A 57,671-nucleotide genomic window follows, 5' to 3' on the forward strand; every position below is an offset into this window, starting at 1 on the left:
AAAAGTAGAAAAATATTTCGCACTCACAAGCCTTTTCATACTTTATTTTTAATCTTTTTTTAACCTTTATCTTAACTCATTGATAACAAGAAGTTAATGTATGAAAGTTTTTTTGAAGTTTTTTTTAGCTTAACGAGTAAAGGCGGGATTATGATGCGTTACCAGCAGTAGTATATGCGTTACCATAACGTCCCTCCTATTTAAATTTGTTGTTCAGATTTAAAAATAATGTGCTTTTTATTGAATTTAGCGCTTTTTTGATGGTTCTATCCCTTAAACAGACGCAAAGATTTTTATTTATTTTATAGAATTACGGTTTTATATGGTGGAATTTTTCTTTCAAAGAGGTTTGTAGGGTGATTTGCCACTTATATCATCTGGTGAATTCTACTATTTTTATAAAAGAAGGTTTTTTTATTTTTCACATCTATTGGAAATTGACGTTGAATGTGAAAATTGGGGTTATTATTATCTTTATATAGATCTTGTATTGACGTTGATTTTTGAATTATTGAAAAATCGATGGAATTGGGATTTAATTGATGGAGTTTAAAAATTGGAATGTTTATACCTTATATATAGGTGTAACAATTCTGATGCTGAAATGAATTCAGCATGACAAGAATCGTTATACAGTTTATGAGGAGGGATTTTGGAATCTGCTCCTTATATATAGGTGTGCAAATTATTGAGATGCTAAAACGAGTTTAGCATTACAAATCTTATTCTTACGAATCTTGGAATATTTGATTCTTATATATAAGTATGAAATTATTGAGATGCTGAAACGAGTTCAGCATGACAAAGAATGAGAGAAAGACTATCTGTCAAGATTTAAAGGAGTTTGCTCCTTATATATAGGTCTAATAATTTAGATGCTGAAACGAGTTCAGCATGACAAGGATCATGAGAAAATTTGTGAGAAGGGATTATGGAATCTACTCCTTACATATAGGTGTAGAAAATTGAGATGCTGAAATGAATTCAGCATGACAAGATTGTTATTAAGAATTTAGGAATTTCGCTCCTTATGTATAGGTCTGAAATTGTTTAGATGCTGAAAAGAGTTCAACATGACAAAGAATCGTGAGAAAGATTGAGGAGAAGCCTGAGGAAGTTCTCTCCTTATATATAGGTATAAAAAATTGAGATACTGAAACGAGTTCAGCATGACAAAAATCGTGATGAAGTTTGTGAGAAGCGATTTTGGAATCTGCTCCTTATATATAGGTGTAGAATATTGAGATACTGAAAAGAGTTCAGCGTGACAAGATGGAGAGAAAGTTTGCTCCTTATATATATATATGTAAATTTATTTAGATGCTGAAACGAGTTCAGCATGACAAGATTATGAGAAAGATTGAGAGAAAGATTGAGATAAAGATTTAAAGAAGCTTGCTCCTTATATATAGGTGTGCAAATTATTGAGATGCTGAAACGAGTTCAGCATGACAAAGATTAAGCAACAATCTGATGAAGTTCTCTCCTTATCTTATATATAGGTGTAGAAAATTGAGATGCTGAAATGAGTTCAGCATGACAAATCTTATTCTTAAGAATCGAGGAACTTTGCTTCCTATGTATAAGCATAAATAATTAGATGCTGAAACGAGTTCAGCATGACAAGACTTAGACAAAAACTGAGAGAATTATCCACACAAAGATTGGAGGGATAGCAAATTGGAAAGCAATTCGTTTTTTATAGCCCCGATGGGAGTGGCATCCTTTTTAGAAACGCAACAGGTTTCTTAAAACCTGGTGGGTTTCTAAAAAGATAGAACGGACAGCGGGACGAATAGTCTTATGAAATGATAAACGTGTGCTTCTAATAAAATAAATTTTAACATTATACCGTATATATATTGTATTGATTTTATTAAAGCTTTATATTTGCACCTTATAAATTACAAAAATGATAAAAGTTACTTTACCTGACGGGTCGGTTAAGGAGATGGCTCAAGGAGTTTCTCCAATGGATGTTGCGAAAAGCATTAGTGAAGGATTTGCAAGAAACGTTATATCGGCTTCTTACAATGGCACCACTATTGAAACCACGACGGAATTGACGACGGACGGTACACTTATATTATATACCTTTAATGATGTGGCGGGTAAGAAAGCGTTTTGGCATTCTACTTCGCACGTTATGGCTCAGGTTTTAGAGGAAATGTTTCCAGGGATTAAATTGACTTTAGGCCCTGCAATTGACAACGGATTTTATTATGACGTTGACTTTGGCGATTTAAAAATCACAGATGCTGACTTTAAACAGATTGAAGATCGTATCTTAGCGGTTTCGAGAGAAAAGCATGAATTTAAAATGCGTTCGGTTTCAAAAGCGGAAGCATTAGAAGTATATAAAGACAATGAGTACAAAATAGAATTGATTTCGAATTTAGAAGACGGAACCATTACTTTTTGTGATCATGCTAATTTCTTTGATTTATGTCGTGGTGGACATATTCCAAACACGGGTATTATCAAAGCAATGAAAATTTTATCAGTTGCCGGTGCATACTGGAGAGGTGATGAGAAAAACAAACAGTTAACGCGTGTTTATGGAATTTCGTTTCCGAAGCAAAAAGACTTAACTGAATATTTAGAATTATTAGAAGAAGCAAAACGCAGAGACCACAGAAAGTTAGGTAAGGAATTGGATTTATTCCATTTCTCTCCAAAAGTAGGTCAAGGTTTACCATTATGGTTGCCAAAAGGTGCCGCTTTGCGCGATAGATTAGAGCAGTTTTTGAAAAAAGCACAAAAGAAAGCGGGTTATGAACAAGTGATCACACCACATATTGGTATGAAAGATTTGTATGTAACTTCTGGACATTATGCAAAATATGGTGCTGATAGTTTTCAGCCAATACATACGCCAAATGAAGGTGAAGAGTTTTTGTTAAAACCAATGAACTGTCCACATCACTGCGAGATTTATAATGCAAGACCGTGGTCGTACAAAGATTTACCAAAGCGTTATGCTGAATTTGGAACAGTTTATCGTTATGAGCAATCGGGTGAATTACACGGTTTAACTCGTGTGAGAGGATTTACTCAAGATGATGCACATATTTTTTGTACTGCTGATCAGCTGGATTCGGAATTTAAAAACGTTATTGATTTAGTATTATATGTTTTTGGTTCGTTAGGATTTGAAAACTTCACGGCACAGGTTTCTGTTCGTGATTTAGACAATCCAGATAAATATATTGGTGATGTTGCAAACTGGGAAAAAGCTGAAAATGCAATTATCAGTGCTGCAAAAGATAAAGGATTAAATTATGTGATTGAAACTGGCGAAGCTGCTTTCTATGGTCCGAAATTGGACTTTATGGTGAAAGATGCTTTAGGAAGAAGTTGGCAATTAGGAACGATTCAGGTAGATTACAATTTGCCAGAACGTTTTGAACTGACTTATAAAGGTGCTGATGACAAATTACATCGCCCGATTATGATTCACCGTGCTCCTTTTGGTTCGATGGAACGTTTTATTGCGATTTTATTAGAGCATACAGCAGGAAATTTCCCACTTTGGTTGATGCCAGAACAGGCTATAATCCTGTCTTTAAGTGAGAAATATGAAAATTATGCAAAAAAAGTTTTAGAATTGCTAGAAAATCACGAAATTCGCGCCGTAGTAGATAACAGAAATGAAACTATAGGTAGGAAAATTAGAGAAGCAGAAATGCAGAAATACCCGTATATGCTGATTGTAGGCGAGGAAGAAGAGAAAAACGGAACGATTTCTGTTAGAACACACGGACAAGAAGGAAAAGGGAATATGACGCTAACTATTGAAGATTTTGCTTCAATGATTAATGAAGAGATTAAAAAAACATTAAAAGACTTTTAAGTTTAACTAAAATTATAAGGCCATAGCAATTAGAAACAACAGAGGTTTTCAACCTCGTGAAGAGAAAAAAGCAGCTCACCGTATCAATAATTTGATTCGTGTTGCTGAAGTACGTTTAGTAGGCGAAAATATTGAGCCAGGAGTTTACAAAATAGCCGAAGCGCTTCGTTTTGCAGAAGAGCAAGAAGTTGATTTGGTTGAAATTTCTCCAAATGCTGAACCGCCCGTTTGTAAATTGATGGATTATGGTAAATTTTTGTATCAACAAAAGAAGAGAGATAAAGAATTAAAAGCTAAATCTACTCAAATTGTGGTGAAGGAAATTCGTTTTGGACCACAAACAGATGAGCATGATTATGAATTTAAGAAAAAGAATGCTTTAAAATTTTTACAAGAAGGTGCTAAATTAAAGGCGTTTGTATTCTTTAAAGGACGTTCTATTATCTATAAGGAACAAGGTCAAATCCTATTGTTACGTTTAGCTCAAGAATTGGAAGAGTTTGGAAAAGTTGAAGCTATGCCAGTTTTAGAAGGAAAACGTATGATTATGTACATTGCTCCTAAGAAAAAAGCAAAATAATTTAGTGTGTTTTTTAAACACATATAAATAAGATAAGAGTTGCAGTAAGTGCAACAGAAAATAAGTAAGTAAGATAGATTATAAATACAGGAAGAAAATGCCTAAAATGAAAACGAAATCTAGTGCTAAGAAACGATTCAAAGTTACTGGTTCTGGAAAGATCAAAAGAAAACACGCTTTTAAAAGTCATATTTTGACTAAAAAATCTAAAAAGCGTAAATTAGCTTTAACTCACTCTGCTTTAGTACATAAAACAGATGAGAGAAGCATTAAACAACAATTGAACTTAATTTAATCTGAAACTATCCCTCCCTAAAAGGATCGGATGAAAAAGAAAAAATATTTCAATGATTGTTTGGTTAAAACAATTTAGTAACCCTGGAGTGGGCTCAACTAAGTACGATTTACGAAGTGAAAAGCACGAAGTTTAAAAGTGTTGAAAAACCGCCTTACTACAAAAAACATTTAAAATTATGCCAAGAGCAACAAATTCAGTAGCTACAAAAGCTAGAAAAAAAAGAATATTAAAACAAGCCAAAGGTTTCTTTGGTAGACGTAAAAACGTTTGGACTGTAGCTAAAAACGCGGTAGAAAAAGCAATGTGCTATGCTTACCGTGATAGAAAACAAAATAAGAGAAACTTCCGTGCTTTATGGATTACGCGTATCAACGCTGGTGCAAGATTACATGGAATGAGTTACTCTCAATTTATGGGGAAAGTAAAAGCTAACAACATCGAATTGAACCGTAAAGTTCTTGCAGATTTAGCGATGAACCACCCTGCTGCTTTCACAGCTGTAGTAAACACAATTAAATAATTTACGTCTAACACAGTTTATCTTACTTATATATTAAACCCCGATTTATCGGGGTTTTTTATTGACTAAAAATATTTAACTTTGCACCATAAACACATCCTATTTTGAATACTACAAAAAGCACTAAAGGTTATCATCCTAAAAGCAAACACAACGGCAAATATGACTTTAAAGCCTTAATCAAAAGCAATCCCGATTTAAAACCTTTTGTGGGTCTTAATGAATTTGGCAGTGAAAGCATTGACTTTTCAGATCCAGAAGCTGTAAAGATGCTTAACAAAGCTCTTTTGTTACATTTCTACGGTTTAAAGAATTGGGACATTCCACAAGGATTCTTATGTCCTCCTATACCAGGAAGAGCTGAATATATCCATCAGGTAGCTGATGTTATAGAAGAAATGTATGGTACAATACAAACCAAACATAAAATTAATATTTTAGATATTGGTGTTGGTGCGAATTGTATCTATCCAATTATAGGAGTTTCTGAATATGATTGGAGATTTGTGGGTAGCGAAGCTGATAAAGAAGCTTTCGGAGCAGCAAAGACGAATGTCAACTGGAATCAGAAATTACGTGAAAATGTAGAGATACGTTTCCAAAGTTCTAAAAGAGCTATTTTCAAAAATATCATTAGAGCTGGTGAACGCTATGATGTAACAATTTGTAATCCACCTTTTCATAGTTCAAAGGAAGAGGCTGTACAAAGTTCTCTTCGTAAAATCAAAAACTTAGGTGCGGATGCTACTGAAAAACCAGTATTAAACTTTGGTGGTGTGAATACAGAATTATGGTGTGATGGCGGTGAATTATCTTTTATTAGCAATATGATTTATGAAAGTGTTCATTTTAAATTTCAGGTGAAATGGTTTTCTACTTTAGTTTCTAAAAAAGACAACTTAAAACCTTTGTTTGTGCACCTTAAAAAAGTAAAAGCAACCTATAAAATTGTTGAGATGCAACATGGCAATAAAGCAAGTAGAATATTATTCTGGAATTTTAAGGAAGAAAAATTAGAGTAAAAACATAATAAAAACAAGAAACCCGAAAGCAATACTTTCGGTTTTTTTGTTTTATGTAAATATTTCTAATTAAATACTTCTTCATTTTTACCATCAAAACTGGCAAAAACCATACTTGGATGCGAATCTTGATGAAAGATGTTTCCGTTCTTGTCTATTCCGATTGCACCAGCAAAACCATCATAAGGTTTTAATTCATTGAACGTTTTCTCAAAAGCTTTTTCAATGGAGAATCCGTCGGTAACTCGAGTTACAATTTTTGCAGCGGTTGCATTACTTACAATGTCTTCCCCTACTCCGGTTAAACTAACACCGCAAAACTCGTTAGCATAATTTCCTGCTACCGTTGCTGAATCAGAAATCCTCCCTGGAATTTCAAATCCCTTTCCGCCAGTTGAAGTTGCTACTGCGATCTTTCCGTCTTTATCTAAAGCTACACAACCAACAGTTCCAGTTCCAAATGAAGCTATTTTTTCTTCATATTCGCTTCTTCTTTGTGGAATTTCGGTCGAAAAAGGCTCAAATCCGTGATTTCTTGCGAAATTTGTTGCGCCACTTCCTCCTAAAATTCTGTCATCTTCGCTCATTAGAATTTGTGCGACTTGAATTGGATTTTTAACATCCTCAATATTGATAACGCCACTCATTTTTTGAGAAACGCCATCCATTAAAGAAGCACTCATTCTGATTTTTCCGTCAGATTGAATTTGGGAACCAACACCAGCATTAAATAATTCATTATCTTCTAATTGAGAAACCGCATAAACTACCGTTTCAAGAGCAGAATGATTTTGTAAATAGACATAAGAATCTTTGACAATTCTCAAAAGAGCATTCTGTTTTGCTATCTTAGTTTCTAAGCTCGTCGAAGATTCAGAAAAAAATCCACCGTGTATTATAATTTTAGGCATAATAAACTAATTTTCTACGTTTTGGGTATCCCTTATGCTCATTTTGCGAGTTTCTAAATCGTATTTATCGTATTTACTCATTACATGCGTCACTAGATGGTTAATAGAAATAGGTTTCCCTATCTCAATCTGGGTTAGATTAGTGTCTTTAATTTCTCTTCCATCTACTAAAATTACTAATCCAGAACCAATAGCCTCCATTTGACAGCCATTTGTTATTAATAATCCAGTATCCTCTCCAAGACCAATTCCCAAAACCTTAGGATTTCCTACAACTGCTTGAAACAAACGACCGATTCTTCCTCTTTTGACAAAATGCGTATCGATAATAACCCCGTCAATTAATCCTAAACCAGAGGTGATTTTAACTTCACCCTTTAATAAAGCTTCTGAACTACTTCCTTGATAAATCATATTATTGGAAGCTGCCGCAGCTCCTGCTGATGTTCCTGCATACATAAAATCGGAATTTCTATACTTATCTAGCATAATAGAATCAAACAAAGTACCACCTAAGATTGATGTTAAGCGCAATTGATCTCCTCCTGTAACCATTATTACATCAGCGGCTTTTAATCGCTCTAAAACTTCAGGATCACTTGCCTGTTCTCTTTTTTGTATATAAAGCACATCGGCATTATTTGCGCCTAAATGATTGAAAGCTTTTATGTATTCAGGTCCAATTACCTTTGGAATAATCGACGCCGTTGTTATAACCTCAATACGAGATAATTCTTTATGTTTAGATTCGTTGATAATTCTTTTTAAAATCCCAGCTTCAAAGAAGTTAAGATTCTTTGATGTATCTGTAGGAACGTTGGTTTCTGTAAAACTTCCTCTATCTACAGCTCCACCAATGATTATTAATTTTCCTTGTATTTTCATATCGTAAAAATAGCTATTTCTACATACTACACAAACCAAATCACAGGAAAGAAATATTATTTTGATCTTTTTTATCAAAAACAAAAGTGTTCTAAGTAATTTCTTATAAAATTAAAAACAAATAAATTATATTTTAGATTATTTAGCACAATATTGGTAGAATGTGCGTTATTTTTTTCTATTTTTAACAAAGCGATTATCCTTTTAAAAACTAATCCCATTTTGTATGAAAATATTAAAAATTCAAGCCTTAAGAGGTCCAAACATCTGGAGTATTCGACGAAAAAAATTAATTCAAATGCGTTTGGATTTAGAGGAAACAGAACAATTTCCTACTAATAAAATCGAAGGATTTAAGGAAAGAATAGAGGCTATGTTTCCATCAATGATTGAACATCGTTGTTCGGAAGGTTGTCGTGGTGGTTTTTTTATGCGTGTGGAACGTGGCACGTGGATGGGACACGTAATAGAACACATTGCCTTAGAAATACAGACACTAGCCGGAATGGAAACTGGTTTTGGGAGAACTAGAGAAACTAAAACTCCTGGAATATACAATGTTGTCTTTAGTTATACAGAGGAAAATGTAGGTTTGTTTGCTGCAGAAAGCGCTGTCGCAATAGCTGCGTCATTAATCGCTGGCACTGAATACGATGTTGAAGCAGATATTCAAAAAATGCGAGAAATTCGTGAACAAGTTCGTCTTGGTCCTTCTACCGGAAGTATTGTAGAAGAAGCAGTTTCAAGAGATATTCCATGGATTCGCCTAGGAAAAAACTCACTTGTTCAATTAGGTTATGGTGTCAATCAAATGCGCTTTCAAGCCACGATTACTTGTAAAACCAGCAACATTGCCGTAGATATTGCATGTAATAAAGAAGAAACGAAAAGACTTCTGCAATTGGCCTCAATACCAGTGGCAACTGGAGGAATTTGCGTTGAAGAAGAAGATTTACAAGCGATAATTGATAAAATAGGATATCCAATTGTTATTAAACCTTTAGATGGAAATCATGGTAAAGGCGCTTCAATCAATGTAAATGATTATGAAACTGCGAAAGCAGGATTAGCTTACGCGAAGACCTATAGTAAAAGAGTCATTGTAGAAAAATTCATAACTGGATACGATTTTCGTGTTTTAATTATTGATAATAAATTAGTAGCAGCTGCTAAAAGAGAACCTGCTCACGTAACTGGTGATGGAAAACAAAGCATTCAGCAGCTAATTGATGAAACCAATCTAGATCCAAAACGCGGTTACGGTCATGAAAACGTATTGACACAAATCGATGTAGATCGCGACACCGAAGATTTACTTGAAAAATATGGTTATTCATTAGACACAATTCCAAAGAGTGATGAGATAGTTTACTTGAAATCTACCGCTAATTTAAGTACGGGCGGAACTTCTGTAGATGTTACTGACATGATTCATCCCGAAAACATTTTCCTTTGCGAACGTATTGCACGCGTAATTGGATTAGATGTTTGCGGTGTGGATATTATGGCCAATAACTTAACCCAACCTTTAAAAGAAAATGGTGGTTGCGTTTTAGAAGTAAATGCAGCTCCAGGTTTTAGAATGCACTTAGCGCCTTCCGAAGGTTTGCCAAGAAATGTTGCCGCTCCTGTAATTGACATGCTATATCCGCTAGGAAAACCAAGTCGTATTCCGATTATTGCGGTTACAGGTACAAATGGAAAAACGACCACTACCCGATTAATTGCACATATTGTAAAAAATAATGGCTATAAAGTTGGGTTTACAACATCAGACGGAATTTACGTTCAAAACCATATGATGGAAAAAGGTGATACAACCGGACCTATTTCTGCCGAATACATTTTAAAAGATCCTACTGTTGAATTTGCAGTTTTAGAAACGGCTCGTGGTGGGATTTTACGCTCTGGATTAGGATTTAGTCAATGTGATATTGGAATTGTAACAAATATTCAAGAAGATCATTTAGGACTAAACGATATTGATACTTTAGATGATTTATCGCGTGTTAAAGCTACAGTTGTAAGAAGTATTAAGAAAGACGGTTGGGCAATTTTAAATGCTGAAGATGAATATTGCATGAAACTTGGTAAGGATTTAACTTGCAATGTTGCTTATTTTAGTCTGGATGAAGATGCACCAATTGTAAAACAGTTGGCAAAAGAAGGAAAAACTGTAGCTGTTTATGAAAATGGCTTTATCACGATTAAAAAGGGAGAATGGAAAATTCGCGTAGAGCGCGCCACAAATGTTCCTTTAACATTAGGTGGAAAAGCAAAATTTATGATAGCGAATGTTCTTGCTGGAACTTTAGCAGGATATTTATATGGTTTCAAAATTGAAGATATTAGTATTTCACTACAAACATTTATACCAAGTGCCGCTCAAACACCAGGTCGAATGAATATTTTTGAGTTTAAGAAATTCAAAGTTCTAATTGACTTTGCACATAATCCTTCCGGATACCGTGGTGTTGAAGATTATTTAAATTCTGTAGAAGCGACGAAGAAAATTGGAATTATTGCAGGTGTTGGTGACCGAAGAGATGAAGACATCAGAGAATGTGCACTAATTGCTGCTCGAATGTTTGATCACATTATAATTCGTCAAGAGAAGCACTTGCGTGGAAGAACTGAAGAAGAAATTAATTCACTTATCTTAGAAGGAATTAATGCAAGTGGTAAAAACGTAACACATGAAGTAATCACAAAAGAAGTTGAAGCTTTAAAACATGCCATGAATAGTGCCGAAGATGGGAGTTTTATCACCGCTTTAAGTGACGTGATAACGAATGCAATTGAAATTGTTCAAGAATATTTAGACAAAGAAAACGAAGAAGCTTAATCGCCACCTTTAAAATATAAATCCCAATTTCTGTAAAGGTTTTGGGATTTTTTATATTTTTATGAAATCAAAAAATAGAAATGGAAAAATTAAATCATTTAATTGCCGAATTAGAATCAAAAATAGCAAACTATGACACTGTAAATCTAGAAGCTTCAACTGGAAGTGTGGGTTGGCATATTGAACATAGCTTAAAAACTATTGATCAAATTGTTACTGCCTGTAAAACTTCGAATCCTTCAGAATACAAGTGGAAATTCAATTTTAAACGCTTTTTGATTGTAGATCTTTTAAATAAAATTCCAAGAGGAAAAGTAAAAGCACCTAAATTAGTTCGACCAGAAGGTGAAATTTCGAAAGAATCATTAGAACTAAGTCTGAAGAACCTCAAACACAATTTAGCTAATTGGAATCAATTAGACAAAAACGCCTATTTTCAACATCCATTTTTTGATGATTTAAACAAAAAAGCAACAGAGAATTTTTTACTGCTTCATACGAACCATCATTTTAAAATTATAAATGATATTCTGAAAAGCTAATTAGGTTTTCAATTTTTTCTTTCTCGCCGCTGGGAATAAAACATTGTTCAAAATTAAACGATAACCTGGAGAATTTGGGTGTAAATCTAAAACAGTAGGCGCATCTCCTACTCTATGTTGGTAATCTTCGGGATCATGACCTCCATAAAAAGTGAACATTCCTTTTCCTTTTGTACCGTGAATGTAACGCGCTTCGCCGTTAATTTTACATTCACCCATGACTAAAACGTTTGATTTTATTTTATCTGGAGCAAAAGCAGTAGTTTGTCCCATAAAACCTTTTACTAATTGCGTATGATTTTGGCAAAGCATTGTAGGAATTGGATCCCATTTTGCAGAATATTCCATTAAAGAGAAATAGTCTTTATCCATAGTAAAGCTTCCTTTGCCATGTTCTTCCGTTGTATCTATATTTGAGAACTCATAAACTACAGGAGAGCGTTCTAATTTGTAATCTTTAAAAGCAAAAGTATTCGCATAATCAATTCGCGCTTGATAATTAGCATCGGAATCATCACCATCAAACATCGGTTCACAAATATCGACACCATCGGCAGAAAGCGCAATATCAAAACTGTCTGTTGCAGAACACATTGCAAACATAAAGCCACCACCAATTACAAAATCTCTAATTTTTTTTGCAACTGCAAGCTTTTCTTCTGATACTTTTTTAAATCCTAATTTCTTCGCAAGTGCTTCTGAATCCGCTTTTTGTTGAATATACCAAGGTGTATTTCTATAATTACCAAAGAATTTACCATACTGTCCAGTAAAATCTTCATGATGTAAATGCAACCAATCGTACATTATTAATTGATCGGATAAAACTTCTTCATCATATATAGCGGTGTACGGAATTTCTGCATAAGTCAACACTAATGTTACAGCATCATCCCATGGTTGTTTTCCTTTAGGGGTATAAACTGCAATTTTGGGTGCTTTTTCCAAGACAACAGTTTCCATATTTTGCGATGGCGCACTAATTTCTTCTAAAATAGAGTTAGTCGAAGCATCAGAAAGCACCTCAAAAGTTACCCCTCTAATTTGACATTCTTTTCTAATTTCTGCTGCATCTGGTAATAAAAAAGAACCTCCACGATAATTTAGTAACCAGCTTGCTTTATAATTATTCTCTAAAGCCCAAAAAGTAATCCCGTATGCTTTCAAATGATTTTGCTGGGTTTCGGACTCCATCGGAATTAATATAAAAGCCGCTTTAGTTGTAAAAGAAACTAGTAAAATAAAGATAAACACGAAGTAGTTACATTTTGCTTTCATTCTTTAAAATAAATATTTGGTCTAATTTATAACATTTTTACTACTTATGATTAGTAGAATTGTTAAAATGGTACCCCCGTAAAAATACCTGGTTGACTACGCAGAAATACTTGAATTAAAAATCAGGTGTTTATACCCTTACACAAGATTAATTTTTGAAATACATTTACAGTAATCAATAAGATAAAAAATGAGTACATCTAAAAACAATTCTTCGATATTAAATTCAAAAGAAATGAAAGCATTAAAAAAAGTTGGATATGTGGTTCTTATTATGACAATCCTGGTATATTTTGTTTTAGTATTCCAATTTTGCAAAAGTCATTAAAAACTGATCTTAAATAATTGTAGCCTCATCAAGCTTTACAATTTTGTTTTGTATAGCAAATATGACTAAACCTGCTACATTCTTAGACTGCGTTTTTGATAATAAGTTATTTCTATGTCCATCTACAGTTCTGGCACTTAAACACAGTTTGTCTGCGATTTCAGTAGAACTGTATTGTTTGCAAATTAATTCCAAAACTTCTTTTTCTCTAAGAGTTAGAAAATCGTCATCTAAGACCGTTTTAGAATTACCACTAGATAAAATATCCTGATGGATCACTTCCATTACGCTATCGCTATAATAAAATCCCTTGCTCGCAACCTCATTAATGGTTTTTATCATGTCTTGCGGCGATGCACTTTTTACTAAATATGAAGCCGCTCCCACATTAATCATATTTGCAATAAACGATTTAGTGTTGTAACTTGTTAAGGCAATAATTCGAATTTGAGGAAAATCCTTATGAATTATTTTTGTTGCTTCAACTCCATTAACTGCAGGCATTTTTAAATCCATCAAAATAATGTCAGGCAAATTTTCTTTGCTAGTGACATTTAATTGATCAATTAATTCCTTTCCGTCTGAAGCTTCAAACAGAATTTCGATATTTTTTTCTCTATTCAATAAAAAATAAATTCCTTTCCGGAATAACTCTTCATCATCAGCTAAAAATATTTTTATTATTGCACTCATTTATTTAAAATTAAAAATAACTTTCACACCTTCATTAGGAGTTGAATCAATAGAATAAGCTCCTCCTATAAAGCTAATTCTACTTTCAATATTTCGCATACCTAATCCTTTATGATTAGAAGTTTTATCTACATCAAACCCTTTTCCATTATCTTTATAGATACAAACCTTTTCGTCATCTAAATTAGTAAATTGAATTGAAACTTCTGTGGCTTTACCGTGTTTAATTGAATTGTTTAGTAATTCTTGTAGAATTCTAAAAATATGCAAATGCTTTTGAAACTTTGCTTTATCAAAAACTAGCTCGTTTTTCAAAACTACTTTTACTTTTTTGGTACTATTATATTCTTCAACAAGTTCTTCAATTCCAGCATTAAAGCCAAATTTTTCTAAAACAGGTGGTAACAAATTATGTGCAATTCGTCTAGAATTCTCTAAAGCATTTTGGGTGTAATTTATAATATTGCTTGTTATTTCATTAGTTTCTTCGACCGTTAAATTTGGCGTCCGAAGCAGGTGCGTGTTTATTGAAACTACATTAAGTTTAGAACTGATATCGTCATGTAAATCTTGCGCTATACGTTGTCTTTCCTCTTCTTGTGTAACAATCACTGATTCTAATAGTTCTTTTTGATGCTCTATTTCAAGCATTTTTTTATCCACTTCAATTTGAACTATTTTTTTTCTAGAAAAGTAAAAAAATAGCACTAAGATTAAAAACATGGAAGCAAATGCTAGTAGTATAAAAAATACTGCATTAATTATCTGTGTATTTTCTAATTCAATTATACTAGTCATTTTTATTAAAATAAATTAATTTCCATTGGTAAAAGAACAATCCAAACTTAGCATACTGAAGTAAAATATTAACCTGAATTAATCGTGACAAAAAACTGTCATATTTCAGAACAGTAGCTAATTCATAGAGCAAAAAAATGGCAGTACTTGTAAATAGGTAAAATAACAAGCCTAAATTGGCATAATAAAATTCCTTTCGCTGTCCTAAATTATTATATAAATGCATTGTTGCATAAATAATAATAGGAATTGTTGCAAAATACATTTCCAATAAGCTATGTTTAAGAAACAGTTCTGGATTGAAAATGTACCGTGACAACAGAAAAATCGGAATTACAATTAAAAGTATGTAAACCGTTAATAATTGTTTTTTGGTTTGTAAAAGTGTCGCGTAAAAGTAGCTTAACATTACAAACTGAAACAGATCATAAAAATGGTGCATGAAAATATTATAAATGCGAAACCATCTCCAAAGATTTGAAGCCAAAAAGTCCATTAACAAAACGCCCGTTATGTAAAAAGTAAAAATTCTATACGTTTTTCCTTGTTTTAGAAAACCTATAAAATACAACAAACACAGTAACGCTGATGTTATATGTAAGTACTTAGCTTCGAACAAAATTAAAGCTTAAAAAAAGGACTTGAAGGATCGCACTTTGTTGGACAAGGTTCGGTAGCATCGTAGATTAAATGCGTTTCGTCTACTAAATCTTTTCCATCTGAATTTACACCAACAAAAAATAATTTCTGCGTTTTATTTTCATCAATTCCCATATAAGCTCTAACGCTTACAACATCAGCTGTCTGTATTAAAGTCTTTAACGATTCGACTGGAATCAAATGACCTTTTGCCAATTCTTTTGGCGGATTGTTTCTCCATGTAATTGCCCATTTTTTGGCTTGATCAAGTGTAATTGTAAATTTAGACATTGTGTGTTTTTATATTTAATTACTTAAAAGTATTAAAAAAATTCATTTAACAAAAAAAAACAGACCAAAAGGTCTGTTTTATCGATGAAGACATTAAAAAGGAACATCTGAATCGTCATCAAACGAGTTCATCGTACTTCCAAATGCTTCGTTTGCTGTTGGTAAATTCGGTGTAATAAAGGGATTTACGTTATCGTCTAAATTCATTTTGGATGGTAATTCATCAAAAGGTGAACTAAAATCATCTAAATTTTCGAACTTTCCTAAGTTTCCTACGAATTTCAATCGGACATTATCTAATCCACCATTACGGTGTTTTGCAACGATGAATTCGGCTTGACCTTGTGTTGGCGAATGTTCTTCGTCATCCCATTCGTCAATTTTATAATATTCTGGACGGTAAATAAACGATACAATATCGGCATCCTGCTCAATTGCACCCGATTCACGTAGGTCAGAAAGTAAAGGTCTTTTACTTGCACCACGTGTTTCAACTGCACGAGATAATTGAGAAAGTGCAATAACTGGAATATTTAATTCCTTTGCCAATGCCTTTAAATTTCGAGAAATACTTGAAATTTCTTGCTCACGATTTCCGCCTCCTTTTCCATTTCCTCCGGCTGTCATTAACTGCAAATAATCCACAACAATTAACTTAATTCCGTATTGAGAGGAAAGTCTTCGCGCTTTAGCACGTAAATCAAAAATAGATAAAGATGGCGTATCGTCAATATACAACGGAGCTTTTTCTAAATCTTTTACTTTAATGGTCAATTGCTCCCATTCGTGTTTTTCTAGTTTTCCAGTTCTTAATTTCTCGGACGAAAGTCCAGTTTCTGAAGAAATCAAACGTGTAATTAACTGAACAGAAGACATCTCTAAGGAGAAAAAAGCAACGGGTTTTCCAAAATCAATAGCCATATTTCGTGCCATTGACAATACGAAAGCTGTTTTTCCCATACCAGGACGTGCTGCAATAATAATTAAATCAGAAGGTTGCCATCCCGAAGTTAATTTGTCTAAAGCATGAAATCCTGTTGCAACACCACTTAAACCTTCTTTACCAGCAATTTCTTCAATTCTTTTTCTCGCTTGAATTACTAAACTTTGCGCAGTTTCAGAACTACGTTTAATATTTCCTTGCGTAACTTCATATAATTTTGATTCTGCTTTGTCTAATAAATCGAAAACGTCAGTAGCATCATCATAAGATTCCTCAATAATTTCGCTTGAAATTTTAATCAAACTTCTTTGAATAAATTTCTGTAAAATAATACGTGAATGAAATTCAATATGTGCAGAAGAAGAGATCTTTTGGGTCAACTGAATTAAGTAAAAATCACCTCCAGAAATATCTAGTTTACCGTTTTTCTTTAACTGCGCGGAAACGGTTAATAAGTCAATCGGTTGTGTTTCGTTAAACAGCTCAATAATAGCCTCAAAGATGTTTTTATGAGCGTCTTTATAAAAGGCATCTGGTTGTAAAATATCAATTACCTCATCGACTCCTTTTTTGTCAATCATCATGGCACCTAGCACCGCTTCTTCTAAATCTAAGGCTTGAGGAGGTAATTTTCCTTTTTCTAAATTAATAATAGTAGTTTTATCTACTTTTATCGGGTTCATATTTCTGATATTTTCCATAGTGCTAAGGTAGCAAAATTTTGTGTGTTTAATTTTTAAGTTCTTACCGCGGGGTGTTAATAACTATAAAAAAATTGTTAATAACCCATAAAAAAATCCGAAACGTAAAGGTCTCGGATTCAATATTATATTTAAAATAAACGTTATTCTTTGAATTCGCCCATTTTACTATACTTATCCATTCTTCTTGTAACTAATTCTTTTGTTGATAAAACTTTTAGTTCATTAAAAGCATTTAAAACATACTCTTCAACTGCTTTAAAAGTTGTTGCTTTATCATAATGTGCTCCACCAAGTGGTTCCGGAATAATATCATCAATTAACTTCTGTTTTTTCATATCAAAGGAAGTTAATTTTAAAGCTTCAGCTGCTTGCTCTTTATACTCCCAACTTCTCCATAAAATAGAAGAGCAAGATTCTGGAGAAATAACAGAATACCAAGTGTTTTCCAACATATATACTCTATCTCCTACTCCAATTCCTAATGCACCTCCTGAAGCTCCTTCTCCAATAATTACAGAAATAATAGGTGTTTTTAAACGAGTCATTTCAAAAATATTTCTTGCAATAGCTTCTCCTTGACCTCTTTCTTCTGCCTCTAAACCAGGATAAGCTCCCGGCGTGTCAATTAATGTTAAAACAGGAATATTAAATTTCTCTGCCATTTTCATTAAACGTAGGGCTTTTCTATAACCTTCAGGATTAGGCATTCCGAAATTTCTGAACTGACGCATTTTAGTATTTACACCTTTTTGCTGTCCTATGATCATAAAAGATTGACCGTCAATTTGACCAAGTCCACCAACCATTGCTTTGTCATCTTTGAAATTTCTGTCTCCAAAAAGTTCTAAGAAATTTCCTTTTGTTAGATTCGTAATATATTCTAACGTATAAGGACGGCTTGGGTGTCTAGATAGTTGAACACGTTGCCAAGCTGTAAGGTTTTTATATATTTTTTTCTTAGTTTCCTCTAATTTCTTCTCAATTTGTTTGCAGGTGTTTGATACATCTACATCCGATTCTTGACCAATAATCTCGCATTTATCTAATTGATCTTCAAGCTCCTTAATTGGTAATTCAAAATCTAAATATTCCATAGTCGGTTTATTTGGGTTTGTGTTTGTTACTACAAAGATAAAATTTTCCTTGGATATTGTAACCTTATCTTAACATTGTTACTCTTTTTTTACGGCTTTTCATTATTCCGTTAGCAATTACAGTGGCTAATATGATTAAAGCGCCTAAATAAAACATAGGTGACATTTTTTCATTTTCCGGAAAAATTAAAAGCACTAAAAATATTCCGTAAATGGGTTCTAAGTTAATCGTTAGCATTACTGTAAATGGACTCAAAAACTTCATCACTTTTATAGAAGCTGAAAAAGCATAGGCCGTGCAAACTGAAGATAATATTAGTAACCAAAGTAAATCGTTTAATGAAAGTGCAAAGAAAGCTGGCGTGAAATTACCGGCAAAAAACAAATAGATACTTATAAAAATAACCCCACTACTTAATTCATATATGGAAATAACATTTGGGTTGTATTCCTTAGCATATTTTCCGTTGATCACAGAAAAAAGTGCTGATAAAAAGGCTGAAGTAACGGCTAAATAAATTCCAGCTGTGTATTGTGTTTCCACTTTAAATATGATGCCAAGTCCAAAGATTACAATTAATCCAAAAAGGACTTCATACCAAATGACCTTTCTTTTGTAAAAAATAGGCTCTAAAATAGAAGCAAAAAAAGCTCCTGTTGACAAACAAGCTAGTGTAATAGATACGTTTGAGACCTTAATCGCTTGATAAAATGTAAGCCAGTGCAAAGCAATAATAATTCCGGAAATAATAAACCCTGCTAAAATATGAAGAGGCACTTTTATTCTTTCTCTAGTAATTAAAATTACCGCTACCATTATTACTGCAGCGAAAAACATACGGTACCAGACCAAGTCTAATGCTTCTAGCGAAACTAATTTCCCTAGAACAGCTGTAAATCCCCAGATAAATACAATTATATGAAGATGAAAGTAACTTTTTAAATTATCGTTTTGCATTGCGTAGTAAAAAATAAGCTAATATTCCAAAAACAACATTAGGCAACCAAACCGCTAAAAATGGCGGGATACTTGATTTTTCTGCTAATGTTCCAAATACTTTATCAAAGAAGATAAAGATAAAGGCTATGACAATTCCAATGGCTAAATTGACTCCCATTCCTCCTCTACGTTTCATAGAAGAAACTGCCACAGCAATAATAGTCAAAATAAAAGCAGCAACTGGCAAACTAAACTTTTTGTGGAAAACCACTAAATAGGTATTAATGTTTGCATTTCCTCGCGCTCTTTCTTTATTAATAAAAGCGTTCAGTTGACCAATGGTCATTGTTTCTGCCACATAAACAACTGGCGTAAGATCATCTGGTTCGAAGTTGTACTTGACGACAATTTTTTCTAAGTTGCTGAGCTGATCATCAACTTGACCAACAATTCTCTTGTTGTAATTGAATAAAGTATATTTCTTCGTTTCCTGATCGTATTTAATTCTGTTAGCGGTTACTTTTTCAATCAAAACATTGTCGTTAAAACGCTCATAAGTAAAGTTAAAACCAGTTTGAGAAAGATAATTGAAATTACTTACATATATATTTTCTTCGATTAAACCTTCTTTTTTAATCTGTCTAAAAATATCAGAAGTTTCTCTAGTCTGTGAATTTCCTTTTAGATTCTTATACCTAAAATCATTGAATCCTTTGCTTGCTTTTGGCACTAAAAAGAATCCCATCATTAAAGCAAAAAAGGAAATTATAACTGCACCATAAATAAAAGGTCGTAAAAACCTTGTAAATGAAATTCCGGAACTTAAAATAGCGATAATTTCAGTATTGTTAGCTAATTTCGAGGTGAACCAAATAATGGATAAAAATAAAAATACAGGAAAAAGTAAGTTTGCAAAATAGATTGTAAAATCGCCATAGTAAACTAAAATCTCTAGCAACGGGATTTTATTTTCTATCATCTTATTTACTTTTTCAGAAACGTCAATTGTAATTCCGATAGGAATAAACATAATCAACATCACGAAAAAAGTACCTAAGTATCTCTTTAATATGTATTTATCTATTATTTTCATACTTCAAATTTAGAAGTTGGAAGTTAGAAGTTAGAAATTGTTTACTACTTTTCTAATTCTATATCCTAATTTTATAGTCGTTGATCCATTTGAACTACCATTTTGTCTTTCCAAGCTCTAAATGTTCCAGCAAGAATTTGTCTTCTCGCCTCACGGACAAGCCACATGTAAAAACCTAAGTTATGGATAGTTGCAATTTGTTTTCCTAAAAATTCATTAGCTGCAAACAAGTGTCTTAAATAGGCTTTAGAATATTCTGTATCTACCCAAGTATGTCCCATTTCATCAATAGGAGAGAAATCAGCCTCCCATTTCTTGTTTTTGATATTGATTGAACCGTGTGCTGTAAACAACATTCCGTTTCTTGCGTTACGTGTTGGCATTACGCAATCAAACATATCAATTCCTAAAGCAATATTTTCTAAAATGTTAATTGGCGTTCCTACACCCATTAAATATCTTGGTTTGTCTTCTGGTAAAATAGCAGTAACTATTTCTGTCATTGCGTACATTTCTTCTGCTGGTTCTCCTACTGAAAGTCCACCAATAGCATTCCCTTGCGCACCAGCATTAGCAATATATTCTGCCGATTGTTGGCGCAAATCTTTATATGTACTTCCTTGAACAATTGGAAAAAAAGTTTGTTCGTAACCATATTTAAATGGTAAAGTTTCTAAATGATTGATGCATCGATCTAGCCAACGGTGTGTCATGTGCATCGAACGTTTTGCGTAGCGATAATCACATGGATAAGGCGTACATTCATCAAAAGCCATGATAATATCCGCACCAATAGTTCTTTGAATTTCCATCACATTTTCAGGTGAAAAGAAATGATAAGAACCATCAATATGCGATTTAAATTTCACACCTTCTTCTTTAATTTTACGATTTGCTGAAAGTGAATACACTTGATATCCTCCAGAATCGGTAAGAATATTTCTATCCCAATTCATGAATTTATGCAATCCTCCAGCTGCTTCTAATATCTTAGTTTGAGGTCTTAAATATAAATGGTATGTATTTCCAAGAATGACATCTGGATTGATATCATTTTTTAATTCGCGTTGGTGTACTCCTTTTACAGTTCCTACGGTTCCAACAGGCATAAAAATTGGCGTTTCAATTACTCCGTGATCGGTAGTTAATTTTCCTGCTCTTGCTTGGCTTTGTGGGTCTTTGGTAATTAAATCAAACTTCATATTATGCTTTTATCCTGATGGTTCAACGGGCAAAGATAATTTATTTTAGAATTAAGGAATTAGAATTTTGAATTATTTATGATTAACACCTAATTATGATAACTTATTCTAAAATGATTTGTGGTACCAAGAAAATAAAATTACTTTTACATCGTATAATATTTATCATAATAAAATGTCTAACACACAACAACTACAAGATTTTACAACACAAGTTCGAAGAGATATTCTTCGTATGGTTCACGCCGTAAATTCGGGTCATCCTGGAGGTTCTTTAGGCTGTGCAGAATTTTTGGTAACACTTTACCAAGACGTTATGAAACGCAAAGAAGGTTTTGATATGAATGGTGCTGATGAAGATTTATTCTTTTTATCAAACGGACATATTTCGCCTGTATTTTATAGTGTTTTAGCAAGAAGTGGTTATTTTCCAGTAGCAGAATTAGTTACTTTTAGAAAAATAAACTCACGTCTTCAAGGACATCCTACAACGCATGATGGTTTACCAGGGATAAGAATGGCATCGGGTTCATTAGGTCAAGGTTTGTCAGTTGCAATTGGAGCTGCTCAAGCTAAAAAATTGAACAAAGATTCAAATTTAGTTTTTGCACTTTTAGGTGATGGAGAATTACAAGAAGGTCAAAACTGGGAAGCGATTATGTATGCATCTGCTAAAAAAGTAGATAATTTAATTGCTACTATTGACTTAAATGGAAAACAAATTGATGGTCCTACAGACGAAGTTCTTGCAATGGGAAGCATAAGAGCTAAATTTGAAGCTTTTGACTGGGATGTTTTAGACGTTGTAAAAGGAAATGATATTGAAGCTGTAAAAGCCGGTTTATTAGACGCCAAATCAAGAACAGGAAAAGGAAAACCTGTTTGTATTCTATTACATACTGAAATGGGTAATGGTGTTGACTTTATGATGCACACACATTCTTGGCACGGAAAAGCGCCAAATGATGAGCAGTTAGCTAATGCGTTAGAAAAAAATGTTGAAACTTTAGGAGACTACTAGAATTATGAAAAAATATACAAACACAGGAAGCAAAGATACCCGTTCAGGTTTTGGAGCTGGAATGACAGAATTAGGTCAAAAAAATGAAAATGTAGTAGCACTTTGTGCGGATTTAATAGGATCCTTAAAATTTGATGATTTTAAAAAGAATCATCCAGAACGTTTTTTCCAAATCGGAATTGCAGAAGCAAATATGATTGGAATTGCAGCAGGATTAACGATTGGTGGAAAAATTCCTTTCACAGGAACATTCGCTAACTTTTCCACTGGAAGAGTTTACGATCAAATTCGTCAATCGGTTGCGTATTCAGAAAAGAACGTAAAAATATGTGCTTCTCACGCAGGTTTAACACTTGGTGAAGACGGCGCAACGCATCAAATATTAGAAGACATCGGTTTAATGAAGATGTTGCCAGGAATGACTGTAATTAACACTTGTGACTACAATCAAACTAAAGCAGCTACTTTAGCTTTAGCTGATCATCAAGGTCCAGTTTACTTGCGTTTTGGACGTCCTGTTGTGCCTAACTTTATGCCAGCAGATGAACCATTTGTAATTGGAAAAGCAATTCAATTAACTGAAGGAACAGACGTAACTATCGTTGCAACCGGACATTTAGTTTGGGAAGCATTAGTTGCTGCTGCAACTTTAGAAGCAAAAGGAATTTCGGCTGAAGTAATAAACATTCACACAATTAAGCCTTTAGACGAAGAAGCGATTTTAAAATCTGTTAAGAAAACAGGTTGCATCGTTACTGCGGAAGAACATAATATTATTGGTGGATTAGGAGAAAGTGTTTCAAGAACTCTAGTTTTAAACCACTTGGTGCCGCAAGAATTTGTAGCTGTAAACGATAGTTTTGGTGAAAGCGGAACTCCAGATCAATTGATGGAAAAATATAAGCTAAACAATCAGGCAATTGTTGAAGCAGTAGAAAGAGTGATCAAAAGAAAATAATTAGATTTTTCTTAAAATATAAAAGCCGTTTCAATACTTTTTGAAACGGCTTTATTTATTGTTATTTTGTCTATTCTAGCTAAAAAATTCTTTTTCTAATTCAATTGCTTTTGGGAATAAAATATTATTCTCTAAATGAATGTGTAAATGTAAATCTTGTTCAAATTCTTTCAATAAAGCAAAAGTCACTTTATAGGTATTACAACCATCTTCTGGCGTTGTATAATTATTACTTAATTCTTCTATTAAGCGGAAACGATCCCCTTCATTAGTATGTTCATTCATCATCGCTTGAATAGGAAACTGAATCGATTCGAAATTTGGAGCAGCTACTTTTGTTCCCTCTTCCTTAGCTTTTACCATTTTTTTAATGAACGGAAAAACCATTAGTTCTTCTTTTTTCATATGCATCGCTAATTCACCAGCAGTGGCATTGAAATGTTCATTAATTTCCAATAATTCTGGATGACGACCTCCGTGAACACGAGCGATTTTCTCTAAATAAGGTTTAATTTCTAGTGTTTTTTCTTCCACATAGCGGTGGTGTTTTTTCTCAATGTATTCTGCTAATAAATCTAATGGCCAACTCTGATAATCTATTGAACCCGCTTCTTGCGATTGCAATAGCGCATTTAAATCAGCTACAACTAATTTACCGTCAATTTCTTTAGCTTCACAAGCGTCGTTAATGGTTCTGTTTCCTTGACAGCAAAAATCGATATTATATTTTTTAAAAACTGATGCTGTGCGGTAGTCGTTCGCTACCAATTCTCCGATGATTTGATCTTCTTGAATATTCATTATATATTTTGTTTATTGTTTACTAAATAATTTAATTCCGAAAATAGTTAACAGCACTACTTTTACTACTTCCATTCCTACGTAATAAAAATGAAGGTTAGATGCTGCTAAAGTTTCGCCCTGAATGTATAATTCTGCTCTATTGTCTAATGTGGGTAAAACCCAAAATGTTTCTAACAATAACATTAAAAGCGGGAAAAAATAAAGTGTGTTTTGAGGTGTTAATAATTTTGTCTTTGCGAAGAATAAATTGCTGATAATTACAATGGCAAATATCCATTCCATTAGGTTTAATGCACCAAAAACCAATCTTCCAATTCCTAACCCTATGGGTAATGTAACTCCAGGCGCACGAAATTTCAACCAAGCTTCCATAAAACTAATGGCACAGACAAATCCTATCCAAAGGAACGTGCTTATAATTGCTATTTGATATTTTGTTGACTTCATATTAAAGGTGTGGAATCATTAATTCTGTGATATTCTATTTTCGAATGAAACATTTCTGCCATTCTTTGTCCTTGCCATTTTGCTTGTTCTGCTTTCTCTCCTTCAAATAAATCATCCACAGTGGTATAAAACAGCGCTAACCATCTTTCAAAATGTTCAAGATTTACAGGAAGTTTAGCATGAGGCATAAACGGACTTCCGTAATACGTATGCTCTTCTAACAATACGGTTTGCCAGAAGTTATACATTTTTTGAAGATGCTCCGGCCAGCGATCTCCTATTTTATTATTAAAAATATCTTTCAGTGCTTCGTCTTCCCGAATTTTTCCGTAAAAACTATCTACTAAAAGTTTTACATCTGCTAGGTTCTTAATATCCTCTTTCATTTCTTGCTTTTTCTAAATACTACTGTAGGTTACTAAATAATATATGGCCCATCCAAAAAAGGCTATTAGTATAATCCACAACCAACTAGGAACACTTTGAGGCGTTTCACTTCCTTCAATTATAAAATTATTCTTATTTCCTTTATCATAAGCATTAATCATTAAGGGCACAACACCGTCAACAATTGAATTGTCTGAAATCCCTTCAATTGAAATTGCTGGACCGTTTCGAACTATAAATTTTATTTTTCGAATTCCTTCTCTTCCAGATGGCGATTTACTTACCATTTTTAGGGTGTGTTCTCCGTCAGTCAGTTTTGTTGTGTCCAATTCAAATTGTACAGGAGCCACCAATTCAGCGATCGGTTGTAAATCATCGTCCACAAATAGTGCTATTTTACTTTTATCTTCTTGCATTGTATTTCATAGTTTAAGATGGAAACTTTAATATGATCATCATTTTTTTCGCCCGGTTTAATCAAATATTTTAATGAAAAAATAAATGTTAGAACCGTTATTGCTGCAATTATTGCAATAATTACCCAATCCCAATTGCTATTTGGACCACCGCCATGCGTTAAACCTTGCGTAATTTTTGGTTGCTGTTTTTCACAGGCAGGACAAGCCCAAATAATTTGATTGGCAAAGAAAAGTAGTAAGAAGAAAAAATATTTTATCTTATTTTTCATTTCTCCAATATTTATTTGCTTTTGCAATGGTTTGAAATTCAATCGCTACAACCTGAGCAGAGCTAATCAATTGGGCAGTATCATCTGCATATTCAGGTCGCATTTGTTTGCGCTTTTCTGGATCAGTTTGGATTGCTCCAATAGTTTTTCGAGCCATCGTAATAGCTAAAGCTCTTCCTTCCTGTGGTGTTTTAGTAATTAAACTTGGCAACCATATTTCTGTATTTGACATATCTGTATCTTTTTATTGGTTATTTTTAATTAAATCCATCAATTTTTTCACTTCTTCAACCGTAACCTTTTTGGCATCATTTCCCCAACTCGTTTTCTCGTGATTGATTATTGCAGTTACTTCTTCTGGCGTTAAATTATTATCTGTTCCCACGGCATTCATAACCGCATATTCAGGATTTGCGTCATATCCTTTCATAATAATGTCTACATATAATTCTAAATTATCGCCTAAGACTATTGAACTTCCTTTCAATGGTGGAAATGCACCTTTTAATCCTTCACCATTTGCTTGATGACATGCTGCACAATTTTGAGTGTAAAGCATTCCACCATCCGGAAGATTTGCTTCTGCTCCACTTGATGCAACGGGTGTTTCTTTTTTCTTATATAAGAATTCCATTGGTGCTTTTCCGTCTGGTAAAGGCGTTTGTTTTAAACTCTGTAAATAAGTAACTAATTCAATAGCTTCTTTTTTAGCAACTATTTTACCAGTTATTCCTTTACGAAATTCATCTGGAACAATAACTTCAACCTCATCTTTACCTACTTTATCTTTGACTTCAAAAAGCCACGGATAAGCTGGCATTATTGATTTATCTACAACTGCTCTTGGTTGATAAAGATGTAATAAATTCCACGCCATACTTGGTTGACGCGCTCCAATATTAGTTAAATCTGGTCCAGTTCTTTCCGTTCCCATTAGAGTAGCTGTATTTCTCCAGAAATCTGTTCGTGTCATGGCAGCATAATCAGAAGCAATTCCTGGTCTGCTTCCCCATACTTTGTCCATATCTACATTTCGTACTTGCTGGGTATGACAAGCAACACAACCGTTGCTGATATAACTTAATTTTCCTTGATGTGCTTGTTCCGTTAAAGGTTCGTAATTAGGTAATGTTGCATTATCCAATTGATTGTTAATTGCAGGAATGATCGCGACAAAAAGCGTCAATACCACAAATAAAGCCAAAGCTGCTGAGAAAAGTTTTTTATGATTATCGAAAAAATCCATGTGGTGTATATTATTTAGTTAGATCTTGATTGTCGAATTCTTGTTTTGCTCTTAAAATATCGCTTGGTGCTGTTGGTATCACTATTTCTAACTTTCTTCTTACCATTACATAAAAATTATAGGCAAATAAAATATGAGATAACCACATTAAAGAACCACCTATAGCGCGCCACAACCAGTAAGGAGCCATTAATTCTACACTATCAATAAAAGGTTTTCCCTCCATCCACATTAAACCTCTAAGTGTTGAACCGTACATTAGCGGGAACGTATAAAACAACAATCCAATTAATGCCAACCAGAAATGAGCACCTACTAATACTTGTGAAGGTTCTTTTCCAGTTAATCTTGGAACAAGTGTATAAATGAATCCCCAAAGCATAAAACAGATAATTCCGTACATTGTTAAGTGTGAATGTGCTACTGTAAAATCGGTAAAATGCCACACTAAATTTGTAAATCGAAATGCTTCTGCTGTTCCTTGTAATGAACCTGTAAAGTAAAATATGATTCCAATTAAGTAAAAAGGAAGCGTATAACTGCTTGAAAGCTTATGCCAAGAACCTTTAAAAGTCATTAAGAAGTTAGTTGTTCCCGCAATTACTGGAATTACCATTCCCACACTTCCTACAATAGCAACAGTTTGAAGCCACCAAGGAATTGCACTAAAAATAAAGTGATGTGTTCCAATTAATGTATAAAATAGAATTTGAGTCCAGAAAGCTAAAATACCTAAGCTATAAGAGTATATTGGTTTATTTAATTGTTGTGGTAAGAAATAATACATCAAACCTAGCGTAAAAAGCATAAACCACATTCCTACACCTTGATGCATATAATAACCTTGAACAATCGTTTCACCTAATCCATTTTGCCAAGTTGGCCAGTAGGCTACAATAGCAATAACTAATAAAAACATCATTGAGGCAATAATATACCAATTTGATACATAAATCTCCTTAGTTGTTTTTCTAGCGATTGTTTTTATAAAATTGACTAATGAAATGATTATCCCAATTCCGAATAATGCCATTACAGGCCAAATGTATTCTCTATATTCCCCACCACCATTATTAATTCCTGCCATTAGACAAATACTTCCAATAACGACAGAAAGATTAATCAAGATAAGAGAACGGTAACCAGTTTTAATACATGCAATAGGAACATTACTAACTCTAGGCACAACATAATAAGCTAAACCCATCATGGCCAGAGAAGCCCAACCCCAAAATACTGCATTTGTGTGAACGGGTCTAAGTCTACCGAAACTCAACCAGCTGATCTGATCAACATCTGGAGCCACGAATTTTATACCCAAGTATTCACCTATTGTAGTTCCTAGAAGCAACCAAAAAGTAGCACAACCTAAGTACCATAAAATAAGATTTGTTAACTCTGGTTCAACATAAGGACGAGCTTGCCCTTTTTTCTTTTGTTCGATGAAACGGAAGCTTTCCACTTCAGCAACATTATTTATCAATCCTTTAGGATCTTCAGGAGTTGCATTTCCAGCCAATTCATTATTGCTTAGTGCAAATTCCAATTCTTTTTTGCGTTGCTCTAATTTTATAATTTCTTCAGGATTTAATTCTTTTAAGTAAGCATTAAATTTTTCAATTTCTTTTTTCTTTAGATATCTCTTAAATATATAAGATGCTTTTAATACAACGATAACAGTTGCAATTAAGACTGGTATTAAAATAAGAAAAAGTGTAATGATTATTCCCGACTCGCCAAATATGTTTTTATTTTCCATTTACTATATTTATGTTGGATGTTTTTATCCTCTATTTAATTAAATTTTTTTATCGTTTTAAAAATGTTAAGCCTTTCTCGAAATCTTCCGCTAATGATTTTATTGTGGTGTTTTCAAGCATCATTTTAAGTTCATTTCTTATCGACTTAAATTGATTGTGTAGTGGGCACGGTTGCCTTTCATTGCAATTACTCAATCCTAAGCCGCAACCTATGTAAATATCATTTCCATCTATAGCCTCAACAATTGTACACAGCTTTATATTATCAAAATCATTTTTGTCCATTGAAAAACCACCTGTTGGCCCTTTATCCGACTTTATAATAGCACGGCGCGATAGCAATTGTAATATCTTTGAAGTATAAGCGGCAGGCGATTCTATAGCATCCGAAACCTCTTTCAGGCCCACTTTCCTATCCAACTGCGATTGTTCCGCAATATAAATAGATGCTTTAATACCGTATTCACAAGCTTTTGAAAACATAAAGATTTTTTCTATGGCACAAAGATAAATAATTTTTTAATAATGGACAAAACTATCCACTATTATTTTTTGGTGATTCTAATTAAAGAATCTCAATGAATATCAAAAAATATAAATCATTAATAGCCTGACAAAAAAATATTTAATTCAGTTTAAAGCAAAAAAAATCCCAAATTCAATCAAATTGAATTTGGGATTTATATTTATATATAACCTCCGTTAATAATTATTATAAGGTGGCTTCGCATTTCTATCAAGATGACGTCTCAACCTTGTTGGAGTAGTTCCATCTCCCGAAGCATCTGGAATTCCTTTTGGTTCTGATTCATCAACTCCTGTAGTCAATGGATCATCTACAATAGGATTAAATGGGTATATTAAACTTGTTCCTTGACCTGTTAATAACGGCAAAGGCTTTCTAATTTCAAATTTTGTTAAATATCCATCACCATCATCATCTGGATCTAAGTAATCCGGAATTCCATCTCCGTCTGTATCCGTTGCTATCCCATTAAAATCTCCATATTCATCTTTAGACAATATTCCATCACCATCGTGATCTCTATATCTTTGATTGTATAACTTAAAGTTAAATATTAAAGGTGCATAGACCGGAATACTTGGTCTAGGAAGATTAAAATATCCTAGACCAGACGGAATAAACATAACTCCTGCCCCATAATCATCAAAAGAAATTGTACCGTCACTGTTAGAAGTATAAGTTCCTGTTTTGAATTCCGGAATAATTTCTCCCCAACCTCTTATTACACCATCCAAAGTCTCCCACTCTGGAGATTGTGCGAACTCAAATACATTTTGTGTATAAGTATCAACACCTGCAGCAGTAGTTTTCATAAAAGTATTTCCTTTATAAGATACAAACGCAGAATCAACACGTGTAGGATTTACTCCAGAACCTTCTCTTAATTTTAAATAATACAATCTGTAAGTTATATCGTTCGCTTCAACATCTTTAAATTCCAACTCTGGCATTTCAAAAATTGATTGTTGCGTACCGCCTGCAGGAATTTGCGTAAAAGTAGTATTGAAATCAGCATCTACAGTGACATAATGAGTGTCTAAAAAGTCTTTAATTTTTATTTTATCTTCCTCATAAACTTCACTATAAGGTCTAGGTGGAGTAATAGAAACATCATCCGACTTATTACAAGAGAATAAAGTTGTAATTCCTACAACTAATAGAGCTATTTTAAAAACACTTTTCATTATTATAAAATTTATAGGGCGCAAGATACAATTTTCATTTATTTTTGTAGATATATTAACACGGATTTTAGAAATAATATGAGAATTGATAAATATTTATGGTGCATCCGTTACTACAAAACGAGAAGTATCGCTACAGAAGCTGCAAAAAAAGGACATTTTACAGTAAACGGTCAGGTTGCGAAAGCTTCTCGCGAAGTATTTCCGTCGGATAAAATAACCCTAAGAAAAGACCAAATCAACTACAAACTAACGGTTTTAGAAATTCCATTGAACAGATTAGGAGCCAAGTTAGTTGACATGTACAGAAAAGATGAAACACCTAAAGAAGCCTTCGAACATTTGGAATTATTAAAACTTTCGAAAGAACATTATAGAGCTAACGGCACGGGAAGACCAACTAAAAAAGAACGTCGAGAAATAGATGATTATCTTTGGGAATCCGACGAAACGGAAGATAAAGAAAAAGAATAAAATGAATTACTGGGAAGAACGCTATCAAAAGGGAGAAACGGGCTGGGATGCAGGTGCGATTACAACACCTTTGAAAGATTATATTGACCAAATAAAAAACAAAGAACTAAAAATTCTGATTCCTGGCGCTGGTAATGGCCATGAATTTGATTATTTGGTTAACAATGGTTTTAAAAATGTTCATGTGATTGACATTGCTCCTTCACCCCTTCAAACTATTGCTCAAAGAAACCCTGAATTTAAATCGAACTTAATTCATGATGACTTCTTTAATTTGGATGAAAAATTTGATTTAGTTATCGAACAAACATTTTTTTGCGCTTTGCCTCCAAAACTAAGAAGTGAATATGCCGAAAAAATGCAAGAAATTCTAGCTCCGCATGGAAAGATAGTTGGGTTGTTGTTCGATTTCCCTTTAACAGCGGAAGGACCACCGTTTGGAGGTTCAGAAGATGAATATCTAGACCTGTTTTCGCCTAAATTCAAAATTCGGGTTTTAGAAAGAGCACATAATTCAATTAAACCACGACAAAACAAAGAACTGTTTTTTATCTTTGACTCCAAATAACAACACAAATGGAAAACATAATATTAACACACAAAGAAATATCACATAAAACCAAGCGAATTGCCTACCAAATTTATGAGACCTTCATCAATGAAGAAGAAGTAATTTTAGCAGGAATTGCAAGCAACGGCTATACTTTTGCCGAAAAGATTGCAAAAGAATTAAACGAAATTTCGGATTTAAAAATTACGTTGTGCGAAGTTAAAATCAACAAACAAAACCCGCAAGAAGCAATTACAACTTCTATACCTAAAGAAGCGTATCAAAACAAGGGGCTGGTTTTAATTGACGATGTGCTTAATTCAGGAACAACACTAATATACGGTGTAAAACACTTTTTAGAAGTCCCGCTGAGCAAATTTAAGACAGCTGTTCTAGTAGATAGAAATCACAAAAAATATCCCGTTAAAGCAGACTTTAAAGGAATATCATTATCAACTTCATTACATGAACATATTCAGGTGGTTTTTGAAGGCGATAACTCTTATGCTTATCTAAGTTAGCGCATCACTAATCTCATTTGAAATCTCCTCTATTGTTTTATCATCGACATTCACAATTTTAGTGGCTTGATGATAATAATAATTGCGATCGAACAAATGCTTGTTTATAAAATCTTTTAACGAATTCTCGTCTTGGTTATGCAATAACGGACGAGAATTTTTTTCATCCATTAAACGCTTCACTAAAGTATCTGTAGTAGCTTTAAGATAATAAGATGAAAGACCAGCCGCTTTTAGCAACTCAATATTGTTATAATAACAAGGTGTTCCTCCTCCTAAACTCAAAACAAAATCTTGCTCTAAAGCTAAAATCGCCTTTAAAACTTCATTTTCCTTCTTTCTAAAATATATTTCACCCTTTGTTTTGAAAATTTCTGAAATAGCAATTTGCTCTATTTTTTCAATTTCATTGTCCAAATCATAAAAAGAGATTTGTAGTTTTTGTGACAATAAACTACCTATTGCGCTCTTTCCGCTTCCCATATAACCTAATAACACTATTTTCATAAATAAATAATCTCCTAAAAATTAAAGAGTTAACAAATTAATCGTAAAAAAAGACAAATTTAAACTAAATAATGCTTGTAGAATAAATAAATGTTTATATATTTGCACCCGCATTCAAGGAAAGAAAATGACTTGGTAGCTCAGCTGGTAGAGCACATCACTTTTAATGATGGGGTCCTGGGTTCGAACCCCAGCCAGGTCACTACTTTATGTTTTTTTGAATGCACCGACTTGGTAGCTCAGCTGGTAGAGCACATCACTTTTAATGATGGGGTCCTGGGTTCGAACCCCAGCCAGGTCACAAGAAAAAAAGTTAAGCATTCGCTTAACTTTTTTTCATTTAAGGCCATGTGGAGAAACGGTAGACTCGCCATCTTGAGGGGGTGGTGCTCGCAAGGGCGTGAGGGTTCAAATCCCTCCATGGTCACTTTTCGTACATAATTAAGTATAGTTCTGAAACTTTATAGAACCAAAATCAATCCTGTCTTTTCTGTAAAAAAAAAACAAACTGACTTATACTTTAGTTCAAAAGTTGATTTAGATTTTTTTTTAATATGTGAACTCTACACCTTCTGTTACATAACAAAGATAACAGATGTTTCCAGTACCTCAAAAACTAAAAAATATGAAAGTAATTTTCAATCTTTTTTTTCTTTTTTTTTCAGTTTGTATAAATTCACAAATAAAAACAGACACAATATTTAGTGGTAATAAATTATATGTTAATTTTGAAAATTCAATAGTTTATGATATTAATAAACAAATAAAAGAAATTGAAATATGTAAAGAAATTGTAAAGACGGAACATAAATACAAACATTTACAATTAGTGGATGAAGGTTTTTCAAAGGCTCAAATACCCTATTTATTAAAAAATTATTGTAAAAAAACAAAATCAACTATTTTTGAAGATTTTAATGCATTAATATATTCCAGTTATTTAAATAATGGTACTTTTTTAAGTGAAACCTATTTGTTGGAGTTTTTTTTTGAGAGTGAAGATAAAGCAAAAATATGTATAAAAAATATTGAGAAATTAATAGCATTACGAAAAAAAACTGAAAAAATTGACGAAGAAGTATATTTTGGAACTTATAATTGGTTTTATATTTATAAATAAAACAAGGTTTATCTTATTCATAGTATGAATGATGATACTAATGAGTGTCCTTTAGTAAAAGTTTTATCAGTTAAACTTTTAGAATATGTAACAATAAAATAATAATTTGCTTTTTAAAACTTCTCCTAGCAACCCTTTTATTTGTTATAAATAATATAAAAAAAACAAACTCACTTATACTTTAGTTCAAAAGTTGATTTAGATTTTTTTTTAATATGTGAACTCTACACTTTCTCTTACATAACAAAAATAACAAATGTTTCCAGTACCTCAAAAACTAAAAAATGAAGCAATATAATTATTTTCTATTTCGTTTGTATTGGGTGTTTAGAGACTTTGCGAAAGAAGGGCACAAAATGTCTTTAATTTCTACTTCATTAGCAAGTACTTTCTTTGTGTGCTTTACTCTATTTGCAATTATGGAATCGATTTACTTTTTTAAAGTATCTACTTCCGTAAATCTGGGTGCAAATTATAAATTTTGGATATTATCATTTACGTTTGTTATATGGTTTTTAAATTATTACTTGTTTATAAAACCACGAAATTTTTTAAGAAGAGATTTTACAAAAGACAGAAAAGGCGGTTTGGTTATTGTCTGTATTGTTTTTTTTATTGGAATATTATTTGTGATAGGAGCAAATAAAAATCGAGAAAAAATAGTTGAAGAAGTAGAAAACGCAAGAATAGAGAATAATCTATAACCTTGAATGTAGAAACAAGAAATGTTTAATAGCTATTTTAATTAAATATTTTGATGATGGAACAAAATCAGAAACTTTATTATATCATAAAATGATAAGTAATTTTCTAGTTACTTCATTAAAATCAAAGTATAATTCGATTTGGAAATTTTAATAGTGATGACTGGTTCGTAATATGGAGTTTATATAAGAAAATCTTGAAAAATTTTATAGTTTATAGTTTATTAACATTTTTTTTCCTCACACTCACAAGGAGAAGCTAATAGTTGGTATTTTGGAAGTTGTACTGCTATTAGATTTAAAAACCGCAGTACAGTAGCATTAATAAGTAGTGCAATACAAACTAATACGGTCTGTGCAACTTTAGTGGATACATGAAGGCGCTTATTCGCTTCAAGTATCTAATTCAATTGTTTCCAGTAGAACCCGAACAATTAATGTTACCGCTTCCGATATTGCCACTATAAACAATATAGAAATCGCCGAGTTATTAAATGCCAATTCCCTTATTATTTTTGTTTCAGGTCTAGGAGATTATGTTTTTAGTATGGATAATTTGAATTATCAATCTAGCAATTATTTTTACGTCTAGAAGCTGGCGTTTACACTATTTTTGTAAAAGATTTAAATGGTTGTGGCATAACAACGAAAGAAGTTAGCATTTTGGGTGTTGCGAATTATTTAACTCCAAATGGAGATGGATTCAACGACACTTGGAATATTAAAGGAGCCAATGCAAGACTAAATGCAAATACTATTATATATAACTTTGATCGTTACGGAAAGTTGCTGAAACAAATTAATCCAACCGAAGAAGGTTGGGATGGAAATTTTAATGGAAAACTTTTACCGTCGACTGATTATTGGTATTCTATAAAATTAGAAGATGGAAGAATTGTTAAAGGACATTTTAGTTTGAAAAGATAACCAAAATCTATTCCTTACTCCTATAGTGTGACTTTATTTTTAAATTGTAACTAAACAATATTACCTATTTTAAGCCTTAAAAATTAGCAAAAACCTATTTTGTTTACCTTTTCCGACTTATTATTAAACATTTCTGACCGTAAAATTAGTTTTGTCTCTTTTTTTGATTACTTTTGTTTAACCAAAATAAAGAAATGATGAACAATGTTAAGAATGTTTTTAGTATCAAGGACTTAGAAAACCTATCAGGTATAAAGGCACATACGATTCGTATTTGGGAAAAAAGATATAATGTTTTAGAACCAATGCGCTCTGACACCAACATTCGTTCTTACGACATCCGAAATTTGCAAAAATTGCTGAATATCGTGCTGCTTCATAACTATGGTTATAAAATCTCGAAAATCGCGACTTTAGACCAAATAGAAATGAATAAGTTAGCAAATGATATCATCTCTGAGAAAAGTGCGAAAAATCATGCGATTAGTACTTTCAAAATGGCGATGATGAATTTCGATCAGTCTTTGTTTTTTCAGACGTATAATCAACTGTTAAACGAAAAGACATTTAGAGAAGTTTTTTACACGGTATTCATCCCTTTGATGCAAGAGTTAGGATTCTTATGGCAAACAGAAACCATTACTCCCGCTCATGAACATTTCATTACGTATTTAATCAAACAAAAATTATTGATCAATACCGAGAAAGTTCAGATTTTAGAACCTACAAAAACAGACAAAGTATTTGTTTTATTCTTACCTTTAAATGAAATACATGAACTTGGATTAATGTATCTAAATTATGAGATTCTACTAAATGGTTACCAAACTATTTATTTGGGCGAAAGTATTCCAACAACTAGTTTGATGGACCTAAAGAATTCATTCGAAAAAATAACTTTTTTAAGCTATTTAACCGTTGAACCCAATCAGGAAGAAGTAAATAATTACATCACCGAATTGCAGACGAATCTATTAGACAATACCAAACATGAAATTTTGCTTTTAGGTAGAATGACAGAGTATATTGAGCATAAAACAAAATTTGAAAACATACATATCTTTAATAGTATAGAAGAATTAACAGCAAGCTTTTAAATAAGTTTTGGTGTTTTTAACTTTAATATTATTTTTATAAAACAAAATTAGACCCCGTGAATAAAAAAATAGCCATTATAGGTTCAGGTTTTTCTGCATTATCAGCTGCTTGCTATTTAGCTAAAGCTGGAAATGAAGTAACTATCTACGAAAAAAACGCAACAATCGGAGGAAGAGCACGTCAACTAAAAAAAGAGGGTTTTACCTTTGACATTGGTCCAACATGGTATTGGATGCCTGATGTATTTGAACGTTTTTTTGGGGATTTCAATAAAAAACCATCCGATTATTACGAGTTAATTAAACTTTCACCAGCTTACCAAGTGTATTTTGGCGAATTAGATTTTGTTACGATTGCAGATAATTTACCTGAAATTGTAGCAACATTTGAAACAATTGAAAAAGGTAGTGGCCAGCAATTAGAGCAATTTATGGCTATAGCCAAAAGTAATTATGATATTGCCATTAAAGATTTAGTATATCGTCCAGGAGAATCTCCTTTGGAATTAATTACGGTTGAAACCGCCATGAAAGTGAATCAGTTTTTTAGTAATATCAAAAAAGATGTACGTAAAAGATTTAAAAACACAAAATTAGTTCAGATTTTAGAGTTTCCGGTCTTGTTTTTAGGAGCAAAACCAAGCGATACACCTTCATTTTATAACTTCATGAACTTTGCCGACTTTGGTTTAGGAACTTGGCATCCTAAAAACGGAATGTACTCGGTAGTTTTAGCAATGGAAGCCTTAGCAAAAGAATTGGGTGTAAAAATCGAAACCAATGCTAATGTTGAAAAAATAGACGTTACGAACGGAAAAGCTTCTGGGATCTTAGTGAATAACAAAATCGTTGCAGCTGATGTAGTTTTAAGTGGCGCGGATTACCATCATTCGGAGACATTGTTAGACAAAAACTTCCGTCAGTATTCTGAAAATTATTGGGAAAAGAAAACATTTGCACCTTCTTCTCTCCTATTTTATGTTGGATTTGATAAAAAAATAGACAACGTTGAACATCATTCGTTATTCTTTGATGTAGATTTTGATGTCCATGCCGAAGCAATTTATGACAATCCAAAATGGCCAGAAAATCCATTGTTTTACGCGAGTTTTCCATCTAAAACAGATGCAAGTTCGGCACCAGAAGGCAAGGAAGCAGGAATCTTTTTAATTCCATTAGCACCAGGATTAGAAGACACTCAAGAACTAAGAGAACTTTACTTCGAGAAAATAATTACGCGTTTAGAGAAACTTACCAATCAAAAAGTAAAAAATAATATTATCTTTAAAGAATCGTTCTGTGTGAATGATTTTAAAAAAGACTATAATTCATATCAAGGAAATGCTTATGGTATGGCAAATACCTTATTGCAAACAGCCTTTTTAAGACCTAAATTGAAAAGTAAAAAAGTAGAAAACCTCTATTTTACTGGACAATTAACTGTGCCGGGACCAGGTGTTCCTCCAGCTTTGATTTCGGGAAAATTAGTTTCCGATTTAATAGAAAAGTACCAATAATTATGAAATCTATATTTGACAACGTATCTTTCGATTGCAGCGTAAAAGTAACAAAAGCTTACAGCACTTCTTTTTCGTCGGCTGTAAAAATGTTAGCGCCTAGCATTCGCCAAGACATCTATAATATTTATGGATTCGTGCGCTTTGCAGACGAAATCGTAGATAGCTTTCATGATTATGATAAAGAAGCATTATTTTCACAATTTGAAAACGATCTAAGTCTAGCAATAGCTCAGAAAATAAGTCTAAATCCCATTTTGAATTCTTTTCAGCATACCGTAAACAAATACAACATTCCTATGGAAATGGTGAATTCTTTTATGAAAAGCATGCGATTAGATCTTTCAAAATCGGTTTATACTACAGTTGAAGAATACAATGAATACATTTACGGTTCGGCTGATGTTGTAGGTTTAATGTGTTTAAAAGTTTTCGTAAATGGCGATGATGCTAAGTACGAAGAATTAAAACACAGCGCAATGCGTTTGGGATCTGCTTTCCAAAAAGTAAATTTCTTACGCGATTTAAAAGCAGATTTCGAAGATTTAAGCAGAACTTATTTCCCAAATACCGATTTAACGCGTTTGGATGAAGCGAGCAAACAACAAATCATTGGCGAAATTCAGGCCGACTTTGATGCCGGATTCGAAGGAATTCAGAATTTACCCTTAGAAGCAAAATTTGGTGTTTACACAGCTTATATTTACTACAAAAAGTTATTAAGTAAATTGAAAAAAACGCCATCTTTGGAAATCAAAAACACTCGAATTCGCGTTCCAAATTATCAAAAAGCAAGTTTATTAGCTAGATGCTATTTAAATTATCGTTTGAATATTCTATAAAAATTATAAAACTGAAGTCCAAATTTAATTATTGAAATTTATACTATTATGTGGTTACATCTCTTAGTTTTTATCACAACTTTTTGCTTCATGGAATTTATGGCTTGGTTCAGTCACAAATACATTATGCACGGCTTTTTGTGGGTTTTGCACGAAGATCATCATAAAAAGGATCACGACTCGTGGTTTGAGCGCAACGATGCTTTTTTCATCATTTATGCACTCGTAAGTATCGGTTGTTTCTTACTTTGGCAATATGACATCTTTATTTATGGATTAGCCATTGGTTTAGGAATCTTAGCTTATGGTATTGCCTACTTCTTTGTACACGATATTTTTATTCACCAACGTTTTAAATTATTTAGAAATGCAAACAGCCGTTATTCTAGAGCCGTAAGAAGAGCACATAAAATGCATCACAAACACACTGGAAAAGAACATGGCGAATGTTTTGGCATGTTATTATTTCCCTTGAAATATTTAAAAAATTAGCTTTTAATATACTTTAGAAGCGAATGGCTTGCGCATTTTTTGGTTTCCATATTCCTGCTGTTCGTTGCAATCTTGCCAAAAAAAGGCAAGGATTTACAATTCCATCAGGGCTAATTAGCCAACTATTTATATAAAAAGCAAAACTCCGAAAGAAAATTTAATTTCATTAGGAGTTTTTTTTATCTTATAAAAACTCAATACTAAGTACTTAACACTTTAATTACGCTTCTATCGCATCCACATCGATATTTTGTTTTTTCAGAATTCCTTTTACTAAAACAGCAAAAAGCGTTAAATAAGCGAAACAAACCACTGCAATAATATAGGATTGATGAATACCAATAATATCAGATAATTTACCTTGAATTGGTGGAATAATTCCTCCTCCTAAAATCATCATTACCAAGAAAGCCGATCCTTGCGAAGTATATTTCCCTAAACCAATAATAGACAAACTAAAAATTGAAGGCCACATAATACTACATGCTAATCCACCAGCTAAAAAGGCATAAATCGCTGTCGTTCCTGTTGTAAACAAACCAATTAACATGGCAGTAACACCAAAAGCACCGAATATAATTAAAGTTCTAGCTGGTTTATCTTTACTAAAAAAGAAAGCTATAATTTGAACAATTACACAAACAATATAATAATACAAAGGCTTCATATCTTTACCTGAAATAATATTTACGCCTAAAATAACACCAAACGCAATTAACGGAACAACAATTAACGCAATCGTCTTTTTCATTCCTTGCAGATTGAAAACACTGATAGCTCCGGCCCAACGTCCAATCATCAAACTTCCCCAATACATAGAAATATAAGGAGCAATTTCAGACGATTGTAAACCTCCGAATTCATCTAACTTCAATAATTCCCCTAAATTACTTCCGATAGCAACCTCAACTCCAACATAAGTAAAAATCGCTAACATTCCCAAAACCAATTGTGGATATTGCATTGCTCCCCAACCTTCCGACTTCTTTCTGGCAGCAGTATAAGAAAACATCAATCCTCCCACAACAACCAATAACGCTCCCGAAAGCCAATACATTCTGCTTCGTTCTAACGGTTCTTTTAGGGATCTTACCTCTTCCTGCTTTGTTAAAATTGTGCTATTAAAATCAACTAATGGCTGATCTAATAATTTACCGGCTGCTTCGAATGAGGAAATTTCTGTTTCTAACTTTTCAATTTTTAAAGCAGCATCACTTTTATAACTCTGGAATACTGGCGTAAACATCACGGCTAATAAAACCGTCATTACTACCAAAGTTCGTAAGGCTTTATTTGCTTTTTCCATTGGTTCGTTCTCCACGCCACTTGGCACTTTCTTAGAAAAGTAAAACAAACCAGCAGCGCCCACGAATAATAAACCTACACAAATATATAACAACACTACTTTGCTTAACTCTAAGGCTTTTATTTGGTCATCTGTGATCGACTCCGCTGTTCCGAACAAAGCTAATGCTACTACTATTGGTCCAATTGTAGTTCCAAACGAATTAATGCCGCCACCAAGATTTACTCTACTAGCTCCAGTTTTTGGATCACCTAATAAAATTGCGAATGGATTTGCAGCTGTTTGTTGCAATGAAAATCCTAAGGCTACGATGAATAATCCCACTAACATACCGGTGTAAACACTTGCTTCAACCGCTATAATCATCGCGCCAGCTCCTAATGCTGAAAACAATAAACCATAAACAATACTTTTTTTATAGCCCCACTTCCCTACTATATCTTTACCCGACAGATCGCCCAATGCAAATAATAACAAAGCACCCACATAATAAGCCGTATAAAAAGCAAAATCAACCAATTGCGATTGAAATTGGTCCAATGAAAAATAGCTTTTACAAAATGGAATAAAAATACTGTTTCCGGCAGCGATAAATCCCCAGAAGAAAAACACAGTGATTAGCGTGTATAATGCTGGATAATTTGTTTTAATTGGACTTGCACTCATAATTAAGGGATTAGCGTTTGTTCAAATGAATTTCATCTAAAATAATTGCTAAATATACATTTATTCGGGCTTTTAGAAAATTAGAATTAAACTATTTTTAGCTTCAAAAATAATTAAGCCTTAGTGAACCGACGAAGAAGCAAAAAAAAATCCCGACGTAAATCGGGATTTGAATATCACATTTTCGCTATTGCATCTTATTTTCCATCTACATAATTTTGTAGGTAAGCAAAACGAGGTGTTAATTTTCCGTTTTCAGTCATTTTAGCTCGCGCTAAAATCCCATCTTTATCGTCGTTGAAAAAAGCAGGTATTACGTGTTCCATAAACGTTTCTCCAAAACCTTCGCTCGCATCTCTTGGTAATTCGCAAGGCAAATTATCAACTGACATTACCATAATTGAAGCTGGATGTGTATAGGATACTTCTTTATGTTCACTTGGTAAATACCCAAAGAACGGATCTGCAATCGTAGACGCTTTTGTAGTACAAGCTATTGGACCATCAACATCACATGATATATCAGCCACAACTTGAATTTTATTGTCGGGTGCGCGCAACATATCTTTAGTCAAAATGTCAGGCGAATTGTTTCCGTGGAAATGACCTGCCATAAAAATGTCAGAAACTTTTGTGAATTTTTCAAAATCAGAAACATATTCTTCTGGATTTTGATAAAAATCTTGTTTAGTAGCTTCTTTTCCATCTTTACGTTTGTTGTAGTCTAACGTATCGATTTGTGTATAAACTGCTTCAGAATATTTTTTAGTTAAGAAATCCGCTAAAGCAACTTCTTTAATCTTCATTCCGTCTAGTATTTCTTTCGAGCCCATTGCTACTTTTCCTCGTCCGGTCAATACAATCTTAATATTAGGCAAGGTTTGACGTCTTAAGCGCGCAATTAAATCATCTTTTGTATTTAAGGTTTCTGCTTTTGGTAATACGAATAAATCATATTTAATTCCAAAACCTCTAATTCCGTTGTAAGCACCAACAATTCCAGCGTATCTTCCAAAACCAATCAGTCTTTTATTGTTTGCATCTACAATTGTTTCGTGATCATACAATTCAATGTTTTTCTCTAAAATAGCACGCAATAGATCTCTATTGTAAGGTTGTTTCTTGATGGTGTGCGAAAAGAAAAAATATTTTTTGTTTGGAATCAAAGCAGCAATAGGCACCTCTTTTACACCAAAAAGCACGTCGCAATCCGTCATATCAGATGAAACTTCAATACCCGCTTCGGTGTATTGACTGTCTTCATAAACTCTAATATCAGATGATTCTACCTTTATTTGAGCTTCGGGATGTTCTGAATGCAAACGCTTTAACTCTTCAGGTGTAAAAACAACTCTTCTGTCTGGCGGGGTTTTACGCTCTTTGATGATTCCAAATTTCATATTCATTTTCTTTTATTATAACTAAACCTTCTAGTTATGTTACAAATATAACTTTTTGCAAGAGTTTTTGCAAACGTTTTTTTATTTCGATTTTTCATAGTACTTTTGGCTCACATTTTGATGGGTAACTATTGAAATTAACTTTACTATTTGGGGTCGACTGGTTTTGACAGCGAGTGGAATTGGTTAGTAAGCACGTCGAGCGTTGTATATTTAGCTCGTAAATCCAGATGTACAAACCTATAAACGGCGAAAATAATTACGCTTTAGCTGCATAATCTGAATTAAAGTAAGATTTGCCAAGTTCCTATCAGATAGGAAAGCTGGATTCTCCACAAAAGCCTTGGTTTATGGCGGTTGGATTTGGAGAACCGTAAAAGTAAACCTAGATACGGTAATGCTTTAAATCCGTATTGAACCGGTAAAGCTAAGCTAAAAGTGGCGGTTTCCAGCCTTGCTTTTGGTCGAAAATTCAAGAGGAAACTAAGCGTGTAGAAAGCTCTTCGATTGCTTGTTTGGACCCGAGTTCGATTCTCGGCGACTCCACTTTTTACTTATCAAAGTATATCAAAAGCCTATAAATCCTATGATTTATAGGCTTTTTGCTTTTACACGCTATCAAAATTTGACGATTAAACATAAGCTATAAGGGGACGAATTCGGGGACAAATTTAAATCTAATAAAAATGTCCCCGAATTTACTCTCAAAGCCTATGAACACAAGGAGTCCAAAATATGAACATCTTGTGTGATTCTAAATCAAAACATAAATTTAGTAATCATTTAATTCATCGGACTATGTCAAACAAAATCTCTATCCTATTTCATGCAAAGAGTTCAAGAGCACTAAAAAATGGTCTTATACCAATATATCTAAGAATTACTATTTGTGGTAAAAGAATAGAAATCCTTACAGGTAAACATGTTGATAAATCAAAATGGTCTCCAACAGCTGGAAGAATAAAAGGTCATTCAGAGGAAGCTAGGTTAATCAATAGTCATCTTGATCATCTAAAATTTAAAGTATATGAAACCGAACGATTCTTAATCCTTAAATATAATAAAGTAGAAATTAATGAATTCAAAAATACATTCTTGGGCAAAGACAATGAACTATCTACTTTAATTTCAATATTTAAACAACATAACGATCGAATGGAATCGTTAATTCCAAACCAATACTCCATAAATACGCTCAAAAAATTTAGAACAACCTTAAAACATATCCAGGAATTTTTAATAAAAAAACACAAATCAAAAGACTTTGATGTTGAAAAAGTAAATATTGTTTTTATTAATGATTTTGATTTCTTTCTAAGAACTGTAAAAAACTGCAATAATAATTCGACTATAAAATATGTTAGAAATTTTGGAAAAATAATCCAGGATTGTTACAACAACGAGTTAATAGAAAGAAATCCAATGATAAAATACAAGGCAAAAATCACTCCTGTAGAAAAAGAAATATTAAATAAAGAAGAATTAGAAATTATGTATAATAAGAACTTAGTAATCAAACGACTTGAACTAGTGCGCGACATCTACTTATTTGCTTGTTTTACAGGGTTAGCATACATAGACATTCTAAAGCTAACGACAGATAATATATCAATAGGTATCGATGGAACAAAATGGATTTTCACACACCGTCAAAAAACTAAAGTCCGTTCAAACATTCCCCTACTGCCAATTGCAGAAGCAATAATTGAAAAATATAAAACCAACCTAACGTGTGTTACTTCTAATGCCTTATTACCCATTTTATCAAACCAAAAGATGAATAGTTACTTGAAAGAAGTTGCAGATATATGTGGTATAAACAAAGAATTAACATTTCACAGTTCAAGGCACACCTTCGCCACAACTGTAACTTTAGCAAATGGTGTTCCCATGGAAAGTGTTAGTAAAATGCTTGGGCACTCTAGCTTAAGAACAACGCAACAATATGCGAAAATTCTTGATAGAAAGGTGAGTGAAGATATGATAATTTTAAAACAAAAACTATCAAATCAATCTTACTAAAATAAAAACATAATATCGGAAAAAGAACCGAAGATTACCAGTAAAAAATAGTAATTATAAGGAATAAGTAGCACTAAAAAGCCCTATTCAATTCCCGAATTGAACACTACAACTTTAGTTTCAAGTAAATCTTTGCTCTAATTTTGAATTTTAAACAGCAACAATAAAATTCAATTTCATAAAAAATGATTTCAAACGAAGAACGAAATATAATCAAAAACATGTACCAAATGCTATTCGAGATGGCAACTGGAAACATATCATTTAGAATTGAAGAAATTGAAAATAACGAATTAGGAAATATTGCTAAAACACTTAATTCGTTAGCTGGTAAAATGAAAGACATCATACTAAAATCCGGCTATGTTAATCCGCATTATACTTATCAAAATTTAATTCAAGTAACCCTAATTCTAAATGCTGATTTTAAAATTGTAAGTTTCAGTCCAAATATGCCAATGTTCTTACACTATAGCGAAGACGTACTACTAAAGATGAAAATAACTGACATTCTATCAGAAAGATCATTCCCCATTCTAAATCTAATAAAAAAAGAAATGAAGCATGACGAAAAATACCAAAAGACAATTCAACTTATATTTGTAGATAATCAAAAACAGTTGGCGCCTTTCTTCTGCACAGTGTATCGATTAGTAAATACCGATAATTTATTCATCTCAACTGTAACTACGGTTCTTCAAGACATTACTGTTGGTAATTCAAACACGACACCTAGAAAATCTGATGCAATTATTATTCAAGAGGTTTATGAGTATATAATGAAACACCTAGAAGAACCTTTACCAACCTTAAAACAACTTTCGAAATTATTTGGTACAAATGAATTTAAGTTAAAAGATGGTTTTAGACATTTCTTTAAAACCAGCATCTATAAATTTTATAACGAAGAACGATTAAAACAAGCACACTCCATTATACAGCAAACAACTATTCCTTTAAAAGAAATTGCTTACATGTGTGGCTTTAATGATTACACAAACTTCTCCAAAGCCTTCAAAAAAGCGTATAACTACCCTCCTAGTGAGCTAAAAAGAAGAACATGAGATACTGCAACTTCTTTTTGAACAAGCTAAAATCCCTATAAAACATGTAGTATCTAATTGTATTTCAGAATTTTACTAAATCAAATGGTAAAATAAATTAAAATGAAAAACAATTCCAAAACAATACTAGTCACAGCAATCACATATTTATACATTTTCCTATTTATTTATGCTGCAGTTAGTAAAATATTAGATTTTGAAGCATTCAAAATTCAATTAGGGCAATCTCCATTATTAAGTGCTTACGCAAGTACAATCGCTGTTTTAATTCCTACTATTGAAATTGTGGTGGCGCTTATAATGCTACTTCCAAGAATTCGATACATCGGGTTACTTCTTGCTTTCGGATTAATGGTGATGTTTTCTTCCTACATCATTATAATATTAAATTACAGCGATTTCATCCCTTGCTCTTGTGGTGGGATTCTCTCGGAAATGAACTGGGAGCAACATCTATTTTTTAATTTTATTTTCGTTGCCATGGGCGGTCTAGGATTTATTCTAGATACAACTGAACAATATACTGCAAGAAAGCAGGTATCATATTTGGTTGTTACAGGTATTCTTACCACAATACTTGTAATTATACTTTATAAATGTTCTGAAAATGAAATGCATCGCAATAATGCCTTCATTAGAAGATATCCACACCATCCTATTACAGCGCTGAAAGGATTTCCATTACCATACAACTCATACTACATTGCAGGTTTTCACAATGGCAAAGTGATTTTAGGTAACGCTACCGCCCCATTACACATTGTGGAGTTCGATACCGCAACCCAGAAAACAAGTATCAAAAGAATTGAAATTACAACTTCAAAAAAACACCCTTTTGCCGCCATTCAGATAAAAATTAATTCACCATTTTTTTATATGGTTGATGGAACTATACCAATTATCTACAAAGGAAATATTGAGAACTGGACAACAACAGAAGAAATCAAACCAAATCGACACTTCTCACTATTTGAACCAATCACTGAAGATCTATTTTTAATAAGACAACACAAAACGAACTCAAATGAATACGATCTAAATATCTTAAACAAAGACTTACACTATCAGAGTATCGGAGATAAAAATGTTCTCCAAAAGAACTTAGACGGAATTTTCGATGCAGACGGAATGCTACTTTACAACATCAAGTTAAAAAAAGTGATTTATACATATTACTATCGAAACGAATTTATTACAACTGATAAAAACCTCAACACTATTGAAATCAACAATACTATTGACACCTTAAGGCAAGCACCTCTGGAATTTGCTTACATGAAAAAAAGCCAGCAAAAAAAACTTGCTAAGCAACCTACAACGGTTAATATATATGCTGCCACGGAAAGCAAATATCTATTTATAAAATCAAATAGACTCGGCAAATATGAATCCGAAAACATAGCAAAACAAGCCTCTATTATTGATGTTTATAATATTGACAACAGTACTTATGAATTTAGCTTTTACCTGTATCATTACAAAAACGAAGAGATAAAAACATTTAAAATATATAATAATTTACTAGTAGGTTTAACTAGCAATCACTTGATAATTGGTAAACTAAAACCTACCTATTTCAAACTAAATTACTAAAGATATACGTGGCCAGTATCAGGGGAAGTTCGAAAACCTGTTAAAAGAGTAGAACACAACCATAAATTTATTAAATATGAAAACTAAGTTTTTAAAAATCGGAATGTCATTAGCTGTTTTTGCTTTGGCTATTATGGGAGCTTACGCGTCTCAGAACACGGATAATTTAGTATTAGCACCACAAACAGGATGGATTGACACACCAAGTCCTTGTGAAATTCCCGTATCCTGTAGTACGGAATTTGGGCCTTTGTGTACAATGGTATACCAAGGAGAAGTGAAGCAAGCATTTGGAAAAGATAACCTAAATGATGCTACATGTGCGAAAGAATTGTACAGAATTCACTAACTTTAAAAAAGGTGTCGCTAAACGCGACACCTTTACTAATTAATTCAACATAACTACTCTAACCAAGGCTCTGGAGCTCCTTGTTTCAAATAGTAATCCAACCATTGCTTAACTTTCATTGTTAAGTCAATTTTATTTTCAAGCTTTGAAAGTACATGCCCTTCATTTGGATAAACGAGCAAGGTACTTTTCTTACCTAATTTCCATAATGCTGTATGCAGTTTCATGCTGTTTTTCCAGTCCAACTGTAAATCATTTGTACCGGTCCAAATCAGTACAGGTGACGATATAGCACTAACGTTTTCCAAAGGTAAATTACTTCTAAATTTTTCACTGTAAAACGGTGCTTTAATACGCATTTGATCATACTCATAACGCCACATATTCGAAACACCATGACCATCTAGAGTTAGATAATTATCAACTAAATCTACAACTGCAGAACCCACCACTGCCGTTTTAAATAATTTAGTCTTTCCCATTATATAAGCCGTTTCATAACCTCCAAAAGAATGCCCCATTAATCCTATCGACTTCTCATCTATAGGATAATCTTTTAAAGCAGCTTCAACTGAAGCCGTTACACAATCTAAAGCGTCCTCCCCTGGCCTATCAATGGTAAAGGTGATATCTGGATACAAAACGAAATAACCATCAGTAACAAAGTTAGCTAGCGAAAAACCCCAATAACTTGCTAAACTCGGAGTACTATAATCAAATACCTCCTTAGATTTTCGCTCATAAATAACAACTAACAAAGGATATTTTTTTGTGCTATCATAATGCTCTGGATAAAATAAAGCACCTTTCAACTTAGTCCCATTTGTATTCGCATAAGTAACCAACTTCGATTTTCCCCACTGAAATAATGCTTGATGTTTATTAGACTGATAAATCTCGTACACTTTTCCTTCGAGATTAACGTGCAATAATCGAGGAGATAAATTAAAACGTTGTTCAGAAAACAAAAAACTTTTCCTATCAGATGACCTATTTACTAAATCGCACTTGCCATCGCTATCTAGCAAAACTTTTAATACACCAATTGGATGCAATAACGAAAAACCTTGCGCATAAGTATCTTCATGCTCAGTTTTTAGCAACAATACGCTTTTTAAATCATGACTACCCGATAAAAAACCATAAGAATAATAATTTGGAGATTTTGGCTCAGTAGTTTCGCAGATTCTATAAATTATTTTTTGCTTACTTCCATCTGTTAATCTCTTTTTTCTAGCGCCATCTGGGGTAACACTCCAAATATCATATTGATCATAAAATATAAATTCAGAATCATTTGCAGACCAACTTGGCTTGGACACTGGAGGAGCCAACCCACCTCGATCATAATCTAATTTATGTAAATTCGCAATGCCTTTCGACACACAACGATGCTTATCTAAATTTACATCATAAATCCACCAGGTGTTGGCATTGAAATAGGCAATATATTTGCCTGTAGTAGACACCACAACCCCATTATTTAATAAAGCTTGTCGGTCAGAAAGTCTCTTCTTTTCTCCCGTAGCTAAGGTCTTAACATACATAGCAATAAACTCATTACTACACTTATAAACTGCAGCTAGCTCTTCCGGATTATAAACTAAAGCGTGCTTTGAATCTTTAGTGACTATAGAACGTGTATGCAACTCGTCTTCTACCGGATAAATAACATTCCTATCAATATTCCATAAATGCCAAAGCAACAGTTCGCTATTTTTTTCTTTCAATCCCCTCGGAGGTATCGTTAAATCGCTTGATTTCCAAACTTGTACAGCTCCATTCGCACTACTATTTAAAGCAGAAGTTTCTAATACTTTCTTTTTCAAAGTAAAGAAAACCAAATTTCCAGTGGCTGGTAAATACAAGTTATCTTGCGTAAATTCAGAATTTTCAGGGAAAATTGAACACGTAGAATCCAAAGTTTTAACCGAAATTTTACCCTCAAAACCTGTACTCCAATATAAAACTAAAGAGGGATCTAAATCGGTTTTGGTCGCTTTAAAGAAAGTAAGTTTGTTTCCACCATCATCCCACTTTAAATTTTTAAACTCACAAAGTGTACATCTGACCACCTCTTGCTCTATAGGTGCGTTACCAAATGTTATGACTTTTACAAGCTGCATAGCGCTCTCATTAACTAGCAGAGCAATTCGCTTGCGGTCTAAACTCAACTGGTAAGAAACAATACCTTCTATAAAAAAAGATTTCTTCGTATTTAAGTTCAATACTTCTAAATTCTTAAAATTGTCCTTTTTTAAAAAAATCAAGATAGAAGATCCATCGGTAGAATACTGATAATCGGAAACTCTTGCTTTAACAAAACTAACAGCATTTTTCTCCAAATTAAATAACTTTAAACTATCATTTTGAAAACAACTAAACCACTTACTATTAGGAGAAAAGCTTGAATTTCTACCTTTTGGAAAAGCAAAAGAACTACGGTTTTTTGACGAATGTAAAAAAAGAGTATCGGCTTTTTCATTTTTAACACCATAGCAAACCCACTTACCATCAGCACTCATTTGAGCTTGATTCAAAGTAGACCACAATCCGTAGTCTGCAGGTGTTAATTTCTTTATCCCTTGTGCAGCGGAATCACACCAACTCAAAAACAAAAGCACATATAATAAAATCCTCATAATTATTCTCTTAAAATTTACCGACCTCCTCCCACCACTTATAAAAACGAATTCCATTTAGTAACCCGGATTCTGTGGTAATAAATTAGAATTCAGTAACAATTCTGACGACGGCAACGGCAAAAGAATATCAGTAGCGTCCCAACCAGGTTTCACACCACTTAAAACGGAATTCACCATTCCTGTTCGTTTTAAATCAAACCAGCGGTGACCTAACTCCGTGAAAAATTCTTTTCGACGTTCATCCTGTATCGCCTCAAGTAAAGCTGTTTTCGTGTTCGCTAGCGTGTTAGAAAGGCCCGCTCGGTTTCGAATCACATTCAAATCGTCTTGCGCGCTGGTCAGATTATCCAATTGCGCATTGGCTTCCGCTCGAATCAAATAAAGCTCCTCTAAGCGAAATAGAATAGAATTTTCGACAGAAGGACCCGTCGCAACGCGCTCTTTATATTTGTTAGGATAATACCAACTCTGAGCGCCACTAGTAACAGTTCCAATCCAATTAGTTCTTCTTAAATCACCAACTTCAAATGACGAAACTAATCCGTCAGTAAGCGCATAAGTAGGTGGTGGACCTGTAACAAATATAAAAGTCTGTGCTTCAAAAGTGTTGAAGGTGTTCGTCTGAGGCATCAACTGCCATAAGGTGCCCGTACTAGTTTTTAGGAAAACAGAAGTAACAGTGCTTGGCAAATTATATAAAGAAGTGGTGCCAATTACCTCATCGGCATAAAAAGCGGCTTCTGACCACTGACCACTATATAATTTCACGCGAGATAAAAAAGCATGCGCCGTACTCTTATTTGGTTTCGCTCGTCCCGCCACAGCATATGTGGCAGGCAGTGAACTGATGGCTTGTTGCAAATCTGTAGTCAGTTTGGAATAAACATCTGAAACTGCTAATTTAGAAATGGTGGTATTAACCTTGTAATCAGTAGAAACAACATACGGTATTTCACCATACAAATTCACTAGATAAAAATGCAAATAAGCCCTAATAAAGTAGGCTTCTCCAAGCAATCTAGATTTGTTAGTGGCAGATAGAGAGCCGGAATTCAAAACACCTTCAATTACTGCGTTGGACGCGTAAATCAAATTGTAAGTAGATTTCCAAATAGAACCTACAGTCGAATTGGTAGCCAATAAATTATTTTGATTAAAATGCAGAGCAGGTAAATTCCCAGAACTATAATAATCAAGTTCATCCGCATAATTACCCATCAAACAACTTAGTCCATTAGAGGTTCCAGTAACTAAAACATCATGCCGCAATTGAGCGTAAATATGGGCTAATGCAGCATCAGCTGTAGCAACATCTTCAAAGACCGCCTCACCTGTCAGCTGGTTAGAAGGTAAATCGACTGAAACAAAATCATCACAACTATATAATAAGCATAAGGCAGAAACTACTAGCAAGCAATAAGCAAATACAAACGTCATTTCATATTTAATATTTTTCATAAGATTCTTTTTAGAGTTAAAATTTTAATTGCATTCCTATGGATAAAACTCGTAAAGTAGGCAATTGCCCGCGGGATTGATTCTCAGGATCGGCTCCATCAAATTTTGTAAAAGTGAGTAGATTCTGACCTTGAAAATAAAGCTTACAATGTAAATCCTTAATAAAAGTAGTAGGCAACGTATAGGATAGGGATAGATTTTTAAGTCGGATGTAAGAAGCATCACTATAAATTGCATCACTTCGAACAAATTGATTATAGTAAGCATTCACAGCAGTAGTATTATACCCTGCTGTAAATAGCTGTGTAGAAGACACATCGCCCGGTTGATGCCAATTATTAAATACCGAAGTCGGAACATTATTTGCAGTGCCAGGCAAAGCATTTAATACATTACTATTAAGCCCTAACTGTTTTACAAACTGAAATAAAAAATCCAATTGCCATTTCTTGTATGTCAAACTATTGTGCAAGCCACCAAAATAATCGGGTGTAGTATAGATAATCTTCTTTCGGTCCTCCACATCCGTTAATAAGCCATCGCCATTAAAGTCAGTAAACTCATATATTCCGGTGGCGGAGTTCACTCCTGCAAATTCATAGGCTTTATAAATTCCTAAAGGCTGACCTATAATATACTGGTTAGCATAAACAGAACCCGCTAAGTCAGGAAATGCCACTAATTTATTTTTTGATAAACTCAGGTTCAAAGAAGTAGTCCAGTTGAAATCTTTTTTAGAAAAGTTTACAGTACGCAATTCAAACTCAAAACCACTATTCTCAACAGTGGCTTCAAGGTTGGCCTGCACAGAATCAAAACCGGTGGTACCCGGCAGCGGAACACCCACGAGTTGATTCGAAGTAAGATTCTTAAAATAAGCCGCAGTTAAGAAAATTCGATCATTGAAATAACCTGTCTCTAGTGCTAGTTCAAATTTCTTATTCACTTCCCAACTAAAGTCAGGATTAAACAAACGGCTTGGTGCTAAACCAATAATACCATTATAAACAGTTCCACTAGCTGCATAGGTATTTAGAAATTGATAATCACCTATTTGATCGCTTCCGGTTGTGCCATAACTAGAACGCAACTTCCCAAAACTCATAAAAGGCAAAGCATCACTTATAGCAGTTTCCTTACTAAAGAGCCAACCTACACCCACAGCGCCAAAAGCAGCAAAGCGATTATTGGGACCAAAACGGCTGGAACCATCCTTTCGGCCAGTCAAATTAACGAAATACTTCTCATACAAACTATAATTAACACGACCAAACAAAGCCATATACCGGTACATCAATTCTGAATCGCTTCTAACCTGAGTAGTAGAAGCTGCTGCCAAATTACCTAATAAAGCATTACTTGAAAAACCACTAGCATAAACGATAAATTGTGCAGCCGTGCGCTCCTGAAACGTACTCCCCAGTAAAATATTAAATTTCCCGCGGCCTACTTTCTTATTCCAAGACAGTTGAGGTTCCACACTCCACGAACTTTGAGAAGACTGGTTAAAAGTTACTGATGAAGCGGAACTTGTTAAGCCAAATGCAGGATTAAAAATCGTAGAAGGTTTAGTATTGGACTCTGTTAAACGCGAATCCCCGTAACCAAACGTAGTTTTAAACTCCAAAGAAGCGGGTAAAATGTAAGACAACAGCCCACCAACAGACAAACCTTTGGTACTGTTTAGATAAGATCCTCTTAACAAGCGCAATGGATTTTCCCAAGTAGAATTGGCCCAGTTTAAATTGCCATCGGCATTATATAAAGCTGGAGCATTGGGCGCTAAAGAACTAGACAATCGGGTCAAATCAGTCCCGAGCATATCATTTTTATCGATAACATAATTACCTGATAAGTTTAAGGTGAATTTTTCATTGTCTGATTGATGACTTACGTTAAAATGAATAGAATTTTTGCCGTAACTAAAAGAACCAGGAAATACTGTGGTCTCATTAAAGTGAGTACCTTGCAACATAAACTGGGTATTGCCACTACCACCAGATACGCCCACCGATATATTTTGAGTAATTGCCGTCCCTCCTATTAATTCTTTTTGCCAATCAGTATAACGATTTCTATCCCAGTGACCATTAAGATCATGGGCAGAAGCCGGATAACTACTAGTGCCATCATTAACAAAAGCTTCTTCTCGCATAGAAATGTACTGTGTCGTGTTTAATAAATTCAGACGGCGACTAACAGTACCAGCTCCGGTATAACTATTTACAGTAATCTGCGTTTTTCCTTTCTTTCCTTTTTTAGTGGTAATTAAAACCACACCATTAGCACCACGCGAACCATAAATTGCAGTAGCGTCAGCGTCTTTTAAAACAGCAATACTTTCTATATCAGCTGGATTAATACCATTTAATGGGTTTAATACGCCACCCATTATAGGCCCCGAAATAGAAATACTGCCTAAACTCTCTGTAGAAAAAGGCATCCCATCAATTAGATACAAAGGCTGGTTTCCCTCAGGTCTAATGCTATTTACACCTCTTATCTGAATACTAAAACCACCGCCGGGCACACCAGTGGCCTGCGTAATATTTACGCCAGACATTCGGCCCTGAAGGGTTGCTAATACACTAGTAACCGGTTGTTGCTCTATCTCGGTTGCCTTTATAGAAGCGATGCTTCCGGTCCGCTCTTTATCTTTTACAGTATAGTAACCTGCATTCACAATTACTTCCTTTAATGTAGTAGCGTCTTCTTGCAATTGCACGTCAATTACACGCTGGTCGCCTACAAGGACCGCAGCTTGCTTGTAACCCACATAGGAAAACAGCAACAGATCACCGGTCTTGGCTTTGATGGTGTACTTACCGTCAAAATCAGTTAAGGCAACAGTAGGTTTTCCCTTGACTTGCACGGTTGCACCCACTAAAACACCTACAGCATCGCTTACCGTTCCAGTAACGGTTGTGGGTTGTGCATAAACGCCTGAGATACAACACAGGAGAAAAATAGCATAGAGTTTGGGCAGTAGTTGTGCAACCAAACCCTCTAAAAATGAATTTTTATTCATACTTTTGATTAGTTAAATGAAACATTAGTTTTGTTTTTGCCGGTCCTCTATGCATCCGCCAAGATATTTTAGAGGGCCTTTTTTTTGTCAGTACAATTAAGAACTTTTTGATCTAATTGTAACGACAGGTAATTTGTATACGTAAATTTTTATTCCACCATAGGCTTTTTGTTAAAAGATTAAACAACAGAAAGTGCACCGCTCATTCAGTAAAAAACCAAACAAACGGTGGCTTTCCTACTAACTCAACTAATTCAAAATCAAATTGCGAAACTTAAAAGAAGGAAACAGTGCTAAGAATAAAAAGGAGAGTTGTGGGCATAAAAAAAGCGTGGAACTCAGCTTAGACGTTTTCAAGGTACTGGTATACCCCACACACGAATAAGTGAGCCCACGCCAATAGACGTGAGCATCTTCTTATCTTCTCGCGTGTTTAAAATTACCAGTTTTTGAAAACGAGATTCAAAGCGAATGCTTCAATTTTATGTTTGAAGAATCGCAAAAATACTACTATTTGCAGCATTATGAAGACAAATATAAAAAAAATACCGACATATATGTCGTTGTGATAATCTTTTTTTCTGTGTCAATTTGAATTTAGATGAAACAGATAAAAAACATACCATTACTAAATGCGATGAGGAAGGTATTAAAAGATCTTCGGACTGAAGCAAACTTGACTCAGGACTCTGTAATTACAGACATTTTTGATTCAAAAAACATAACTCTTAATCTAGCGAGAATAGAAACAGGAGAAGGTAACATATCACCTAGTACATTATTTCTTCTTTGTCAATATTATAATATATCTATCTCAAAATTTTATAAAAGAGTTGAGGATTTAGATAGTAAATTAATGATAAATAAAAAATAGAGCGATATAATTTACACTAATATTTTCTATATATTTTGAACAAAACAGAACAATATATAATTTAGAAAATTAAGACATTCAGAAAAGAGAATTGCATTACACAATTAGAACTTTTTACAAAAATTAGAAATGACTGCCAATTTTATTTCCGATGTAGCAGAAAATTCGAAATGGGCTAAATATAATATCGATCACCTTGATAAAATAGCAGAAGTATTTAAGTGTTCTCCGAAACATTTCTGGCTGGGCAGATATTATAAATAGTACCCAATTATTGAAGCAAAAATTATAATCTTTTTTTAAACAATAAATAAAATCTACTTTTATTTATTATTTAATTTTAAAAGCGTTAAATATTCATGAAACAATTTTTACTAAACTAATTGTCAGATGAAAACAAAAAAAAGATCATTTATATATAAAGTAGAGCGAACGGTCAAATATTATTTTTCAGCTTTAGTTTGCCTTGTGTATTCACCTGATAAATTTTTCATATTAAAACGCTCTGAAGTTCTTTTTGGAATTATATTTTTAATCGTAACAATTACAATGCTCGCTCTTTCAAGTTAAATATTACTTTCTCAATTGTTCGAAATCTCTATACTTCCACTATAGTTTTAGTTTTTCCATTAATATTGTTTCAATTTTAAAATAAATCAAGACAATCTTCTTTGATTTATACGTAGCTACCGATTGATATATAATAGTGTTGATTATTCCGGTAATAGTCTTAGAAGTTTATCTAAGAGGTAAACTATATGAGCATAAAAATGGATAGTATTGAAAGGATGATTGGAAGAAGAAAAATAAGTAGTAAAATAAAAATCCGATAACTATAAAAAAATAATTTATATTCGTAAAGAATTTATATTTAAAAAAATAACACGAATATCGTTTTTTTGAATATATTTTTATAAACAATTAAAAAACAAGTATTTACGAATTTATAAATTTTAGAGGTTCGTGTATATATGAGTTAGCAACAAGCTTTGAAAAACCGATAATGAAGAAACTATTATTTACTTTTTTTATATCTATAATTTGCAGTAATGTTTTTGCTGTTAACTATCCAATTACACCAAGACCATTAAGAAAACTAGTCTCTGAAAGCGAAATTATTGTTATTGGAAATGTAATTAGTGTTGTAGATAAAAAACACGAAGGAAAAAAGAAAAAGAATATTTATTATCGTCAATATAAAATTGCTAAAATAAAAATACTTGAAGTGCTTCAAGGAAAAATAACAAACGACACAATTGAAGTGCTTTTCGAACCGAATATGTCTTGTCCTGCTCCAGCAAGGTATTATGAAAACTCTTCTGTTGTATCATTCCTCGACTATAAAAATGGAGAATATTCAACTCACGCTTTAAACTATGGTTCAAAGACTCTTGAATCAATTGGAATTGAAACCTATAAAAAACGAATTATTGAAATTCAAGATATTTTTAAAATCAATGATTCAATTTTAAAAAGAAAGGAAACAATTGAATGGCTAGTAAAATGCAGTGAAAATGAATCAACACGTTGGGAAGGAGTTTATGAATTAGTAAATCATAAAGAATTTTCTAATGACAAAGAAAATGGTTACTCAACAGAATTGAACAATAATCAAAAAGCAAGATTAAAAAAAGCATATTTAGAATCTTTAGATAATGAATACTTTGATTTTGATTTATCTGATTTATTGTATTCTGAAAATAAAGATGAAATTGATTCCATACTAATAGATAAACTAAAAAAACTACCAAAAGAAAATTATTATTTTGCTTCTGAATTTATAACCAGGATTAGTAATAGTAAAAAATCTTTAGAGTTAGAAAAACTATTGGAAAAATATTATGAAATTCAATATGAAAATAACAAAACTTCTGAAAGAGATAAAATTGTTTTAGAATTCATTCTTTTAGTAAGCGAATAAGCCTGTTGCTAACAATGGTTTTATAAAATGGCTTGGGCTTGGTTTTTCCTTCGGAAAAACCTCTATGAATCATAATTTTGTCTATATTTGTGTTGGTCTGTGAATAATCAAAGC

Annotated in this window: 53 protein-coding genes, 3 tRNA genes and 1 other RNA gene; 29 read left to right on the plus strand and 28 right to left on the minus strand. The window is 33.2% G+C overall.

The genetic code is table 11. The features are described 5' to 3' along the window. Window positions 1–1,912: 1,912 nt before the first annotated feature. From thrS to rlmF, 5 genes are all read left to right on the plus strand, one after another. Window positions 1,913–3,853 carry a threonine--tRNA ligase gene (gene thrS, locus ACFSX9_RS03945; RefSeq protein WP_379804689.1) on the plus strand — a complete coding sequence of 647 codons (1,941 nt, stop codon included), beginning with the start codon at window positions 1,913–1,915 and terminating at the stop codon, window positions 3,851–3,853. A gap of 28 nt (window positions 3,854–3,881) precedes the next feature. Continuing rightward, window positions 3,882–4,433 (plus strand): translation initiation factor IF-3, encoded by a 552-nt coding sequence (gene infC / locus ACFSX9_RS03950; protein ID WP_379805385.1) that lies wholly within the window; start codon window positions 3,882–3,884, stop codon window positions 4,431–4,433. 97 nt (window positions 4,434–4,530) lie between these two features. After that, window positions 4,531–4,728: a 50S ribosomal protein L35 gene (gene rpmI / locus ACFSX9_RS03955; RefSeq protein WP_133610709.1), complete on the plus strand. Its 198-nt coding sequence runs from the start codon at window positions 4,531–4,533 to the stop codon at window positions 4,726–4,728. Between the two features lie 178 nt (window positions 4,729–4,906). Further along, window positions 4,907–5,251: a 50S ribosomal protein L20 gene (rplT, locus tag ACFSX9_RS03960; protein WP_379804692.1), complete on the plus strand. Its 345-nt coding sequence runs from the start codon at window positions 4,907–4,909 to the stop codon at window positions 5,249–5,251. A gap of 104 nt (window positions 5,252–5,355) precedes the next feature. Further along, a complete protein-coding gene (gene rlmF / locus ACFSX9_RS03965) occupies window positions 5,356–6,273 on the plus strand; it encodes a 23S rRNA (adenine(1618)-N(6))-methyltransferase RlmF (RefSeq protein WP_379804694.1) in 918 nt (305 codons plus the stop codon). A 65-nt stretch (window positions 6,274–6,338) separates the two neighbouring features. Here rlmF and ACFSX9_RS03970 read toward each other — a convergent pair whose 3' ends face one another. After that, on the minus strand, window positions 6,339–7,184 hold the full coding sequence (locus ACFSX9_RS03970; RefSeq protein WP_379804696.1) for an isoaspartyl peptidase/L-asparaginase: 846 nt from the start codon (window positions 7,182–7,184) through the stop codon (window positions 6,339–6,341). A gap of 6 nt (window positions 7,185–7,190) precedes the next feature. Continuing rightward, entirely contained in the window at window positions 7,191–8,069 is an 879-nt protein-coding gene (locus ACFSX9_RS03975; protein ID WP_379804698.1) for a cyanophycinase, read from the minus strand. Window positions 8,070–8,295: 226 nt separating this feature from the next. On the opposite strand from ACFSX9_RS03975, the gene cphA reads away from it, so the two are divergent. Beyond that, window positions 8,296–10,914, plus strand: a complete 2,619-nt coding sequence (cphA, locus tag ACFSX9_RS03980) for a cyanophycin synthetase (RefSeq protein ID WP_379804700.1) — start codon at window positions 8,296–8,298, stop codon at window positions 10,912–10,914. 80 nt (window positions 10,915–10,994) lie between these two features. After that, complete coding sequence (locus ACFSX9_RS03985) at window positions 10,995–11,456, plus strand: DUF1569 domain-containing protein (RefSeq protein ID WP_379804703.1); 462 nt, start codon at window positions 10,995–10,997, stop codon at window positions 11,454–11,456. Here the strand turns inward: ACFSX9_RS03985 and ACFSX9_RS03990 are convergent, their stop codons facing one another. The 10 genes from ACFSX9_RS03990 to tgt all read right to left on the minus strand — a co-directional run bounded on the left by ACFSX9_RS03990 (window position 11,457) and on the right by tgt (window position 21,459). Beyond that, window positions 11,457–12,734 (minus strand): asparagine synthetase B, encoded by a 1,278-nt coding sequence (locus tag ACFSX9_RS03990; protein ID WP_379804706.1) that lies wholly within the window; start codon window positions 12,732–12,734, stop codon window positions 11,457–11,459. A gap of 337 nt (window positions 12,735–13,071) precedes the next feature. After that, entirely contained in the window at window positions 13,072–13,755 is a 684-nt protein-coding gene (locus tag ACFSX9_RS03995; RefSeq protein WP_379804708.1) for a response regulator, read from the minus strand. Beyond that, window positions 13,756–14,553 (minus strand): sensor histidine kinase, encoded by a 798-nt coding sequence (locus ACFSX9_RS04000; RefSeq protein ID WP_379804710.1) that lies wholly within the window; start codon window positions 14,551–14,553, stop codon window positions 13,756–13,758. Further along, the gene (locus ACFSX9_RS04005; RefSeq protein WP_379804713.1) at window positions 14,546–14,824 is read right to left on the minus strand and encodes a hypothetical protein; all 279 of its coding nucleotides are present in this window, start codon (window positions 14,822–14,824) and stop codon (window positions 14,546–14,548) included. The genes ACFSX9_RS04000 and ACFSX9_RS04005 overlap by 8 nt, the downstream gene beginning before the upstream one ends. Window positions 14,825–15,174: 350 nt before the next feature. Next, window positions 15,175–15,483: a hypothetical protein gene (locus ACFSX9_RS04010; RefSeq protein WP_379804716.1), complete on the minus strand. Its 309-nt coding sequence runs from the start codon at window positions 15,481–15,483 to the stop codon at window positions 15,175–15,177. Window positions 15,484–15,576: 93 nt separating this feature from the next. Beyond that, window positions 15,577–17,127: a replicative DNA helicase gene (gene dnaB, locus ACFSX9_RS04015; RefSeq protein WP_379804718.1), complete on the minus strand. Its 1,551-nt coding sequence runs from the start codon at window positions 17,125–17,127 to the stop codon at window positions 15,577–15,579. A 143-nt stretch (window positions 17,128–17,270) separates the two neighbouring features. Further along, the gene (locus ACFSX9_RS04020) at window positions 17,271–18,224 is read right to left on the minus strand and encodes an acetyl-CoA carboxylase carboxyltransferase subunit alpha (protein ID WP_379804721.1); all 954 of its coding nucleotides are present in this window, start codon (window positions 18,222–18,224) and stop codon (window positions 17,271–17,273) included. 64 nt (window positions 18,225–18,288) lie between these two features. Beyond that, window positions 18,289–19,182, minus strand: coding sequence for a DMT family transporter (locus tag ACFSX9_RS04025; RefSeq protein ID WP_379804724.1), 894 nt, complete (start codon window positions 19,180–19,182; stop codon window positions 18,289–18,291). Then, complete coding sequence (locus tag ACFSX9_RS04030) at window positions 19,169–20,257, minus strand: LptF/LptG family permease (protein WP_379804727.1); 1,089 nt, start codon at window positions 20,255–20,257, stop codon at window positions 19,169–19,171. The genes ACFSX9_RS04025 and ACFSX9_RS04030 overlap by 14 nt, the downstream gene beginning before the upstream one ends. 71 nt (window positions 20,258–20,328) lie before the next feature. Further along, window positions 20,329–21,459 (minus strand): tRNA guanosine(34) transglycosylase Tgt, encoded by a 1,131-nt coding sequence (gene tgt / locus ACFSX9_RS04035; protein WP_379804729.1) that lies wholly within the window; start codon window positions 21,457–21,459, stop codon window positions 20,329–20,331. Window positions 21,460–21,634: 175 nt separating this feature from the next. On the opposite strand from tgt, the gene ACFSX9_RS04040 reads away from it, so the two are divergent. Both ACFSX9_RS04040 and ACFSX9_RS04045 read left to right on the plus strand, forming a co-directional pair. After that, window positions 21,635–22,480 carry a transketolase gene (locus ACFSX9_RS04040; RefSeq protein ID WP_379804732.1) on the plus strand — a complete coding sequence of 282 codons (846 nt, stop codon included), beginning with the start codon at window positions 21,635–21,637 and terminating at the stop codon, window positions 22,478–22,480. A 4-nt stretch (window positions 22,481–22,484) separates the two neighbouring features. Continuing rightward, window positions 22,485–23,438: a transketolase family protein gene (locus ACFSX9_RS04045; RefSeq protein WP_379804735.1), complete on the plus strand. Its 954-nt coding sequence runs from the start codon at window positions 22,485–22,487 to the stop codon at window positions 23,436–23,438. 75 nt (window positions 23,439–23,513) lie between these two features. On the opposite strand, the gene ric is transcribed toward ACFSX9_RS04045, so the two are convergent. The 10 genes from ric to ACFSX9_RS04095 all read right to left on the minus strand — a co-directional run bounded on the left by ric (window position 23,514) and on the right by ACFSX9_RS04095 (window position 30,480). Beyond that, window positions 23,514–24,239, minus strand: coding sequence for an iron-sulfur cluster repair di-iron protein (gene ric / locus ACFSX9_RS04050; protein ID WP_379804738.1), 726 nt, complete (start codon window positions 24,237–24,239; stop codon window positions 23,514–23,516). A gap of 12 nt (window positions 24,240–24,251) precedes the next feature. Then, window positions 24,252–24,689, minus strand: coding sequence for a hypothetical protein (locus ACFSX9_RS04055; protein ID WP_379804741.1), 438 nt, complete (start codon window positions 24,687–24,689; stop codon window positions 24,252–24,254). Continuing rightward, entirely contained in the window at window positions 24,686–25,075 is a 390-nt protein-coding gene (locus ACFSX9_RS04060) for a group III truncated hemoglobin (RefSeq protein ID WP_379804744.1), read from the minus strand. The genes ACFSX9_RS04055 and ACFSX9_RS04060 overlap by 4 nt, the downstream gene beginning before the upstream one ends. A gap of 12 nt (window positions 25,076–25,087) precedes the next feature. Further along, on the minus strand, window positions 25,088–25,492 hold the full coding sequence (locus tag ACFSX9_RS04065; protein WP_379804747.1) for a cytochrome C: 405 nt from the start codon (window positions 25,490–25,492) through the stop codon (window positions 25,088–25,090). Further along, window positions 25,468–25,764, minus strand: coding sequence for a hypothetical protein (locus tag ACFSX9_RS04070; RefSeq protein WP_379804750.1), 297 nt, complete (start codon window positions 25,762–25,764; stop codon window positions 25,468–25,470). The genes ACFSX9_RS04065 and ACFSX9_RS04070 overlap by 25 nt, the downstream gene beginning before the upstream one ends. Beyond that, window positions 25,754–25,996: a hexameric tyrosine-coordinated heme protein gene (locus ACFSX9_RS04075; RefSeq protein WP_379804753.1), complete on the minus strand. Its 243-nt coding sequence runs from the start codon at window positions 25,994–25,996 to the stop codon at window positions 25,754–25,756. The genes ACFSX9_RS04070 and ACFSX9_RS04075 overlap by 11 nt, the downstream gene beginning before the upstream one ends. A gap of 12 nt (window positions 25,997–26,008) precedes the next feature. Continuing rightward, window positions 26,009–27,010: a cbb3-type cytochrome c oxidase subunit II gene (locus ACFSX9_RS04080; protein WP_379804756.1), complete on the minus strand. Its 1,002-nt coding sequence runs from the start codon at window positions 27,008–27,010 to the stop codon at window positions 26,009–26,011. 10 nt (window positions 27,011–27,020) lie between these two features. Next, window positions 27,021–28,769, minus strand: a complete 1,749-nt coding sequence (locus ACFSX9_RS04085) for a cbb3-type cytochrome c oxidase subunit I (RefSeq protein WP_379804758.1) — start codon at window positions 28,767–28,769, stop codon at window positions 27,021–27,023. A gap of 49 nt (window positions 28,770–28,818) precedes the next feature. Continuing rightward, the gene (locus tag ACFSX9_RS04090) at window positions 28,819–29,253 is read right to left on the minus strand and encodes an RrF2 family transcriptional regulator (RefSeq protein WP_379804760.1); all 435 of its coding nucleotides are present in this window, start codon (window positions 29,251–29,253) and stop codon (window positions 28,819–28,821) included. Between the two features lie 219 nt (window positions 29,254–29,472). Continuing rightward, a complete protein-coding gene (locus tag ACFSX9_RS04095; RefSeq protein WP_379804762.1) occupies window positions 29,473–30,480 on the minus strand; it encodes an FKBP-type peptidyl-prolyl cis-trans isomerase in 1,008 nt (335 codons plus the stop codon). A gap of 78 nt (window positions 30,481–30,558) precedes the next feature. Between ACFSX9_RS04095 and ACFSX9_RS04100 the strand changes: the two genes are divergently transcribed. From ACFSX9_RS04100 to ACFSX9_RS04110, 3 genes are read left to right on the plus strand one after another with little or no spacing between them, the layout of a single operon-like run. Next, window positions 30,559–30,954, plus strand: a complete 396-nt coding sequence (locus ACFSX9_RS04100; protein ID WP_379804764.1) for an RNA-binding S4 domain-containing protein — start codon at window positions 30,559–30,561, stop codon at window positions 30,952–30,954. A 1-nt stretch (window position 30,955) separates the two neighbouring features. After that, window positions 30,956–31,522 (plus strand): methyltransferase, encoded by a 567-nt coding sequence (locus ACFSX9_RS04105; RefSeq protein WP_379804767.1) that lies wholly within the window; start codon window positions 30,956–30,958, stop codon window positions 31,520–31,522. Between the two features lie 8 nt (window positions 31,523–31,530). Beyond that, window positions 31,531–32,025 carry a phosphoribosyltransferase family protein gene (locus tag ACFSX9_RS04110; protein ID WP_379804769.1) on the plus strand — a complete coding sequence of 165 codons (495 nt, stop codon included), beginning with the start codon at window positions 31,531–31,533 and terminating at the stop codon, window positions 32,023–32,025. Here the strand turns inward: ACFSX9_RS04110 and ACFSX9_RS04115 are convergent. Then, window positions 32,017–32,532: a shikimate kinase gene (locus tag ACFSX9_RS04115; protein WP_379804771.1), complete on the minus strand. Its 516-nt coding sequence runs from the start codon at window positions 32,530–32,532 to the stop codon at window positions 32,017–32,019. The two genes, ACFSX9_RS04110 and ACFSX9_RS04115, sit on opposite strands and share 9 nt — an antisense overlap. 129 nt (window positions 32,533–32,661) lie before the next feature. Between ACFSX9_RS04115 and ACFSX9_RS04120 the strand changes: the two genes are divergently transcribed. The 10 genes from ACFSX9_RS04120 to ACFSX9_RS04165 all read left to right on the plus strand — a co-directional run bounded on the left by ACFSX9_RS04120 (window position 32,662) and on the right by ACFSX9_RS04165 (window position 39,231). Further along, window positions 32,662–32,734, plus strand: a tRNA-Lys gene (locus tag ACFSX9_RS04120). Between the two features lie 26 nt (window positions 32,735–32,760). Continuing rightward, window positions 32,761–32,833 (plus strand) — tRNA-Lys (locus tag ACFSX9_RS04125). 43 nt (window positions 32,834–32,876) lie between these two features. Further along, window positions 32,877–32,959: transfer RNA gene (locus ACFSX9_RS04130), tRNA-Leu, on the plus strand. Between the two features lie 198 nt (window positions 32,960–33,157). Beyond that, window positions 33,158–33,652 carry a hypothetical protein gene (locus tag ACFSX9_RS04135; RefSeq protein WP_379804773.1) on the plus strand — a complete coding sequence of 165 codons (495 nt, stop codon included), beginning with the start codon at window positions 33,158–33,160 and terminating at the stop codon, window positions 33,650–33,652. Between the two features lie 356 nt (window positions 33,653–34,008). Beyond that, entirely contained in the window at window positions 34,009–34,356 is a 348-nt protein-coding gene (locus ACFSX9_RS04140) for a hypothetical protein (RefSeq protein WP_379804776.1), read from the plus strand. Between the two features lie 663 nt (window positions 34,357–35,019). Beyond that, window positions 35,020–35,283, plus strand: a complete 264-nt coding sequence (locus tag ACFSX9_RS04145) for a T9SS type B sorting domain-containing protein (RefSeq protein ID WP_379804779.1) — start codon at window positions 35,020–35,022, stop codon at window positions 35,281–35,283. 197 nt (window positions 35,284–35,480) lie between these two features. After that, window positions 35,481–36,380, plus strand: a complete 900-nt coding sequence (locus tag ACFSX9_RS04150; protein ID WP_379805388.1) for a MerR family transcriptional regulator — start codon at window positions 35,481–35,483, stop codon at window positions 36,378–36,380. Between the two features lie 56 nt (window positions 36,381–36,436). After that, entirely contained in the window at window positions 36,437–37,897 is a 1,461-nt protein-coding gene (locus ACFSX9_RS04155; RefSeq protein WP_379804781.1) for a phytoene desaturase family protein, read from the plus strand. A gap of 2 nt (window positions 37,898–37,899) precedes the next feature. Next, window positions 37,900–38,739, plus strand: a complete 840-nt coding sequence (locus tag ACFSX9_RS04160; RefSeq protein ID WP_379804783.1) for a phytoene/squalene synthase family protein — start codon at window positions 37,900–37,902, stop codon at window positions 38,737–38,739. 48 nt (window positions 38,740–38,787) lie between these two features. Continuing rightward, the gene (locus ACFSX9_RS04165; protein WP_379804785.1) at window positions 38,788–39,231 is read left to right on the plus strand and encodes a sterol desaturase family protein; all 444 of its coding nucleotides are present in this window, start codon (window positions 38,788–38,790) and stop codon (window positions 39,229–39,231) included. A gap of 220 nt (window positions 39,232–39,451) precedes the next feature. Here ACFSX9_RS04165 and ACFSX9_RS04170 read toward each other — a convergent pair whose 3' ends face one another. Both ACFSX9_RS04170 and ACFSX9_RS04175 read right to left on the minus strand, forming a co-directional pair. Further along, the gene (locus ACFSX9_RS04170) at window positions 39,452–41,203 is read right to left on the minus strand and encodes an MFS transporter (protein WP_379804788.1); all 1,752 of its coding nucleotides are present in this window, start codon (window positions 41,201–41,203) and stop codon (window positions 39,452–39,454) included. A gap of 197 nt (window positions 41,204–41,400) precedes the next feature. Next, window positions 41,401–42,603 carry an NAD(P)-dependent oxidoreductase gene (locus ACFSX9_RS04175; RefSeq protein ID WP_379804791.1) on the minus strand — a complete coding sequence of 401 codons (1,203 nt, stop codon included), beginning with the start codon at window positions 42,601–42,603 and terminating at the stop codon, window positions 41,401–41,403. A gap of 152 nt (window positions 42,604–42,755) precedes the next feature. Here ACFSX9_RS04175 and ssrA point away from each other — a divergent pair. The 5 genes from ssrA (at window position 42,756) to ACFSX9_RS04200 (ending at window position 47,631) form a co-directional block, all read left to right on the plus strand. Beyond that, window positions 42,756–43,152: a transfer-messenger RNA gene (gene ssrA, locus ACFSX9_RS04180) on the plus strand. Window positions 43,153–43,401: 249 nt separating this feature from the next. After that, window positions 43,402–44,625 (plus strand): site-specific integrase, encoded by a 1,224-nt coding sequence (locus tag ACFSX9_RS04185; protein ID WP_379804793.1) that lies wholly within the window; start codon window positions 43,402–43,404, stop codon window positions 44,623–44,625. Between the two features lie 185 nt (window positions 44,626–44,810). After that, a complete protein-coding gene (locus tag ACFSX9_RS04190) occupies window positions 44,811–45,689 on the plus strand; it encodes a helix-turn-helix domain-containing protein (protein ID WP_379804796.1) in 879 nt (292 codons plus the stop codon). A gap of 102 nt (window positions 45,690–45,791) precedes the next feature. Then, on the plus strand, window positions 45,792–47,282 hold the full coding sequence (locus tag ACFSX9_RS04195) for a MauE/DoxX family redox-associated membrane protein (RefSeq protein ID WP_379804798.1): 1,491 nt from the start codon (window positions 45,792–45,794) through the stop codon (window positions 47,280–47,282). A 76-nt stretch (window positions 47,283–47,358) separates the two neighbouring features. Continuing rightward, a complete protein-coding gene (locus ACFSX9_RS04200) occupies window positions 47,359–47,631 on the plus strand; it encodes a hypothetical protein (protein WP_379804800.1) in 273 nt (90 codons plus the stop codon). 53 nt (window positions 47,632–47,684) lie between these two features. Here the strand turns inward: ACFSX9_RS04200 and ACFSX9_RS04205 are convergent, their stop codons facing one another. From ACFSX9_RS04205 to ACFSX9_RS04215, 3 genes are read right to left on the minus strand one after another with little or no spacing between them, the layout of a single operon-like run. After that, window positions 47,685–50,273 (minus strand): S9 family peptidase, encoded by a 2,589-nt coding sequence (locus ACFSX9_RS04205; RefSeq protein WP_379804803.1) that lies wholly within the window; start codon window positions 50,271–50,273, stop codon window positions 47,685–47,687. 57 nt (window positions 50,274–50,330) lie between these two features. Continuing rightward, window positions 50,331–51,734, minus strand: a complete 1,404-nt coding sequence (locus ACFSX9_RS04210) for a RagB/SusD family nutrient uptake outer membrane protein (RefSeq protein ID WP_379804806.1) — start codon at window positions 51,732–51,734, stop codon at window positions 50,331–50,333. Between the two features lie 16 nt (window positions 51,735–51,750). Then, window positions 51,751–54,762, minus strand: coding sequence for a SusC/RagA family TonB-linked outer membrane protein (locus ACFSX9_RS04215; RefSeq protein ID WP_379804809.1), 3,012 nt, complete (start codon window positions 54,760–54,762; stop codon window positions 51,751–51,753). Window positions 54,763–55,399: 637 nt separating this feature from the next. Here ACFSX9_RS04215 and ACFSX9_RS04220 point away from each other — a divergent pair. Both ACFSX9_RS04220 and ACFSX9_RS04225 read left to right on the plus strand, forming a co-directional pair. Then, window positions 55,400–55,636 (plus strand): helix-turn-helix domain-containing protein, encoded by a 237-nt coding sequence (locus ACFSX9_RS04220; protein WP_379805390.1) that lies wholly within the window; start codon window positions 55,400–55,402, stop codon window positions 55,634–55,636. A gap of 1,003 nt (window positions 55,637–56,639) precedes the next feature. Beyond that, window positions 56,640–57,557 carry a hypothetical protein gene (locus ACFSX9_RS04225; RefSeq protein WP_379804812.1) on the plus strand — a complete coding sequence of 306 codons (918 nt, stop codon included), beginning with the start codon at window positions 56,640–56,642 and terminating at the stop codon, window positions 57,555–57,557. Window positions 57,558–57,671: the final 114 nt, after the last annotated feature.

The sequence above is a fragment of the Flavobacterium ardleyense genome, from assembly GCF_042686085.1.
Taxonomy (GTDB): domain Bacteria; phylum Bacteroidota; class Bacteroidia; order Flavobacteriales; family Flavobacteriaceae; genus Flavobacterium; species Flavobacterium ardleyense.

Bases quoted from the DNA above. Each gene is read 5' to 3' on its own strand.
- ACFSX9_RS04225 (WP_379804812.1), top strand. From the start codon at position 56,640: ATGAAGAAACTATTATTTACTTTTTTTATATCTATAATTTGCAGTAAT.
- ACFSX9_RS03985 (WP_379804703.1), top strand. From the start codon at position 10,995: ATGGAAAAATTAAATCATTTAATTGCCGAATTAGAATCAAAAATAGCA.
- ACFSX9_RS04110 (WP_379804769.1), top strand. From the start codon at position 31,531: ATGGAAAACATAATATTAACACACAAAGAAATATCACATAAAACCAAG.
- ACFSX9_RS04115 (WP_379804771.1), bottom strand. From the start codon at position 32,532: ATGAAAATAGTGTTATTAGGTTATATGGGAAGCGGAAAGAGCGCAATA.
- ACFSX9_RS04215 (WP_379804809.1), bottom strand. From the start codon at position 54,762: ATGAATAAAAATTCATTTTTAGAGGGTTTGGTTGCACAACTACTGCCC.
- ACFSX9_RS04150 (WP_379805388.1), top strand. From the start codon at position 35,481: ATGAACAATGTTAAGAATGTTTTTAGTATCAAGGACTTAGAAAACCTA.
- ACFSX9_RS04070 (WP_379804750.1), bottom strand. From the start codon at position 25,764: ATGAAAAATAAGATAAAATATTTTTTCTTCTTACTACTTTTCTTTGCC.
- ACFSX9_RS03975 (WP_379804698.1), bottom strand. From the start codon at position 8,069: ATGAAAATACAAGGAAAATTAATAATCATTGGTGGAGCTGTAGATAGA.
- ACFSX9_RS04140 (WP_379804776.1), top strand. From the start codon at position 34,009: ATGTCTTTAATTTCTACTTCATTAGCAAGTACTTTCTTTGTGTGCTTT.
- ACFSX9_RS04135 (WP_379804773.1), top strand. From the start codon at position 33,158: ATGAAAGTAATTTTCAATCTTTTTTTTCTTTTTTTTTCAGTTTGTATA.
- ACFSX9_RS04060 (WP_379804744.1), bottom strand. From the start codon at position 25,075: ATGAAAGAGGATATTAAGAACCTAGCAGATGTAAAACTTTTAGTAGAT.
- rpmI (WP_133610709.1), top strand. From the start codon at position 4,531: ATGCCTAAAATGAAAACGAAATCTAGTGCTAAGAAACGATTCAAAGTT.
- ACFSX9_RS04170 (WP_379804788.1), bottom strand. From the start codon at position 41,203: ATGAGTGCAAGTCCAATTAAAACAAATTATCCAGCATTATACACGCTA.
- ACFSX9_RS04020 (WP_379804721.1), bottom strand. From the start codon at position 18,224: ATGGAATATTTAGATTTTGAATTACCAATTAAGGAGCTTGAAGATCAA.
- ACFSX9_RS04030 (WP_379804727.1), bottom strand. From the start codon at position 20,257: ATGAAAATAATAGATAAATACATATTAAAGAGATACTTAGGTACTTTT.
- ACFSX9_RS04160 (WP_379804783.1), top strand. From the start codon at position 37,900: ATGAAATCTATATTTGACAACGTATCTTTCGATTGCAGCGTAAAAGTA.
- ACFSX9_RS04175 (WP_379804791.1), bottom strand. From the start codon at position 42,603: ATGAAATTTGGAATCATCAAAGAGCGTAAAACCCCGCCAGACAGAAGA.
- ACFSX9_RS04065 (WP_379804747.1), bottom strand. From the start codon at position 25,492: ATGCAAGAAGATAAAAGTAAAATAGCACTATTTGTGGACGATGATTTA.
- ACFSX9_RS04190 (WP_379804796.1), top strand. From the start codon at position 44,811: ATGATTTCAAACGAAGAACGAAATATAATCAAAAACATGTACCAAATG.
- thrS (WP_379804689.1), top strand. From the start codon at position 1,913: ATGATAAAAGTTACTTTACCTGACGGGTCGGTTAAGGAGATGGCTCAA.
- ACFSX9_RS04100 (WP_379804764.1), top strand. From the start codon at position 30,559: ATGAGAATTGATAAATATTTATGGTGCATCCGTTACTACAAAACGAGA.
- ACFSX9_RS04090 (WP_379804760.1), bottom strand. From the start codon at position 29,253: ATGTTTTCAAAAGCTTGTGAATACGGTATTAAAGCATCTATTTATATT.
- ACFSX9_RS03990 (WP_379804706.1), bottom strand. From the start codon at position 12,734: ATGAAAGCAAAATGTAACTACTTCGTGTTTATCTTTATTTTACTAGTT.
- rplT (WP_379804692.1), top strand. From the start codon at position 4,907: ATGCCAAGAGCAACAAATTCAGTAGCTACAAAAGCTAGAAAAAAAAGA.
- ACFSX9_RS04165 (WP_379804785.1), top strand. From the start codon at position 38,788: ATGTGGTTACATCTCTTAGTTTTTATCACAACTTTTTGCTTCATGGAA.
- ACFSX9_RS03995 (WP_379804708.1), bottom strand. From the start codon at position 13,755: ATGAGTGCAATAATAAAAATATTTTTAGCTGATGATGAAGAGTTATTC.
- tgt (WP_379804729.1), bottom strand. From the start codon at position 21,459: ATGAAGTTTGATTTAATTACCAAAGACCCACAAAGCCAAGCAAGAGCA.
- ACFSX9_RS04210 (WP_379804806.1), bottom strand. From the start codon at position 51,734: ATGAAAAATATTAAATATGAAATGACGTTTGTATTTGCTTATTGCTTG.
- ACFSX9_RS04185 (WP_379804793.1), top strand. From the start codon at position 43,402: ATGTCAAACAAAATCTCTATCCTATTTCATGCAAAGAGTTCAAGAGCA.
- ACFSX9_RS04025 (WP_379804724.1), bottom strand. From the start codon at position 19,182: ATGCAAAACGATAATTTAAAAAGTTACTTTCATCTTCATATAATTGTA.
- ACFSX9_RS04085 (WP_379804758.1), bottom strand. From the start codon at position 28,769: ATGGAAAATAAAAACATATTTGGCGAGTCGGGAATAATCATTACACTT.
- ACFSX9_RS04040 (WP_379804732.1), top strand. From the start codon at position 21,635: ATGTCTAACACACAACAACTACAAGATTTTACAACACAAGTTCGAAGA.
- ACFSX9_RS04200 (WP_379804800.1), top strand. From the start codon at position 47,359: ATGAAAACTAAGTTTTTAAAAATCGGAATGTCATTAGCTGTTTTTGCT.
- ACFSX9_RS04010 (WP_379804716.1), bottom strand. From the start codon at position 15,483: ATGTCTAAATTTACAATTACACTTGATCAAGCCAAAAAATGGGCAATT.
- ACFSX9_RS04095 (WP_379804762.1), bottom strand. From the start codon at position 30,480: ATGAAAAGTGTTTTTAAAATAGCTCTATTAGTTGTAGGAATTACAACT.
- ACFSX9_RS04205 (WP_379804803.1), bottom strand. From the start codon at position 50,273: ATGAGGATTTTATTATATGTGCTTTTGTTTTTGAGTTGGTGTGATTCC.
- ACFSX9_RS04105 (WP_379804767.1), top strand. From the start codon at position 30,956: ATGAATTACTGGGAAGAACGCTATCAAAAGGGAGAAACGGGCTGGGAT.
- ACFSX9_RS04000 (WP_379804710.1), bottom strand. From the start codon at position 14,553: ATGACTAGTATAATTGAATTAGAAAATACACAGATAATTAATGCAGTA.
- ACFSX9_RS03970 (WP_379804696.1), bottom strand. From the start codon at position 7,184: ATGCCTAAAATTATAATACACGGTGGATTTTTTTCTGAATCTTCGACG.
- ACFSX9_RS04075 (WP_379804753.1), bottom strand. From the start codon at position 25,996: ATGTCAAATACAGAAATATGGTTGCCAAGTTTAATTACTAAAACACCA.
- ACFSX9_RS04055 (WP_379804741.1), bottom strand. From the start codon at position 24,689: ATGAAGTCAACAAAATATCAAATAGCAATTATAAGCACGTTCCTTTGG.
- ric (WP_379804738.1), bottom strand. From the start codon at position 24,239: ATGAATATTCAAGAAGATCAAATCATCGGAGAATTGGTAGCGAACGAC.
- dnaB (WP_379804718.1), bottom strand. From the start codon at position 17,127: ATGGAAAATATCAGAAATATGAACCCGATAAAAGTAGATAAAACTACT.
- ACFSX9_RS04195 (WP_379804798.1), top strand. From the start codon at position 45,792: ATGAAAAACAATTCCAAAACAATACTAGTCACAGCAATCACATATTTA.
- cphA (WP_379804700.1), top strand. From the start codon at position 8,296: ATGAAAATATTAAAAATTCAAGCCTTAAGAGGTCCAAACATCTGGAGT.
- ACFSX9_RS04080 (WP_379804756.1), bottom strand. From the start codon at position 27,010: ATGGATTTTTTCGATAATCATAAAAAACTTTTCTCAGCAGCTTTGGCT.
- ACFSX9_RS04045 (WP_379804735.1), top strand. From the start codon at position 22,485: ATGAAAAAATATACAAACACAGGAAGCAAAGATACCCGTTCAGGTTTT.
- ACFSX9_RS04220 (WP_379805390.1), top strand. From the start codon at position 55,400: ATGAGGAAGGTATTAAAAGATCTTCGGACTGAAGCAAACTTGACTCAG.